We start from the raw sequence: 57,671 nt of genomic DNA, 5'->3' as shown, positions 1-57,671 counted from the left end.
TTTCTTTATATCCTGAAGGAATCCTAAACGGAAAACGAACTTCCTCATTTAATGATAACGATTTAAATTCCATTGTAATAGCAACTTCATCAGTGTTCTCTACGGCAATAATTCTGATATTTTTAGGTAGTACTTGTTTGTCTACTTCTTGATATGACTTATAATCTACTTGAAGAATTCGTTTTTTTAATTGCTGAAATAACTGTAAGCTATCCATCTTAAAATGTGACGGATTGATTAAATAAAATAACTCCAGAAGGGCATTCTGATCTTTTGGTTGTAGCGCATAGGAGTTTTCGTTGACTGAAACTGTATGTGGTTGGTCCTTTAGATTAAAAATAGCCTGGCCCAGCAAGATATTTTGAACTTTTATAAAGTCGAGTTCCACGCCCACAAAATCACTAAGTAACTTGTAATCCCCATCAAAATACTCATTATCTAGCTTACTATAAAAGCGAACTTTTTCTGGCGTGATCATCATTCTGGCTAATCCCAGTTTTGCACTTAACCAAATCACTTTGTCTTTTTCAATTCTTAAATTGAAGGTTGAGCCTTGTTCTTTTTCATTCTGAGTGATATCAATTCTAACTTTTCCCTGTAGGGTTTCAAAATCCGTATCATTCTTTTGATGCTGTTTAATCACCTGTTTTGCGGATAGCTTATCACTGGCTTCGCCAGATGCTATAACGCTTTTGGCTGATTTACAGTTGACCAGCGACATCAATAATACAAACGTTAAAGCTATTTTATTGAATTTAATTATTCGGTGAAAAGTCATCTATTGTTGGGCTTTTATGGCTTGTGCCTTTTTAGCAAACGTTTCAGATTTACTTATATTATTTAAGCCTTTATAGGCCAAGCTTAGCTCTGAATAAAAGTCAGCTTCCATGTTTGGGTCGTCTATTAAAAAATCCAATCCCGCTTCTAGACTATTAATGGCTTTTTTATGTTCACCTTTTTTATTGTTTGCTACACCGTTGACCAAATATAAAATAGGTTGAGCAGGATACAATTCTAGGGCTTCTTCACTACCTTTTGATGCAGCTTCATAATCTTTTATGTCTAGTTGCAATAATAAAATATCCTTAATAAGCTTAAAGTCATTTGGATTCTGTTTTAAAGCTTCTTTGAAATTAGCCAATGCTTTTAGCTTATCGCCAGCTTTTAAGTAATATTGCCCTAAATTATTATGGGTTTGTGCATCTTTATTATCATCTACTAAAGCTGTAATATCTACCAAGTCACTTTCGTATTCTGGATTTTTGGATACAAAAACCACAAAATCCTTTAAAACTTTAGTTTTTGCATCTGCATTAATTTCAGGACTTGTTAATGCTATTTTTACAGAATTGATAGCGTCTTCAACTTTACCGTCATCTAAATAAAACTTATAAAGCGCTAAATGTACAAACTTAGACTCTGGTTTAATCTTTAAAAGGTTTTGAGCTGCTTTATAAGCTTTCTTTTTATTCCCAGTTTGGCTATATCTATAAATAAGCTTTAAATGGTTGTCTTCATTATTTGGATTGTTAGCAATACGCTGCTCTAAATTATCTATACGATCGTCTGCATTCCCAGTAATTCTGTAGATATCATTTCGCATAGCATCTCTGGTTTCGCTTACTCCCAACTCCTCATCCAGTTCATCTAATAAATCCAGCGCCTGCTTATAACGCTTTTCCCTTACATATAATGCCGCAAGATCTTCCTTGTAATCTGGATGATACTTTACCAATTGCTTTATGGTCTTAATGGCATTATTGATATCATCTTGCTGATAATAAACATCATATAGTTCATCCAAAAACCATTCGTTATCGGGCTGCATATTTATAGCCTTTTTAAGATTGTCCTCAGCAGCACCAAAGTTTTTGAGTTTGTTGTAATTTTTACCGAGTTCGAAATAAATGACTGGTTTCTTGCTATCTAGGTTCAAACATTTGTAAAGCGCTTCAATGGCACGCTCATAATTCTCTATACCCTTTTGTTTAAGGGCTTCGAAAAAGTGTTCTTGAAACTCGTCCTCTACATTTCCTAAGTCATCGTCAGGACGCTTGTTAAAATCAACCTGGGCAATAGTTGGTTGGGGAACAAGTAGCATTCCCAAAAGAAAAAGCCATAGATAAATGTATTTCCTAAGCATTCTGTTGTTTTTCCTTTAACAAATCTTCAACCACATCTAATTTATTCAAAATGTCTATGGTGTTGCAAGAGGCTCGCATTAAACTTCTAAAATGCTCAGCTTGAACTGGCAAGTTTCCACTTGAATTTTCAAAAGTCGCTTTATCTGGCCATTGTGCGTAAGCCAAATAATTATGTTCGTCGCTTTTATGCAATCTCGAACCTAAGCTTCCCTCATGCTTATATATAAATTCTGTCAACCCTTTCCAACCCTCAATAAAATCATCTTCTTTATTGGGTATTACATTAAATGTGTACAGAATTATATACATGTTATAGCAATTGTTATTCCAAAACTGAATAATCGCCGATGCTAATTTTTGTAAAGCCACCGTCGTACTTTACAAAATTACCAATCATTGCTTCCTCTAAATTAGCGTTTTTGATACTAGTTTGGTTTTGAATTAAGCTATTTTTAACGCTTGAATCTTCTATAATACAATCCTTGCCAATAGAAACGTAAGGGCCAACCGATGTATTGCGCAACACCGTTCCGGCACCAATAAAACAGGGCTCAATAATATTGGAGTTCTCTAGTACTACAGAATCGTCGACTAATTGCTCTTCATTGTCGGATTGTAAAAACCCTAGCATTTTGGCGTTCGTTTCTAGTGTTACATTTTTATTGCCACAATCCATCCACTCATCGACAGTACCTGTTTTAAATACTTTGCCGTCTGCCATCATACGCTTAATGCCATCATTGATTTGGTACTCACCCCCATTCATCACGTTTTGATCCAGAACTTCCTGAAGTTTCTCCTTTAAAACAGCAACATCCTTAAAATAATATATCCCTATCACAGCCTGGTCGCTAACAAAGTCTTTTGGTTTTTCAACAAGCTCTACAATGCTGTCGTTAGCGTCTAGTTTTACAACGCCATAAGCTTCTGGGTTGTCTACGCGCTTTGTCCAAATAACGCTATCTGCAAATGGATCTAAATCAAATTCTGCACGTATCAAGGTATCTGCATAAGCAATTACTGCAGGGCCCGATAGTGATGGTTTGGCACTCATAATAGCGTGACCTGTCCCTAATGGCTGATCTTGTCTATAAATAGATGGTTTGGCACCTAGCTCTTGCGCTAATTCCGTAAGACTTTCTACAACATCATCACCAAAAAATGCTGGGTCTCCCAAAACAAATGCTATTTCTTCTATAGGTTGCTTTAATACCTTAGCGATATCCTTTACTAATCGATGCACTATAGGTTGACCTGCAACCGGAATTAGAGGTTTCGGCACGGTTAAACTATGTGGTCTAAGGCGAGAGCCACGACCTGCCATGGGTACTATTATTTTCATGTTTATGAGTTGATTCGTTTAATGTGTATTTGTTGATTTGTTTATTCCTATTTAGTTCCTGTACTTCCAAAACCGCCTTCACCTCTTTCGGTCGAAGATAATTCTTCAACTTCTTCCCATTCGGCTCGCTCGTGCTTTGCGATGACCAATTGGGCAATACGCTCACCGTTCTGAATGGTGAAATCTTCTTTAGAAAGATTGACCAAGATCACACCTATTTCTCCTCTATAATCAGCATCGATCGTTCCTGGAGCGTTTAAGACGGTTATTCCCTTTTTTGCTGCCAAGCCGCTTCTTGGTCTTACCTGAGCTTCATACCCTATAGGTAGCTCAATGAATAATCCTGTACCCACTATGGTTCGTTCTAGAGGTTTCAGAATTCTAGCCTCTGTTAAGCTGGCTCTTAAGTCCATACCTGCTGAAGCTAAGGTTTCATAATGTGGTAAATCGTGTCTGGATTTATTAATTATTTTAATCTTCATGGCATTACCTTTTTAAGACTTTTTTTAGTTGGTTCTTTTCCAACAGAATAACAAGTCCCAAAAATACAATTAACATAGCAATACCTGCAATATAAACCCCTCGATATTTATAAAAAGATAACATTGAGAAACTAATTGAAATCAATAGGTAAAGACCTATTTTTTTGAGGTTATATGGAATTGGATAATACTTTCTTCCGAAATAAAATGACAATACCATCATGGTGGCATAAGCTACCAATGTCGCCACAGCAGAAGCTTTGTAGCTGTAGGCTTCAATAAAAACAAAATTAATAACTAAAGTAACTATGGCTCCGACTACAGAAATGTAGGCTCCGAATCTTGTTCTGTCAGTAATTTTGTACCACACTGATAAATTATGGTAAATGCCGAGACAAAAATTGGCCAACAAAATTATCGGTACAATCCACATAGCTTCCCAATAGGCTTCACTTCGAATAATGAAGGGTTTTAACACATCGGCAAATACGACAACTGCCAATAATATAATCGATCCAAAAGCGACGAAGAACTCTAATATATTTGCATAGTTTTTTTGCGGGTTTTTAGTCTTTGCATGACTGAAAAAATACGGTTCTATCCCTAAACGATAGGCCGTAGCAAAAAGAGTCATAAACAATGCTAGTTTATAACAAGCAGAATACATGCCTATTTCACTTTCGGCCACATCTGCCGGTAATAGTTCTTTGAGTAATATTCTATCGAAAGTCTCATTTATTGAAAATGCCACACCAGCAATTAGTACAGGAAAGGCATAACGTAGCATTTGTTTCCATAAATGTTTATCAAATTGATACTTGATTTTTGTATAAAATGAAAGCATTGCTAATAGCGTCACCGCACTCGCAACGAGATTGGCAATGAAAATATAACTGATTTCGAAGTTTAGCTTGTAAATGCCTTGAAATAAGCCACTGGTTTGCGCCAGGTTTTTTAAGGCCAACAAAAAGAACAGGTTAAGACCAATATTTATAACGACGTTTAGAAGTTTAATAATGGCATAGCGCATGGGCTTTTCATTGGCTCTGAGCCATGCAAAAGGAATGATGACCAAAGCATCTAATAGCAATATCCAAATCACTAATTTGATGTATTTAACATCAATGTTAATGGCATTTGCAATTTGATTTTGAAATAACAATGCAATGACAAAAAAGCTTATTGATGAGATTACCAAGGACATTGTTGCCGTGCTAACGACTTTTGCTTTGTCGTCTTCTTTATTGAAAAAACGGAAAAAGGCGGTTTCCATTCCGTAAGCCAAAATCACATTGAACAAAACAAAATATGAAAAAATAACAGAGACTGTTCCATATTCCGCCGGATTTGCTAAAACGGCCTCACTTGTATATAGCGGCACCAATAAGAAGCTCAGCATTCTCGGCAATACAGTGGCTAAACCATAAATAAAAGTTTGCTTAAAAAGAGATTTGAATGCGTTCAATCTTAGTAGTTATTGTACTCCCAAAAATATTAAATATATATGCTATTTTGATGACTTGAAAATAAAAAAAGCCTCACTAATCAGTAAGGCTATTTTTTTGAATTGTTTTGATTTCTAGTTATCCTCCTCTTCTTCGTCTAATGAGGCCATACTATCTGAACTGCTTTTAGTGTAAATTGATGGAGGTCCGTTTTCATAATAAGTTCCTGCAACTTCGTTGAGTGTCTTTATTTTATGATATTTAGTTTTACCATTTTCAATATAGCTTATCACGCACTCGTTACCATCAAGATCAAATGGATAATCGGCCGGTTTATCAGCTATTTTAAACGTATAGTGACGTGATGGATGTTTCAAAACAGCCTTATAGTCGTCTTCGTCTTTAATAAGCTTGCCTTTTAGGTTTCTAAAATAGATTTCGTCAAAGACTATGCCTTTATTGACATCTGAAATTGGAATGAAAACATTTATCCCAGTACCACCAACCTTAATACCAGCGTACCATTCTTGAAAAACAACTGGTTCGAGTATGAAAGGGGTTTGCTCCTCAAATTTGATAGCTGCTACTTTGGGACTAGCACATTGAAAAGCCAATGATAATGTGATGACAAAAACGATGGCGAAAGTTGCCTTTTTTAGTTTTTCCATTATAAGTAGGTTAAGATTTGGAAAGGCAATTTATAAAAATATTTTTTTTAATCGTCTTTTTTTGCTTTTAATCGATGAACAGCACACTTGTGTAAGATATATGCAGTAAAAAACCCAACTCAATTGAGTTGGGTCTGATTCTTTATTAATTTTTAATATAATCCAAATACTAGCTATTTAGAGCTTCAGCTCCACCAACAATTTCAAGAATTTCATTGGTAATGGCCGCCTGACGTGCTTTGTTATAAGTCAATTTCAATTGATCTCTTAACTCTGTGGCATTGTCTGTTGCTTTGTGCATCGCTGTCATACGTGCCCCATGCTCTGAGGCAAAGGAATCCCTAATTGCTTTGAACAATTGTGTTTTTAATGACTTAGGAATTAAAGTTTCTACAATGTCTTGCTTAGAGGGTTCAAAAATATAATCTAGATTGACATTAGCATCACTTTCAACAGGGACTATAGGCAAAAACTGCTCAGTCATCACTATTTGAGTAGCGGCATTCTTAAAACTATTGTAAATCAATTCTACCTTATCAAAATCGCCATCAACAAACTTATCCATAATCATCTGGGCAATCTGGGCAACGTTTTCAAAGGTTAAATCATCGAATACTTCGCTCTTGTTGGCAATAACATTTTCTTTTTTCCCAAAGGCATCATTAGCTTTCTTTCCAATAGTAAGGATAGAGACTTCTTGATCTGAATAGGTCTCTGATAAAAGCAAATTAACTTGCTTAATGATATTGGAGTTGAATGCTCCTGCTAAACCTCTATTTGATGTTATAGCGACTAAAAGTACCTTTTTCACTTCTCTTTGCTCAGCGAACTTACTTCCACTATCTGCATCTAGTGTTGCACTTAGGCTTTGAAGCAATTCCGTTAACTTATTAGAGTAAGGACGCATTGCTGTAATTGCATCTTGGGCCTTCTTTAGCTTTGCAGCAGATACCATCTTCATGGCACTGGTAATCTGCATCGTTGAAGATACCGAAGATATTCTATTACGTATTTCCTTTAAGTTTGCCATTTTTAAGTTATGAGTTATATGTGTAGAGTTATGAGTTTTTGATAATTGAAACCAATATTCTTATTAACTCTTCACATTTATTCATCATTTCTTTTGGCACCTCTCTGCCTGTTGCTTCAAGAATTTCTAACCAATACTTGGTCCCATCAGCCTCTTTTAGAGCAATACCAAACTTATTTTTAAATCTTTTTTACTAACTCCTTTTTGAGCTTCCCTAGTATTAGCACCAATACTTGTTCCACTTTTAAGAATCTGAGAAGCTAGTTCAAAATCTTTATTTTCTTTTAATTTGTCAGCAAAATGAACAATATCGACAGCAAATTGAAAAACTCTTTTTCCTTATTGAACTGTTCTCTAGTGACATCAATATTTATTAAGTATTTAGAATTACAACAACTCTAAAGTCATAACTCTAAACTCAGAACTTTTACTGAAACTTAGCCGAAAGATCTTTAGCCACACTTGTTAGTGTATCGATAACCTCATCAGTTAATTTACCAGATTTAAGGACATCTAAAGCATCTCTGTGCTTCGCATTTAAGAATTCGATGTAATCTCTTTCAAACTCTTTAACTTTATCAACAGGAACGTCTCTCAACAAGTTTTTAGAACCAGCATAAATTATGGCTACCTGATCTTCAACCGTATAAGGATCGTTTTGTGCTTGTTTTAAGATCTCAACATTACGTCTTCCCTTTTCGATTACATTTAACGTTGCAGCGTCAAGGTCCGAACCAAATTTCGCAAATGCTTCTAATTCACGGAATTGTGCTTGGTCTAACTTTAAGGTTCCTGCTACTTTCTTCATAGACTTTATCTGTGCCGAACCTCCCACACGAGATACAGAAATACCTACGTTAATCGCCGGACGAACACCAGAGTTGAATAAATCTGACTCTAAGAAAATCTGACCATCCGTAATAGAAATTACGTTTGTTGGGATATAAGCCGATACGTCTCCTGCTTGTGTTTCAATAATCGGTAACGCTGTTAATGATCCTCCCCCTTTTACCATTGGTCTTAATGACTCTGGTAAATCGTTCATGTTCTTAGCAATATCGTCATCCTCAATTATTTTTGCAGCACGCTCTAATAATCTTGAGTGTAAGTAGAAAACGTCTCCTGGATAGGCCTCACGTCCTGGTGGACGGCGTAATAATAAGGATACCTCACGATAAGCTACTGCTTGTTTAGATAAATCATCATAAACGATTAGTGCAGGACGGCCAGTATCTCTAAAGTACTCGCCAATCGCAGCACCTGCAAATGGTGCATATACTTGCATAGGAGCAGGATCCGACGCGTTAGCAGCAACAATTACGGTATAAGCTAAAGCTCCTTTATCTTCTAATGTTTTTGCAATATTGGCCACGGTTGAAGCTTTTTGACCCACGGCAACATATACACAGAATACAGGTTCGCCTGCATCATAAAACTCTTTTTGATTTAAAATGGTATCGATACAAACCGTTGTTTTACCGGTTTGACGGTCACCAATAACCAGCTCACGCTGACCTCTACCTACAGGGATCATAGCGTCAACAGACTTAATACCGGTCTGTAATGGCTCATCTACGGGTTGACGAAAGATTACACCTGGTGCTTTACGCTCTAATGGCATTTCGTATAAATCGCCTCCTATTGGGCCTTTACCATCTATTGGGTTACCCAGAGTATCAACAACACGACCAACCATTTCTTCTCCTACTTTAATAGAGGAAATACGGTTAGTTCGCTTTACTGTAGCACCTTCTTTAATTTCTTTTGAAGGTCCTAACAATACGATACCAACATTATCTTCTTCAAGGTTAAGTACAATACCTTCTAATCCACCTTCGAATTCTACTAATTCTCCGTATTGCGCATTAGAAAGTCCATAAGCACGTACAATTCCATCACCAACAGTCAATACTGTTCCTACTTCGTCTAATGAAGCACCTGCTTCAAAACCTGAAAGTTGTTGTTTTAAGATTGCTGATATTTCAGCTGGTTTTACTTCTGCCATCTTTATTTAGATATTAAATGTTAGATATGAGATGTTATACATCGTATCTAAACTATTCTATATTTTAAGCTTAATTTTTAGTTAAAAATCTTCTTTCTGATACATTATCAGAATATTTTTCTTTCATTCTTGTTAAATTCTTAATCGATAACTCGCCACCATCGTCAACTATTTTCGATTTGTGCATCATTCTAATCAGTTCTTTAATACTGCCTTCGTCGACTTCAAACGATTCCTCTATACCTTCTATATCCAAAAACTTAAAAACTGAGTAATAATGATATATTTCCGTGTCTTGTCCTGGGACTGGATTTCTAACGGACATGTGCTTTCCTGTACCAAATTTTTCTAGCGTTACCGAAAGAAATTCTACATCATCTAATGTTGAAAAAAAGTATTTTGAGCCATTTATTTTTTCAACCTTTAAAAACTTCACTTTATCAACATATACAAAGCCCTTTTTCATCTTAACTTTTTGAGCATTTGCGTTTAACGCAAATACCATTAAAAGTGCTGTTATAATTATCTTAGTGAATTTCATTTTGTCTTAATTTAGTGTAAATTCTCTCTTTAATCTATTCAATTTGTTCGCAATACTTGCATCGTATTGTAAATCGCCTACTCGTAATATAAACCCCCCTAGAATAGATGCATCTACTGTATTTTCTATTTCGGTTGTTTTACCTGTTAACTCTTTTACTTTGGCTAGTATTTTTTTCTCTAAAGCTGAAGTTAAAGGTGTTGCCGAAATTACTTTAGCAACTTGAGCATCCCTTAATTGATCGTATAATTGATTATACTTATTTGCAACATCGCCCAATAATGCTATGCGCTTATTGGCAATCAAAGTGTCAATTAGATTAGAAGTAGCTGTGTCTACTCTATCGAAAACTGAGGTTAATACCGCTTTTTTGTCTGCTGACCTAATCACTGGGCTCTGAAGCATAGCACTTAAATCACTATTTTCTGCTATTACAGACAAGATGTGCTTCATATCAGCATTAACCGCCTCAGCAACCTTATTATCTGTTGCTAAACTAAGTATTGCTTTTGCATAGCGTATCGCTGCTCTTGATTCTGCCATTAAATATTTAGTTTAGTGTTGTTTCGCCTAACATATCTTCAACCAATTTTAGTTGCTTGTCTTTGTTAGATAATTCACCTTGTACCACTTTTTCTGCAATATCTATTGATAAACCAGCTACATGGCTTTTTAATTCTGCCATAGCCGCTTTCTTTTCGCTTTCTATTGCTGCTTGTGCCTTTTCAATAATTTTACTCGCTTTTTCCTGGGCTTCTGCTTCAGCTTTTGCGATTGTTTGCTCTCTTATCTCACGAGCATCTTTTAACATTGCTTCACGTTCAGCGCGAGCTTCTTGTAAAATACGTTCGTTATCAGCCTGAAGATTTTCCATTTCTTGACGTGCTTTCTCAGCAGATGCTAACGCGTCCTTAATACCCTCTTCTCTTGCGCTTACCGCACCTAAAATAGGTTTCCAAGCAAATCTTCTTAGTATATATAATAGAACCAAAAAGGTTATTAAAGTCCAAAAAACAAGTCCAAATTCTGGTGTAATTAAATCCATTCTATTTTATTTTAATAACTTAAATTTTATTCTCTTTCACTTAGGTAAAAAAGAATGATTAAAATACAGAAGCAACCAACCGTTACTTCTGTATTTTGTTTGTTTACCCTTGTAAGAAAGCAACAACAACACCAAAAAGTGCTACCGCTTCTACGAAGGCTGCTAAGATTAAAGCAGAGGTTTGAATTTTACCGTGCATCTCAGGTTGACGTGCCATAGCTTCCATAGCTGACCCACCAATTCTTCCGATACCCATACCAGCTCCAATAGCTGCCAATCCGGCTCCAATCGCTGCAATTCCTGTAATAGTCATAATATAAAATTTAAATTAATGATGTGCTTCTTCTGTTGCCATACCAAAATAAAGGGCTGACAATATTGTAAATATATATGCTTGTATTGCTGTAACAACAATTTCAATTACTGTAATAAATAATGAGAAGATTACCGATACTGGCGCCATGGCTACAGTCTTAAATACAAAGATTAATGACATTAATGCTAAGATGATAACGTGTCCTGCTGTAATGTTAGCAAATAAACGAATCATTAGAGAAATTGGTTTTACGAACATTCCAATAATTTCAATCGGCATTAAGAATATCTTCATTGGGACAGGTACACCAGGCATCCAAAAAATATGTTGCCAATAATGTTTATTTCCGCTAAACGTTGTTATAATAAACGTGATTGCCGCCAAAGTAAATGTAAAAGCAATATTTCCGCTAACATTCGCACCATTTAAAACTGGTATTAATCCAAAAATGTTGTTAATCCAAATAAAGAAGAAAATGGTAAGCAGGTACGGCATGTAACGCTTGTACTTATGCTCGCCAATCATAGGCTTAGCAATTTCATCTCTCACAAAAACAACGAGAGGCTCTACAAAACCAGCAATGCCTGAAGGTACGTAGTTGTCCGCTTTTTTGTATCGGCGTGCTGCTGAAAGGAAAATCAACAGTAACACTGCTATTGAAACCCACATCATAAATACGTTTCTTGTAATAGACAAATCTAAAGTTGGTCGATGTGCATTAGTAGGATGACCTTCTTCATCGTAACTAACTTCTGAAACGCCTTCGTCCAACACATATACTTTTTCATGTACATTGACAAACTTTTGCCCGTTTCTCTCAACTATTTCATGCCCATGGTAATCGTGGTGGAATGCAGAAGATGAGAAAACAGTTAATCCTTTATCTGTGTAAACAATAACTGGAAGTGGTATTGTAATGTGCAATTCGTTCTCTTTGCCTTCGTTCAGAGTCGCTATGTGCATTCCGTAAGCGTCTTTTACGTGATGCAAGATCATTTCTTTTGGATCGAACTTCTCTCCCTCTTCTCCAGAGTCCTTAGCAAAACCAATAAAACTAAATGATAAAAATAGAGCGGCAAGTACTAAATTTCTAAAGGTGTTTAATGTCATTCTTTTCGGCTTTAAAATACCTTATTTTAAATTCGCTGCAAATGTACACACATTAAATGAATTGACAAACATTATTTTGCCCTTAATTTTTAAAGTTTTTTCGCGATAAATACTGCCTATTCCTTATGACAACAAAAAATAAAATTTTATGGCTTTTGAAGGAATCTTGTAATCGCAAAAACTTCGAAGAAAAGATATAAGAAGTAGGGAATGAAAAAGTTGAAAACATCGGGCTGTTTGTTCTCAAAATCCGATAGTAAAAGTGGTAGCAGAAAAAGTATCGCTAAAAACATTTTCATAAACGTTAAAACCATAAAAAGGTTGAAAATTTCTTTTTTCCCAGTTGCATATCTGTAATTTATAATGGAAAAGAATAGCAATGTTATAACTACATGAAAGGTATAAATCTGCCAAACAGGAAAGAAGAATGTAATGTCATTGGCAAAATGGTACAGTAAATAGCTGTGAATAGCAAATAGTACTGCTGTAACTCCAAGCAATTGTAACAAGAAAACAACTTGCCTTTTTTTAAATTCCTCCATTAAGACCCTATTTAATTATTTTTTTTCGAAGTTGCAATAATACGCCTTATTACATAAACAATTGACAAAATAACTCCTGTTAAAGATAAGGCTAATGTATATAGGTCCTTGTCATTAGGGTATTTTTCATCTAGCTTAATACCAATAAATGTTGCTACACCAATGATAGCCATCATTTGGATGACCAAACCAGAATAATGGGCATAAGAATTAAGCCTGTCTTTCGGGTCTTTGCGTTGTTTGTTCCGGTTGTTTTGGTTTGGTTGGCTCATTAGTTAATGCTTTTACGGTACCTTTCATGCTACATGTGGCATTAAATGTTGCGCCTGGCTCAACAGCTAGCTTACTTGTATGAACTTCACCTTCAATATGTGCCGTAGATTTTAAAGACAATGTCCCTGATAAAATGAGTTTTCCTGAAAATTTCCCTTCAAAATCTGCATTTTCCCCTTGCAATGTCCCTTTTATAAATCCCGATTTGCCTATGACAATTTTACCTGAAGTCTTAACGTTACCCTCAACGGTTCCATCTATTCTAAAAGGGCCTTGGCTTGCTATATCACCTACTATTTTGGTGCCTTGTGCTATAATATTCTGCTGTGTACTTGTTTCCATACTTTTTTGTTGTTTTGGTTTTTTGTTGTCTGAGGAAAACATCGTTGATTTGGTTTTAATTTACTCTAGTTTTAGATATGCGTTTAAATTTTTATGACGTTGAATAATAGCATAATTAGGTGAGGAAATTGCAAAATATTCCTTTGTGATTTTTGGCTTTATGGGTCTTCCACGTTTATCTTTTTCATCGGTTTGTAGTAATTGGGCAAAACCGCTAGCTCCTTGTATACTAGTTAAACCATGAACGACAACAAACGTGGTGTTTTCATCATACAAATCCTTTGACGTTGTTAAATCAAAGTATTGTATTTTCTTCTCAATCTCTTCATTCAAAGTCTTAATAAAAGCATCAATATCTTCACCTGAACCATTTTCAAATTGGTAGACTACGTTGAAATGTTTTGGCTGGTCATCAGATATAAATTCTTTCTTCGCCAAAGCAGGAATGGCATTTTGTAAGAGTTCTTCTGCCTTTTTCCCTTCTTCTGTATTAGCGTAAGTCAGTGCTATATAGTTAATGCCCTCCTTATAAGCTTCAAAACCGTAAAGTCGCCCTTTAGCTGATGCTTTTAGAATTTCGAACTTAGGAACAAAATCGTCTCCTTCTAAGCGTTTAATCTGGGTCTCAGCTTCGGAGATGACTTCTGCATATTCTTGATTATCGAATTTTTTATAGAGACCAGTATATATAGCTTCGGGACTGTTGGCATCCTTAGACAACTCAGACTGAGGATTCAACAAAATCTCTGCATAACGTGAATCTGGATGATTGGCTATTATATCCGCTTTCATAGCTTCTGCCTTTCTGGATAATCCCAGCTCTGTATAAATCTTATAAAGATTATATTTTGAGGGCAGGATTAATCTTTCTTCGGGTGAGTAGTTGAGTAAATCTTCAAAGCGAGATTTAGACAATCCGAGTTCTCGAAATTTTTCCTTATAAATAATTCCGAGTTGGTAATAGGCAAAGTTTCTCTCTTTTGCTAGACTATCTATAGCTATTTGCTCTGTGGGGAGTAATGCTATGTAAGTTTCTGGATCGTAGCGTTCTTCATTCCCAGTAACCTTAGGTATACCTTCTTTTTCTTCAGAGGCTCTTATACTTGCTCTTTGGTTCGAAAGTCTCCAGTTGTCCTGAAGCTGACGTTCTCCCCAAATTTTTAAAAACTCGTTTTTTCCGTAAGCTACGGTAGTTGTGTTGTAGAAATAAAAATTACTTGCTCCGCCTGGAACGGTATTTCGGTCTTTACTGATAAATTCTCCCGGTAAAGCACCCGGATTTACCCGTGACATCTGTCGATTATTATTTAGTTGAGCTGCATTATTTCTTACTTCTTGTCTTTCTTGCTCTTCTTTTCTACGTTGTTCTTCCTGTAATGCTATAGCTTTTAATTCTTCTGTATACCTAGTGAAAATAGCAAGTTGCTCTTCCTTTGGAAGACTAACCATATATAATATACTATCATTAACTTGAGCGATGCCTTCATAGTAAATAACATCGTCTAAGTTTTCACGCTTTCGTTTAATCACCCTAAAAGGCTTAGAGTTTGGAACCATAGCAGTCATAGTACTATCGTAATAAGCACCTGCGGTCTTGTAAATATTGCGGTCAAAATACATGTTGCCAAGTATTTCATAATTGAGTGCTCTTAAGTAATTGTCCGAAGAGGTCTTTCTTAATGACTTGTTATAATAAGCTTCAGCCAAACTATCTGAGGCACTGTTACGATGGTATTCTGCTATGCGATGATAGATTTTATCAAGAAAAGGTCTATTCTCTCTATTCTCTTCTAATTCTGCTAGGTATTCCTCAAAAGCTACATTGTCACCATCTAAGGCATCAAAATTATAAGACTTCTCTAAGTGCGCATTAATATAAAATGCCCTTGGTATTTGTCGGTGCATATCAATAATGGCATCGAACTCCATATTGGCACTATCCTTTTCCTTAAACTCATTATAAAGTTGACCTCTTATGTAATGATAGCGTGCTTTTTCTCGTTTTATTTTTGTGTTCTCTGCCGCTATTCCAAGTAATGCAATGGCACTATCCTTAGATTTAAGGTTGATATATGCTTGAGCCAGTGCTGCTGTTGCATCGGCAAGATCCTGCCCAGTAATGACACCTTCTTCTTCCTCTAACAACCGTTTTAACCGCTTTATGGCTACCTCGTCGTTATTTAATCGCATATTGGTTTTTTCGCGCCAAATCTTCACCTGATTGATCTTATCGCTCGTAGGATATTTATTGAGAATATTATTAAAAGCAGCAAGCGCAGGCACAAAGCGTTGATCATAATAACGTGCTTTGCCTAATAATAAATAGGCTTCATCTATTTGAGGATTTTTTTCCTTGCCGTCAATATTCATCCCATGCTTTTGAATGGCTTTAATGGCCTTTTCTTCAGCACGTTCAAAATCTGCGTTTTCAGATTCACCTGGAAGAAAGAGATCTTCGCTTATCTCCATCCGCTCTACTGGTAACAATTTCCAAAAGTTTTCAGTGAAAGCATCATTAATAGCTAATTTGCCTCGTTCTAGAGCTATATCGCCATTGAATAGGATATTATATTTAGTCCCTAGCGCGTGAAAGTTCCTATTGACAAATGTATCCTTCTTCCTAGAACAACTCTGGGCAATAAAAACGGCGCAAAAAAGCGATAATATAATTTTATAATAGGTCTTCAAAGTTGGTTCTATTTGGTTACTAGATAACTAAACTATTAGGTTTTTAGTATGCTAAGTGGTAAAATTAAACATCTTTTTCAATTTTTGATATTATTAAATTGTTTTTCGAGGAATTGCAGGCTTAACCTTAATAAAAAAGCTCGCGATTAAAGAATAATCACGAGCTTAAAACAACTAATTGATTGTCTTTTTTATTCTTCTTGTGCAACATTCATATTGCTGGCAAAATGTGCTTCTAACTCTTTTAAAGTCGTAGGATTTGTTTCCAAATCCTTAACAATATCTCCTTTTTCTAATACTACGATACGCTCGCACACATCAGTAATATGCATTAAATCGTGGCTAGAGATTAAAATCGTGACACCTTGTTTTTCGGCCAAATCTTTAAGGATTTTTTTCAGGCGAATTTGTGTTGTTGGATCTAGATTGGCAAAAGGCTCGTCCAATATTATAACTTCTGGATTTCCAATGAGCGCAGCTACAATACCTACTTTCTTTTGATTTCCTTTACTTAAATCCCTAAGGTATTTCTTTTTCCCTAGGATTTCGCCGTTAAAGAAATCTTCAAACTGAGAGGTCAGCGCATCCACGTCTGCTTTGTTCTGTCCGCGCAAATCACCTATAAAATAAAAGTATTCATCTGGTGTTAGGTAACCAATTAAAAAACTCTCATCGATAAATGATGATGTAAAAGGTTTCCAATCTTCACTTTGATCAACGACAATACTATTATTGGTAACATTGCCAGTTGAAGGCTTTATTAAGTCTAACAATAGACTAAAATAAGTTGTTTTTCCTGCGCCATTGTTACCCACTAAACCAAAACTTTGGCCTTTAGGAATACTTAGCGCTTCTATGTTTAAAACGGTAGTGCCGCTGTAGGATTTTGAAAGATCTTTAGTATATATCATGGTGTGTAATCTTAATTTTTATGTATTAATTATCTTTACTAAATGCGTCAATCATTTTATATTTTGAATCTAAATAGCGTTGCGTTATTATCTTCATCAGTTTTTTATGGAGCACAACACCAGCAATGCCCATTAGAATGAGTACTGCGATACCGGCTTCAAAACCAACCAACCAATTGACTACAGCAAATATGCCCATAGGCAATAACATTAAAGGTAAGCCAATAATCCACTGTACCGCACCAGTGCCTTGATAATTAAAAGCAGCACGTTGGTTGAGGTCTATCTTTTTCCTGTTGAACGAACCTCCAAAAAGCATCACGTGCGAATTAACACCAATGTTATAAATAGCCGCCGCAAAATGAGCTACTAAAATTTTCCAACCGAAATATACATAAGGAATACTTAACACAAACATGATGCCCACACTAAGTACCATCAAAATAAACTTTGACCTCAGATATTGTTCGTACTTAATGTTTTGGCTCATCAACATTTTGTAGTAACCACTATCCCAAGCTGGGATAAACTGCCCGAAGTTAATAAGGAAAATGCCTGTGACAAATATCCCAATAAAAGGAAACAACCAAACCATATCTTTATACACGGGTTGAGGATAGAAGAATAAGCCATAGACCAAACCTATGATCATTATAAAGACCGAAGATTTTGTACGCTTATTTCTCCAAATTAACTTTAAGTCTAACTGCATAAAAGGAGCGATGTCTCCAAAATGTCTAGTCCAGGACAACTCCGCTACTTTTACCTCGGTGACTTTAGACTTTAAAGAACTGTCCAAGTAGAGTTTATCTTCAAGAATCTTAAAGTTATACCAATAAAAAAGCAGCAAAAATCCTATTGGAATGAGAATAAGAATCGGATTGTTAGCAATAGTCATTAAAGTGCCTCCTATAGCTGATTTTATGGGTAATACATTAAAGTAGTCTAAACCATAAAGCGCACCAATTATAGCTATTAGGGGTAAAAAAGATAACTCTGTTTTCGCAGATAACGCCTCAACGATAAAATTGAAGAAATTAATAATTAACACCAGAATGATCGTGGTGAACATCCATGTTAAAATCATAGGAGTTTCATAACCGTCCCCCATAAGTTTTATACTAAATGGAATAATGGCAAATAGTGGCAAAAAATTAAAAAATGACAGGGCTGATTTACCTAAAACATAATGCACAACTGTTGATCGCTTAATTGGTAAAGTAAGTAAGGGTTTTACACTCATGACAGGTAGTTTCTGCAGGAAGAAACGCATCATTAGGTCTATAATGATCCAAAAAAACATAAAACTATTTGCAACTACAAAAGGATCTTGTTCTGGGTACAATTTTTTGATTATTGGTAAAAGCATAAAGCCAAAAAACAGAAAGCCTACTGTAAAGTAAATTGCAAAAAAAACAAGGAGTATGTTAAGACCTAAACTCTTTTGCCAATACGAAGAACGGAAGTATTGCTTCCATTCTAAGTTAATAAAATGCTTGATCATAGCTAAATGGTTGATTTTTTCGTATTAGTAAACATAACTGTTAATTTGTTACAAACAAAGTTAACTTTAAATGTTGGCTTCCTTATTTTTGCAAAAAAAATTTTGCTATGGCACAATTTCATGAGCTCACTATAAAGTCTATTGATCAAGTAACAAGCAAATCTGTTGCTATTACTTTTGATATCCCTGAACATCTTAAAGCTAATTTTAGTTTCAAGGCTGGTCAGTATATTACCTTAAAAACAGAGATTAATGGCGAAGAAGTTCGCAGAGATTATTCTATTTGCTCTTCACCAACAAGTAGCGACATCACCGTTGGTGTTAAAGCCGTTGAAGGAGGCACATTTTCTGTTTATGCCAACGAAAAGTTACAGTCTGGTGATACTCTTGAAGTAGCTGAACCCAATGGCCGTTTTATTTTTGAAGCTAATGATGCTAGGACGAGGACTGTTGCTGCTTTTGCTGCTGGTAGTGGTATAACGCCAATACTAAGCATTATAAGAACACTTTTAGAAGGTGAGCCTTTTAGCAATTTTATATTGGTTTACGGCAATAAGACTTTAGCTGATGCCATGTTTGTTAAAGAGTTATTGGAGCTTAAAGCAACTTACGGAAATCGATTCCATATTCATTTTATTTACAGTCAAGCACAAGAAAAGGATGCACTTTTTGGTCGTATTGAGAAAAGTACGGTGAACCTAATTGTAAAGAATAAATACAAAGGCGTCACCGTTGAGACGTTTTACCTCTGCGGACCTGAGGCGATGATTCATACTGTAAAGGATGTGTTGTTAGAAAATAGTGTCAAGGAAAAGAATATTTTGTTTGAATTGTTTACTGCTCCTACTGAAACTTCAAACGGAACTAATGCCGAAACTCTTGATGGCAACTCTAAAATTAAAGTCATTGTTGACGATGAAGAATTTGAATTTGAAATGTCTCAGGATCAATCTGTTCTAGAAGCTGCACTAAAACAAGACATCGATGCACCATACTCTTGCCAAGGTGGTATTTGTAGCAGTTGTATTGCCAGATTAGTAGAGGGCGAAGCCACTATGCGGCAAAACAATATCTTAACGGATAGTGAAGTGGCTGAAGGTCTAATATTAACCTGCCAGGCACATCCTACATCCTCTACCATTGTTGTGGATTATGATGATGTGTAGCCAGCTATTGGCTATTAGGTTTTGGGTTTTGGTTAATATTATAAATCAAAGCTAGGCACTTCGAGTGTCCCGACAGTTAACGTCGGGGTGTATTGAGAAGTTTGTAGATTCCTGCCTACTCAGGAATGACAGATTTAATTTTTGAGACTATATTCTCTACTGTGATGCTCCCAGCAGCATTTTCGTATTCTTTGGGAAACTTATTACCATAAACCGATGTCGGTACTAGAGGAAATTGTGCTCTATCAGCAACCAAGGCATAATCATCGGGTTGATTGAAGGGTGCAAAACCTGCATAAGGATGCGTTACGCCCCAAATAGTAACGACTTTTACGCCAAGCATAGCTGCTAAATGGCCATTCCCAGAATCCATAGATAGCATTACATCGAGATTGGAAATCAAAGTCAACTCTCCTTCTAAATCTAACTTTCCTGCTACAGACTGTACGTTGCTGTGTTTACTTTCAATTCTACTTAAGTGTTCTACCTCATTGCGGCCACCACCAAACAAAATAATATTATAATCTTGGGAGAACTGATCTATAACGTCTTCTATTTGGTCTAATGGATACATTTTGCTTTTATGCGCTGCAAAAGGTGCTATGCCAATAGTTTTTTTATCAGAATCAGAAATAAAGGCTTTTAGCTTTTGGGTGAGTTTGGCTTTCTCAGGAAATGAAACTTGGGATAAATCTACTGAATATCCTAATTGTTCAAACACATCTGCATAGCGTTGGTGCGTAGTTTTTAATGGTTGAAATCGTTTGCCCGAAGTCAATGCTTTTTTTTCGGCTCTGCCTTTATCAATTTGAATGACTTCATTTCCAAAGAAAAATACCTTTAAAATTTTACTGCGCAAAACATTGTGTAAATCTGCCACAACATCAAACCCATAAGCTTTTAATGCTTTAGATAATCTATACAGCCCAAAAATACCTTTATGTACTCCCTTTAAATCCACGGTAAAAAAATCAACGTTTTTTAAGTCCTTGAAAAACGGCTTAAAAAATCCTTTTGAAACTACTGTGATTTTTAGATCGGGATGCTGTTCGGTTAGAGCTCTAAGCACAGGTACTGTCATGGCCACATCTCCCATGGCAGAGAATCTAATGACCAATATGTGTTTTGGTTCAGACATTTAGTCAGAATATGAGATCCTGAAAACAAGTTTAGGATGGCGCGCTATTTTTGCCCTCTTAAAACCGGATTAAGCTCATCGTCGTTGTACATCTTCATTTGCTTATACACTTTCATGTATTTATCGCCTTTAGCAATGTCGTTAAGCAAGTCATCAATAGCTGTGCTTAAATCGATACGTTGCTCTAACAACACATCGAGTTTCTTTTGGCAAGCTGCTTTATGCTCTTCCGTGGCATCTTCCCTTACAGTTTCGAGATGCATATGATATATCTTAAGGGCTAAAATCGATAGACGATCAATGGCCCAAGCTGGACTTTCAGAATTTATTTTAGCATCCTGTTTTACCTCAACATCCTTGTATTTATCCAAGAAATAACTATCAATAAACTCTACTGTATCTGTTCTATCCTGGTTAGAAGCATCTATCATTCGCTTAAGTTTCAAGGCTGCATCTGGATTAATGTTTGGATCTCTAATGATATCCTCATATGCCCATTGCACCGTATCGATCCAACACTTTCTGTATAATAAATGTGCGATTACATCGTCATTTTTATCATATTTGTTGGTAAAAGGCTGATCTACGGTGTCTAAAACTTTATAAGTCTTAATAACATCTTGAAATATGGCATTGGCTCTTTCTGAAAACATATTAGAATTGATTTAGAATACAAATATACTTTGAATTATTAACTTAGCCATTGAACTAAAAGTTGATTTATGCATATTCATAATCTTTCCGAAACGCCTTCTATTTTAAATTCGTTTATCTCTGAATTAAGGGATAAAAACCTTCAAAAAGACAGTATGCGTTTTAGAAGAAATATAGAACGCATTGGTGAGATCTTAGGTTATGAGTTGAGCAAGTCCCTAAATTTTGAAGCACATCAAATAGAAACTCCTCTTGGTGTTTCTCATACGGTTTTGCACAAAAAAGATATCGTTTTGTGTTCAATTCTAAGGGCAGGGGTTCCACTTCACAATGGTTTACTGAATTATTTTGATGCTGCCGAAAATGCTTTTATCTCAGCTTACAGACAACATAAGCACAATCCTGAGAGTTTTGAAATCGTAGTTGAGTATTTAGCTTGCCCAAGCTTAGAGAACAAAACATTGATATTGGCCGACCCTATGTTGGCTACAGGACAGTCGATGGTTGCCACTTTTGAAGCGCTTAAGCCATTTGGTGTTCCAAAAGAAATTCACTTAGTTAGTGTTATTGGTGCTCAAAAAGGGGTGGACTATGTTGCCGAAGAATTTGGAGAGAACTCGCATCTTTGGATAGCTGCCATAGACCAAACCCTTAACAACAAAGGTTATATTATTCCTGGATTAGGTGATGCGGGAGACTTGGCTTTTGGCAATAAACTACAACAGTAAACTTAGTATTGGTGCTATAAGCAGTAGAGATATAAAAACTTCCTTAAACCAACTATCTGAAATAACTTCTATATAATTTGCCATAATGATAGCAAAAGGAGCAAACAAGAATATGAACTCGCTTCCATTTTTTATTGGCGCAATTATGGCTATTAATATAGCTATTACCGATGCCCATGCGACAAGAAAGAAAGAGGGTCTTAACTTCTTATTCTTATCTGATATAGTCCTAAAAAAATACACGAGTGTCCAGACAAAAGATGTAAAAAGGATCGTAAATTTAAGTATACGTTCCTTGCTATTATAAACTGTGAAATCTAAACTGGCATAACGTTCAAAATCTGAGGGTCTAATATAAGTATCGTGCATGATGATGTTGTAGGCCAAAAGCATCATAATAACAGTCGCTATACCTGCGAATGGAATGATGGTATTTTTAATATCGTTTTTGGAATGGTAAATTAGAGCTACGATAACCAGTGCAAAAAACAAAATTGACCAAAAATAGAAAAGGGTAGCTAACATAATCCAAAACCCAGCATCAAATAATTTTTTCTTAATGTAAAGATTGGAATGTAAGCTTATTAACCGCCTCAACGCCAAAAGCACAAATACATTTGCAAATAATAAATCCGAATACTTCAGTATTTCTGGAAACATTCCAAACAATAAACCAAAAGTCATAATAGCGTAACTATTCTTTTTGGTGAGGTTATTTTTAGAGATAATAAAATCTAAAAGAAAAAGCGAAAAGAGGGCTATCATTAGTTTTACAACAGCCTTTATGGTTTCGTCTATATTGCTGAATAAAGTACTAAAATTGGAGATTAAAAAAACCAAAACAATAAAAACTGACACTATAATTAGATTTATAGGCTTAGATTTACTGAAAATGCTTGTAATCATTTGCTGTTTTTGTATTTTTGCAATCAAGCTAGCGCTCTACCCATGTTTGGGAGCTAATTTTAAGAAAGCTGGTTGGTTTTGTGTCACTAAAAATTTAAAACTCGCTTTTGCGAGTAAATTTATAAAGTTATGAAAGATTTCTTTTACGGAATACAAGATTTATTTGTAGACTTCTTATTTGCACCATTTGATGCTTTAAGGGCATTTGAACTGGAAAGTTGGTTTGGTGCTAACATTATGTCCTGGATTTTCTTGGTGATAGGCCTTGTTGCCTTTGTTTATTGGATGATGCAATTGGCCAAGTATAATGCCAACAATGAAGAGGACAAAAGTGTGACTGCACACTCTTATTTATAGGTTTTATAAATCAAATCCGATATCCTTACGATAATACATCTTATCGAAGCATAGTAAATCTATGCTCTGGTAAGATTTTTTTATGGCTTCTTCGTAATTAGTACCATAAGATGTAATGGCCATTACCCGTCCGCCAGAAGTTACAACCTTGCCATTGTCGGATTTTGCACCTGCATGAAATACAATTGAATCCTTAACAGCTTCTAAACCAAATATTTCCTTACCTTTCTCATAGGCTTCAGGGTAACCTCCCGAAACAAGCATAATCGTCGTTGCTGCACGATTATCAATTTCCAATTCAATTTCTGACAATGTTTGATTTGACATTGCTTTAAAGATTTCTACCAAATCGTTTTTTAATCTTGGTAAAACGACTTCAGTTTCAGGATCTCCCATTCTTACATTATATTCAATCACTTTTGGATCGTCCCCAACTTTTATTAATCCAATAAAAATGAATCCGACATAAGGTAAGTCATCTGCCTTTAAACCCTCTACTGTTGGCTTAACAATTTGGTTTTCTATTTTGTCTAAAAACTCGTTTGAAGCAAAAGGAACCGGAGATATGGCTCCCATACCTCCTGTATTAAGTCCTGTATCACCTTCTCCTATCCGCTTGTAATCTTTTGCTGTTGGAAGAATCTTATAATCTTTACCGTCTGTTAAAACAAAACAACTTAACTCTATACCATCTAAAAACTCCTCAATTACTACTTTGGTACTGGCACTACCAAATTTTGCATCAACCAGCATATTTTTTAACTCCCTTTTTGCTTCCTCTATATCCTTAATAATAAGAACTCCCTTGCCTGCGGCCAGTCCATCTGCTTTCAAGACATAAGGTGGCTGTAAAGTTTCCAAAAACCTGTAGCCCTCTTCAATGTTATCTTTTGTAAAGCTCTGGTATGCTGCAGTTGGTATATGATGACGTTTCATAAACTCTTTGGCAAATTCTTTACTGCCCTCCAATTCTGCAGCTGCTCTCTGAGGACCAATTACAGAAACACCCTGCAAATCTTCATTTTGTAAAAAATAATCGTGGATACCTTTTACCAGTGGATCTTCTGGACCAACTACGACTAAATCAATGTTGTTTTTTATAACCGCATCTTTGATAGCTTCAAAGTCGGTTACTGAAATATTTAAGTTTGTAGCAATATCCACAGTTCCAGAGTTTCCAGGAGCTACAAAGAGTCTGTTACAATGATTGCTTTGTGCTATTTTCCAAGCAAATGTATGCTCCCTTCCACCAGAGCCAAGTACTAAAATATTCATGATTTAATTTTGTTTGGGCAAAAATAATTGGTTTTGATTTGAAAAAACAATTAATTTACGGAAACCTTTTTGGCCTTAAAGATCTTGCAGCTATTCGATTTTTCTTTGAAAATAAACGGCTTTGATATTGACAAAGCCAAATTAGCTCTATCCAAAATTCAGGCCAAGAATGACTTAGAGTTTGCCGATTATGTTACCAATCAAAAGAAAGGAATTACTCTATTTCACTTAGCTAATAATGCTTTTTACAGGTCCTTTGTCAAGGTTGCTGATGCAGATGATTGGAGCTCTATTCCGGTTATGACCAAACGACATTTGCAACAGCCACTAGAGCAACGTCTAAGTGTAGGTTACAAATTAAAGAATGTTTATGTAAATAAAACCTCAGGCAGCTCTGGAGACCCTTTCATTTTTGCTAAAGACAAATGGTGCCATGCCCTAACGTGGGCAGAAATTATGAATCGGTTTGACTGGTACGGCATAAATTTTAACACTTCAAAACAAGCGCGTTTTTATGGAATCCCATTAGATAAAAAGGGATACTATAAAGAACGGCTAAAGGACTGGTTTAGCAATCGATATCGATTTTCGGTTTTTGATTTAAGTGATGTAGCTTTCTCAAAGACTTTAAAGACATTTAGCTCTACAAAGTTTGAATATATAAATGGTTACACGAGCCCAATAGTGCAATTTGCTAAATATCTCAAAAGGAGAAATGTGATTTTGAATTCAATCTGCCCAACGCTTAGAGTCGCCATAGTTACATCCGAAATGTTATTTGATGATGACAAAGCTCTTTTAGAAGAACAGTTTGGTTTACCGATAGTAAATGAGTACGGAGCATCAGAATTGGATTTAATAGCCTTTCAGAATTCCGACGGAGAATGGCAGGTTAATAGTGAAACTTTATATGTTGAAATACTTGATAGTGACAATAATATTTTGCCTTATGGAGAAGAAGGACGAATTGTAATTACATCGCTATATAACAAAGCCCATCCCTTTATTAGATATGATATTGGTGATATTGGCATATTGGATGAAAAAAGCACATTGAGGAAGCCTATATTAAAAAAACTTGTTGGCCGCACAAACGATATAGCTCTCTTACCAAGTGGAAAAAAGGCGGCTGGTTTAACGTTTTACTACATTACCAAAAGTGTTATTGAAAACGATGGCAATGTTTCTGAGTTTATTATTGAACAAATTGCTCTAGATGCTTTTGTGATTAAATTTGTGAGCCGAGAACCACTGTCGTCAGAACAAAAAGATAGCATTGCTAAGGCCATGGAACAGTATTTAGAGCCTGGAATTTCTATTACTTTTAAACGTGTTGATGTGCTAGATCGCACTAAATCGGGAAAACTAAAACAGTTTACATCTTATATTAATTAAGCCAATGGAAAACCTAATGATAATTACGAGTTATTTTCCACCTGAAATTGGTGCTGCATCTAACAGAATATTTCATTTGGCAAATGGGTTAAAATCCAATTATGATGTACATGTTGTTACACCATTACCAAACTACCCGACAGGAAAAATCTTTAATGCATATAAGGGTAAACTTAAATCGAGATCTGTAGAAAACGATATTATTGTCAGTAGGATTTGGCTATATGCCAGTAAATCTAAAAATAAATTTGTGCGCCTATTCGCTATGCTATCTTATAGTATAAGCTTAGTTTGGTTCTTTATCTGGAACAAAATACCCAATAAGGTAATTGTACAATCGCCACCTTTACTAGTCGCTTTTACATGTATGTTTTTTTTAAAATCAAAACGACGAAAATTAATACTTAATGTAAGCGATTTATGGCCAAGTGCTGGCTACGAACTGGGTGCGCTAAGAAAGAATTTTAGTTATAAACTTTTGAAGAAACTAGAAGCTTTCAACTACAAAAATGCCAATCTTATCTTAGGGCAAAGTAATGAAATCTTAACTCATGTTAACAACATAACTAAAAAACCAGAGCTGTTTTTGTACCGCAATTACCCCAATATTAATTTAACGGAATTAATAGAAAATTCCTCAAAATCACAAAAACTCAAAATAGTTTATGCTGGACTTTTAGGTGTGGCTCAAGGAATTTTACGACTATGCCAGAATCTAGATTATGATACTATTGAATTACATATTTATGGTTCGGGAGCCGAAGAAGAAGGTTTAATTAAATTTATGGAATTGAACAAAACTTTTCCTATTATATTTCATGGTAGAGTGGACAGGAATGTATTGCACAAAGAACTCCAAAAATATGACGTAGCCATTATTCCTCTGCTGAATAGAATATACGGTTCTGTTCCTTCTAAGATTTTTGAATATGCAAAATTAGGGCTCCCAATGTTATATTTTGGTGGTGGTGAAGGTGAAACCATAATAAATAACAACCAATTGGGTTGGGTAGCTGAAGCTGGAAACCATGATCATCTAAACACCATCATTAATTCAATCGATAAAGCTGATACTGGCCTTCAGATAAAAAAAGAAATCCAAGAAAGAGCTTTTAGAAGTTTTGATTTTGATTTGCAGCTAGATAATTTAAAGAAAATACTTTAATAGGCCTTATCTTCGCCTTTCACCGCATTAATGAAGGTCTGAAATATAATCTTCATGTCTAGGAGCAAAGACCAGTTTTCGATATAAAATATATCATACTTAACCCTACCAATGATATCTTTATCCGTTTCTACCTCACCTCTAAAGCCACTTATTTGAGCCAAGCCTGTTATTCCTGGTTTCACAAAATGCCTAACCATAAACTTATCTATTTTCTTTGCATACATATTGGTATGGCTGACCATATGGGGTCTAGGGCCTACAACGGACATGTCCCCAAAAAGAACATTAAAGAATTGAGGTAACTCATCAATACTGGTTTTTCTTATAAATTTACCAACTTTCGTCACCCTTTGATCTCCTCTTGTTGCTTGATATAAATGAGCGTCTTCGTTAGGTGTCATTGAACGAAACTTATAACAATCAAACTCTTTGTAATTGAATCCATTTCTTGATTGTTTGAAAAACACTGGTCCTTTGGATTCCATTTTAATCAGTATTGCGATTAAGGGCGTTAACCATGATAAAATAAAAACTATTACGATGCTAGAGAACAAAATATCAAAACCACGTTTTATAATCATGTTTGCAGAATCCTCAAGGGGAATATTCCTCAATGTCAATACTGGTATATAGTCGTAATATTCGTACCGAAGTTTTTTGGAATAAATCTCTTTACTATCGGGGATAAATTTTAATATTTTCAAGTTATTATCTGCAAAGTCGACGATATCTGCTATTTGGCTATTGGTAAGTTCTGAGATAGAGCAATATATCTCATCTATTTTTTCATCTAAGATATACTCAAAACATTCATTTAATGACTGATCTTTGTTTTTAAAATTATACGTTTTTTTGTGCAAATAACCATATTCTGGCTTTTTATTAAAGAAATTCTCTAAGGCCAGCGTTTTTTTATTTAATCCAAAAATTACTGTAGTTCTGTAATTTCCGCCAAATGAGACTCTATACTTTTGCAGTATATAATAAATTGCGAATTTAAAGATTGTGATTAGTAAAAAGCAAAAAAGTGTATACTTTACTATAGGTCTTGGATAGATATTCAATTCGTGATACAGACCGGAAAATGCAAATACAAATAATGCAAAAAGTATTAGCTGTCTAACAATTAAAGATATAATAATAACTGGCCTCGTATATCTATATACTTCATAGAATTTAGAATAAATAGACAGCAATACCCATCCTATTGAGATAAAAAGAATAAAAATTAACGGATCCTTTTCTTTTACCAAATAAATAATACCAACACCATTTATTATACTCAAATCAATTAAGTATGATATAGGTCTTAAATATCCTGAATATCTTCCGTGTTTAAATAAGCTCAAATTCCGAAACTAATTTGGAGAATGTTTACTGAGGGGCAAAAATAATTACCTAGAATAAATATAACCTAAAAAAGTACTTATAAAAACTTATTTTATCAAATGTTTAAACTTTAGTAGAGATTAAAGTGTATGATCTTTTATCTTCCTATAGAACTATATTCAAAACCTTCACTTGCCATATCTTCCAAATCATATAGGTTTCGCCCATCAAATACAACGTGAGCCTTCATAAGTTCTTTTACTTTTTTAAAGTTAGGTGTTCTAAAAATACTCCACTCTGTACATATCACTAAGGCCTCTGCATCTTCTAATGCGTCGTACATTGTTTTGGAAAAACTGATTTTATCCCCAAGCTTACGCTTAACATTTGGCATGGCTTCTGGATCGAATGCTGAAATATCTGCTCCTTCTTTCAATAATTCATCAATAACATAAAGAGATGGTGCTTCTCTAATATCGTCCGTTTCTGGCTTAAACGCTAATCCCCAGATCGCTATCTTTTTCCCTTCTAAATCTTGATTAAAATGATCCATTATTCTAGGCACCAAAATGGTTTTTTGCTTTTGATTGACATTGATTACAGAATCTAAGATTTTAAAATCGTAACCATGATCTTTTCCTGATTTGTGCAAAGCCTTTACATCTTTTGGAAAACAAGAGCCTCCATAGCCAATCCCCGGAAATAGAAATCGTTTACCAATTCTAGAGTCTGTACCCATACCTATTCTCACTTTGTCGACATCTGCTCCCACTTTCTCACAAAAGTTTGCAATTTCGTTCATAAATGTAATCTTGGTGGCTAAAAAGGAATTTGCAGCATATTTTGTGAGCTCTGCAGATCGCTCGTCCATAATAATTATGGGATTTCCGGATCTTACGAAAGGTTTGTATAGCTTTCTCATAATTTCTGTTGCTCTTTCAGAACTTGAGCCAATTACAATACGCTCTGGTTTTAAGAAATCATCTACTGCAAAGCCTTCTCTTAAAAATTCTGGGTTAGAGACCACATCAAATTCAATATCGGTATGTTTTGAAATGGTTTCTTTTACCTTATCAGAAGTGCCGACTGGTACAGTACTTTTATCAATAATTACTTTATAGCTTTTAATCTTCTTACCGATGTTTTCTGCAACTCCTAAGATATATTTTAAATCTGCGGAGCCATCTTCATCTTCTGGTGTTGGTAAGGCTAAAAAAATGATGTCGGCAAATTCAAGACCTTCATCCAAAGAGGTTGTAAAGCTTAGCCTTTGCGCTTTTATATTTCTTTCGAATAAAACATCTAAGTGGGGTTCATAAATTGGTACAACCCCAGATTTCATTTTCTCTACTTTTTGCTCATCTATATCAACGCAAAGAACCTCATTACCTGTCTCTGCTAAACATGTGCCTGTAACTAAACCAACATAACCTGTACCTATTACTGAAATTTTCATTATTGTGCCTTTAAATTGTTTTTTTAACTGTTTTCTAAATTATTTATGCTTATTATATCGTATTTTTTGTAAAATAACTTTAGAGCGTTTTCGGACGTCTTATTCTTCTTCTTTTACGAGCTCATAATATGATTAATTTTGTCGGCTAATTTATCAACATTTTTGTTATAACCTGTATATTGGTTAATCTATCTTTTAAACTTTTCTTTAAGAACTAAATAAATAAACTTTGTATTCCCTATCAAATAACGTTTCCACATTCTTTTAGGTTCTTGTATAAATCTGTAAAACCATTCTAATCCTGCTTTCTGCATCCAAATTGGTGCCCGCTTTACTTTGCCAGAAACAACATCAAAACTACCACCTACACCCATAATGAAGTTTAACCTTTCTAACAATGCTTTATTGTTATAGAGAAAGAGTTCTTTCTTAGGTGAGCTTATAGCCACAAATAATATATTTGCATTGCTTTCAGAGATTTGCTGAGCAATAAGAGGCTCTTCCTCTTTGGTAAAATAACCATTTCTATATCCGGCAATTATATTCTTGGAGTACATGTTTGCGTATTTCTCAGTAACCGATTTAACGACCTCTTCTTTGGCTCCTAGGAAAAATATTCTATACCCTTTATGGTGTGCCAACCTAACAAGGTTTTCCATTAAATCGATACCAGCTACACGTTCTTTTAAAGGTTTACCCAAAAACCTTGAAGCCCATACCACTGCTTGACCATCTGCATTGATTAAATCACTATTGTTTACACTTTCTCTTAACTCTTTGTCACTCTGCATTGAAACCATCTTACCTGCGTTAACCACAACATGATGTATTTGCTCTTTTTTTTTAATGGTTCCGCTAATCAATTCCATAGTCTCAGACATAGAGTAATTGTCAATTACAGTATTTAGGATCTTTATTCGGTTGTTCATTAAGTACTAAAGGTTTTCACAATTATTTCATCTTTTTTTCTACTTAAAAAATCATCTAGTTTATTCAGAGAATATTTAGAAAAGGCTTTGGGATGACCAATAATTACAAAGTTTCCAGATTTATATCTTTTCTTATGCTTTAGGAACGCTTTTTCTAAAAAACTGGCTTTGAACCCATCGATAGATACTACCGTATGGCTACTTCTGAAAAGTAATCTCAATTTTTGTGATAATCCATTTTTCACAGCATAACCATCACCCATTTGATTGTGCTTAGATCCTCCAAACTTTTTGAAGAAAATAAGCCTCCAAAAGAAAAAAGGAGAAACCTTATAACTGGCTATAGGGTACTCGGTAAACAAGCCTTTGTCATCTATTACACATGGATTATCGCTGAACTTCCAAACGGTAGAATTAGGGGCATCCTTAAAATCGTAATAGTGAGCACCATGGATATTTTTTCCACCTTTGAAAACAGTGCTATCGAACTTAATCTCTGCCTCAAGAAAAGCTGATTTTAACATATCAAAAGGTTGAATACACCAACCACCTGCTCTAAACCCGCATACTGTGGTGCCAGAAATTTCCTCAAGATAGTTTTTGTACTTCTTTACGATATGAACACGTTCTTCATCAGAAAAGCTATGAAGCCTATAGTGTTCCATTGGAAAAACCCATCTATCATTTAGATAGTCAGCATCCTCCCAGTGCGAATGAATATGTAGCTGAATGTCGTGCCCATTACGAGCTAAATGTTTAATTTGTTCTATTACTTTATCTGAACTAATTTTTAAGTTAGGGTGTTTCGACTGCAAAGTCTTCGATCTAATCAAATAACCTACATCCACAAAAAAAACCGCTTTGGCATTATGCTTTTCTAAAATCTCCATTAACTTTTTTGTAGGCTCAATAATGGACTTATCAACCGTTCCCGATTTTCCGAAAAACAATTCATAATCAAGTGTTATATATATGTTCATTTTTGATTTTCAAGAATTCTTATCATATCTGGGTGCATAAAGGTATATAAATAACCTCGATCGTTCGGCGACGTAATCAAATTTTCATCATTCTTAACTTTAATCAAAAAATCGTACAAAATTTTAGGAATGTGGTTTTGAACTTCACTTCTTAGGGTTGTAAATAATACCGGCCCGTCTATGGCAATTTCTTTTCGTGAAATTATTAAGCCAGTATCTATACCAGAATCGATATAGTGCAATGTGAGTTCACATCTTTTATGCTTAAAATATGTCCATTCCAAAGCGCTAGTACCTTTTATGCTGGGAAGTGCACCATAATGCACATTTATTATGCTTGTATTAACCGTTTTAATAAAATTCTTTGTCAAAATTTGATCTAGTGCAGTTATAATAATGTCATAGTTGCCCTTTTTGATAGCTGTAATAGCTTTAGTTGAATTTAAGCTGTTATAGGATGTTACTTTAATTCCTCTTTTCTTGAAAAAATTCCTGTTCTTAATGGAATTAGCTTTGGTTTTTTTTACCACCCCATAAGAATACTTTCGCTTCCTTAAATAGCTAAAAAAAAGAGATTTTAGATCTTTTTTGCCATAATGAACATCTATATAAAAACCAGCGTCCTTAATTTTAGTCGCAAAATTCCGTTTCCACTCTACATTGTCTATCAAAGGATAATTAGTCAGCAATGCTACTCTTAAACTCATTGAGTGCCAGTTTTTTTAAAATTAACGTTTCCAAAAAATAATTGAGAGCCCATGAAGGGAACTTCATTTTTGAATTTCCTCTGTAAATTGGTAAAGTGTTTTGAATAAATCCATTTGTCCTTAATTGTAAGTGTTTTACTAAATCTATCAGAAATAAAGCTGCATTAGCGTATCTAAAATCTCTTTCTAAAATAGAATATCTCAAAAATGCCTTACTAATTAAAATTACACCAGATACATTTATACACTTTTTGTTCTTGCCCACAACGTCATGATAAAACATTTTCCTCCTCACAAAAATCTTATGAATCTTTTCAAAATAGTCTTCAATTTTATTTTTGAAATTTTGATTTTGAGATATTTCTAAAAAATCAATTAGATAATTGAGCCAATATCCAAATTCATGTGAAGAGCCAGTTAATTTATTATCATCAAAAGCATTTTGAGGGATAAAGTCTTCTAAGTCAAGCTTAAATTGGGAAAGAATAAAATTAATGACATGCGTTTCATCTATCAAACCCAGTTGGAACTTAGTAATTAAAGCGATAAGCTTCTTATGAGCACTCATTTTTACAGTTTCAGGCAGAAATCTAAAGTGTTTTTTTGCTTCTTCCTGGCTAAGCTTGTGGTGACTCCCTAAAGAGCGCAAGTAAACCGTAGCATTAAAATATACATTTACAGTTTCTGAATTATATAAATCCTCGGTTTTTGTTATAGGTTTAAATTCACATCCAAAAGGATAATTTATCGCATTGGAATAATAGTATCCTGTAGATTTTAAATATCTTTCTTTTGGTTTGTAGCCAAAAACATCAATTTCCTTGATCAAGCCATCGGGCCTTAAATACTTTTTTAAAGTGTTTATTGTTAATAGTTCGTGTTGATCGTCCGTGTTGCCTTTGAACTTTATATATTCATTGTATTTTAGGGTCAACTCATCTAAAAAAAAACTCTTAAACTTCATTGACAACATTACTTTTATATAAACTCAGTGCTAAATACATCCAACTTTGATTCCATCTATGATAAACATTCTTGTTTACATAATATTTGTTTTTTTCAAAATAAAAACAATGATTTTTAAAATTATATAAATTATTAAAAGTCCAGTCAACTATCTCTGTTGCCTGATTTGTTTGTTTATTGTGAATAAGGTAAATCACCCTATTGGCGATAGAATGGATATTTATTGGGTACTTTCTTTTTGCATAATAATTGCAAACGTTGTCATAGTAGAACTCGGTTAAATAATATGTTCTCCCCTTGTCAATTAAATCTTTTAGATCCATTTCATGAATAAAACCCTCGCTTAAACACTCAAAATACTCAAGAATATATTGTGTGTGAAAAGAATCCACCCACTTTTGATTTGATGCATATCCATAATACCAGCTTCCATCAGCATTTTGTGCGTTTTTAAGATAGTTTGTGCTTTTTATTAAAATTTCTTTGTCATTAGTACCGAAAATCTCACTCATTCGGAATAAATACCGAGATATCAATGCAGATGCATTATATATTTCCTTGTGGTCAACTGAGGAATAACTAAAACAAATGCCATTTCCGCGCTCAGTCCGATTAATATCTTCTAAAAAATACTTTCTAATTGAAAGTAAGTTTTTCTTAAGTTCTGCAGAGGGATATATTTTATAATAATCTAATAGAGCATCACCAATAAAATAGGTTACGATTGCATTAGGGAAATCTTTTGGGAAAGTGCCACCCCGGAGTGTGTAATAATCCCAATTATAACCCCAGCTTAAGTTATCTAATTCATTACTCCTTTTTGAAAGAATTAACTCATATAAAGACCTCAACTCATCTTGAGGTTTTAACAAAATCAAATTAGCTTTGAGTATTAATCCAAGAGCTTTGGGGTTGATTGATTTTTTAACTCCAAAAAGTCCTCTAATATTAAATGGGGTGCGCTTAAAAAGCTGGGTAATTATTACATTAATCAATTTAATTTCCAGTTTACCAATTTCTTTTAAAAAAGGAGAATTAAATGCATCATAAACAGAATAACCCTCAAAGGTTTTATTTTCAAAAGCAGATAAAAATTCATTTATTTTGGTTTCTGTCATAAAACTAAATCCGTTTAGTCTATAGTCTTTATTTCGGTTGCTAGATAGTTAGCCATCAAATCATATCCTTTTTTGCTTAAATGCAGTCCGTCAGGGAAAAACTGTTTCCAATTATCCATTTTACGAAAATATGTACCAATATCTATTAATTCTATTTCATTTTGGTGCTTTTCCAAAAACATCGTCTTTAATCGGTTATTAAAATTGTCTCTTTTTTTATCTGTTGTTGGTAATGGCGTAATGTAGTATACGATTGCTTTGTCATTCTTTTCTTTTAGCTTCTGTACAATAATACCTAGGTTTTCTAAAGATTTTTCTACATTTTCTTTAAAATCATTAGTGCCTAAAAGCAAAGTATAAATATCTGCAACAGGTATGTCATCTATCCGATTTACCACATCCTTTGTATGGTTACCCCCTTCTCCTTCATGATAATATCCGAATACATCTTGGTTAGAACCAACGAAGATAAAATTCTCTTTTTGCTTGTTTATTAATTTTCTTAAAAATCTACCATTACCCCACCATGTTTGACTATCTCCGACTGTACAAAGCCTTATTTTACCACGTTGATTAAATGGTATCTTAACTGCTTTTATAGTATAAGTACCTGATTGGTTCGGAATATCCGTTAACCAATTGCCATGGATAAATTCTGTTTTAGAATCAAATCTCTGCCAACCAAATTTAAAATAATAGGCCTTATCATCTTTAGTATCAATAAGCTTGTACGTGCCGTTAAAATTAAACTCGTTTGTCTTGCCATCATATAGTACTTTATCCGTTAAATCTCCCTCACTAGGATTAAATACTATGCTTGATTCAGAAATTTCATCTATCTGAAATACTCCTAAAGTTGCTATCTCTTTTTCATTATCAAAATCAAAATCATCCTTTTGTCCAACCTCTTGCGAATGGCAGCCCAATATACAAAGCAGTAGGCTAAAAAAAATTATTTGGTATACTATTGTTTTCATTAACTAATTATTTGGTAAATGTTTCGGTTTTTAATTAGAATTTGACGCTATTCTGGGCGTTAAAGTACTAAAATCTTTATAATGCTATTTTATTTCGGATATAAGAAGTAAGAATTTCCCATTTGCATTTCTGCTTAATTTATTTACTATTTTTATTTCTACAGTACTTGAATGGTGTAATCTGCTTTTGTAATGATTAATAAGCCTGTTTTCTACGATATCATTATAACTTTGATGGGGTATAATTCTAACTTCTAAGTGGCCTTTAGCTCTCTGGTAATACTGAAGTCCTTCTATATGTATATATAAATCATTGTGTAGGTTTAGAGCGGTTGGAGTAACATATGTATTATCATTATTATAAATTTTCATCTCTTCCCAACGCCCTTCAATATTGTTTAATATAGATGCTTTATCTTCTTCATATTTATAATAAGAAGAATAGTCTCCTGTTCTATACCTTAACAATGGTTGCCCATAGTTATCTAGTGTCGTTGTTACTATTTCTCCTATTACATCAACCTCTTTTATCACGTCGCCATCTTTATCTATTAGCTCTAGATATCCATAATCATTAATTACTTTATATTTTCCATCTCCATGAAAGTCAACAGCTAATGCCAATTTTTCACTATGTCCATATACTGAAACAACAGGTAGTTTGAGCTTTTGAAATAAAACTTTTTGATGATATAAATAGTTTTCAGAACTCAAAAAAACACCTTTTAGAAAACTTAAATCCAAATTTTGCTTTTGGGCAATAGTTGCAAAGAAAAAGGCTGATGAAGGATAGCATTGCAAATAATAAACTTTATACTCTACTAGTGTTTTGTATATAACCTTACAATACTCTTCAGTATTTCTAAAAGCATCAAATATTATTTCTCTTGTTATGGGGCTAATTTTATAGTTGATGTTTTTATCTAGCCTTTCATTTCTAATAACTCCCCTAATTTGGTCATTGTAACCCTTGGTTGCCCAAACCTTATGGAAAAAAGCATATTCTTTTTTATACCTGTCTTTTTTTAAATAGAATTTTGCGGGTTTACCCGATGTTCCTCCTGTAGTTACTATTTCATATTTATCTTTTTGAAAATCACTGCTCAATAAGCTTTCATTTTTTGAAAATAGATCATCTCTATTTAAAAACCCTATTTTATTTTCGAATTCATTAAGATCTCCATAACTAAGTTTGGTATAACTTTTTTTGTAGAAAGGAACTTTTTCAATAGAAAAATTAACTATGTCAAACAGCATCTTTAGATTTGGTTTCGCATTGAAATTTATCCTATCTCGGTAATCTCTATACATTTTTCCAAATAGCATTCTATTTGAAGGAAGAATTTTAAATATCAAATATGCAATAATAGGATACCTATCTAATTGTGAATTCAGTGTTCTTACAATCTTTACAATAGTTTTCATTTATACTTTTTTAACTTAACTGTGTTTGTAGAGCATATTAAGCTTGCCAGTAAACAAAATAAAAAAATACCCCTTTGCCTCACTAAAATAGACTCTGTAATCATAAAAATTATAAATGTTAATACTATTATTATTGATATGGTTTTTTTCGATTTTATAGCAACAAATAATAAATAAACTAAAGTTGTGATTAAAAATAACAATCCAAATAACCCATAATATATAGTATGCTCTAAGTACTGGTTGTGAGCATTATATTTGTATCTATAGCCCGACTCAAAACCAATAGCTTTATACTCATAATAAAGTTTTTCAAGACCCTTATTTCTTCCATCTCCCATTATTAAGTTCCCTTCTTTTATTGATTGCATTACAGCTTTCCAGTGAATTAATCTAGTACTTAAATCAGGTATATTAATAGACGTGCTTAAACTAGATGCGTTTCTTTTTTGAAAATTAGGCGATACAATAAAGCTAAATGATAGTAATATAATTACTGAAAAAACAATAATTTTTTGTTTTACTGAGGTTATTTGCGATAGGTCAAATATTAAAAACAGTAAAGATGACAAAGCTAAAACCACTATGCTTATCCTAGAGCTGACGATGTAAAGCGAAAACATTAAAAAAGCCAGGGATACAATATTTACCCATTTTTTATTAATCTGTTTTTTAAAAATGTCATTCAGAAAATAGAAAATAGCTATTATAATAAATAATGCAATATATGTTGTATGTATGTCTAATACTTTAGAAAACTCAGTATAATAAAAATAACTTCCAAGGTTATATACTTTAAAAAAAATAGCTTTAATTAAAGCAATAGCAAGGGCCAGTAAAACACTAAAACTAAAAATCCTTAACAGATACTCAAAAATTTTAATATCTCTAACTGTAGTGAGTATGGTTAATGGCAACAATAAAAAAGGAATATTCTTTTCTATAAGCTTATAATCAAAGCTATTAATGAAAATACCATTAATAATACTTAAAAAAAAAGGAGAGGAAAGTAGTAAAAAGGGGATGAGGTTTTCTTTAAAGTTCTTGTATTTATAATTCCATCTGCAATAAAAAATCCAAGAAACAGTAAACAAGATTAATCCTAATGAGTTTAAACTGTACTTTGGCATTGGTAGAGTAACTACCAAAAAAAGGAGAGACCAATAAAAGAACGTATCAGTTATTTTTTTACTCATTTTAAGGACTCTATTAGGTTAGCCGTAAGAATTTCTCTGCCTAATTTATTCAAATGTATTCCATCTTCCATAAATACGTTTGCTTGGTTAGCCAATTGTTTATCTAAATCAATAATTAAGACGTTACTATTAGACTTAAACCTTGAATAAATAGATTTTAACTCTTTCTCGATTACTTCTAAATCTGGTTGCAAATAAGCTGGAGGTGATACTAAGATAACCTTTGATTCGTAGGAGAGTAGTTTATTTAATATACCGTTGATGTTTTTGCTAGAATTCTTGACATTTTTTTCATGAGCGCCTATAAAAAAAATATAAGTGTCAGATTTGGGAATATTATCTATCTCCCGAAATATTAAATCACTATTATTTAATAGTTTAACATTATATTTATAACCAAACACATCTGAATAATTCCCAACAAAATTTACATGCTTGAGTTTATGGTTTATATCTTTTCTAATGTATTTTAAGTCTAACCATGTTAACTGAGAGTCTCCAATCATACAAACAGAATTAGAACCTTGTTGTTTTAATCCTAAATCAACTATTGAAAACTCATAAATATGCTCATCAATTTTTGGCCTTATGTTTATCCAATAAAGTCCTCTAAATTCTATTATATTTTTAGTATTTGTTATACTACTGGATCTAAAATAATACTTGTTGTTTAAAGAAAAAGTATCATATATACTCATACTTTTAGTACTTATTTTGCTATTAGTTTTTAAGGATAAAAAATCATATGAGACAGAGTCCATTTCGACATCCTTATACTTTTCTAGTACTTTCAAAGAGCTCCAATCGTAATTTAACTGAAAAAAAGCCTTGCGTCCTTTAATTTGAAAATCTATAACTAGATATATTAATATAGACACTACAGTAATAAAAATCACCTTATTAGATGGGAGGTTATTCATTTATATATTTAATGATTTTTGCAGGGACTCCTCCTACAACAGCATTATCTGGAACATTGCTAATTACTACTGCATTTGCTCCAACCGTTACATTGTTGCCAATTTCTATTGGTCCTAGAATTTTACTCCCAGTAGCTAAATACACATTATCACCAATTATTGGTACTTTTTGATGTCCTGACCTTCCTCCAATAGTAACATTAGATCCTATTTGACAATTTTTACCGATTACAGAATTTTTGTGAACTACTACACCTATTCCTCCATATGCGAAATGAGAACCTTTTCCAATTTTTGCTTGAAAAGGAATGCTAGAATTATATATTAAAAAAATGAACAACTTCAGAATACTAGGTAGTATCGGAATTTTTTTCTGATATAGTACATGAGAAAGGCGATAAAATTTATAAGCATTCAACATTGATTGAGGGCAGATTTATAAGCTTTGTGCAATTGATTAATAATTAGTGGTAATGCGAGTTTTTCTTCATATACTTTGTTTGCCTCAAGACCTAACTCTTTGGTTTTTGATTTATCATTAGCAAATTGCTGTATAGCAGAATTAATTTGATTAATATTTCCCGGTTCAACAAAGATTATGTTTTCGTTATGAGTAAAAAATTCTGGTAAAGCCCCAACTCTTGTTGATATGATAGGCATTCCTGCTGCTGCTGCTTCAATAATCACTAACGGAAAGTTTTCTGTATATGAAGGAAATAAAAAGCAGCCAGACTCTGAAAAATATTTTACTTTTTCATCTAATTCTAATCTATCTGACTTTATCAATTTTATGTTGTTTAGATTCTTTTGCTTAATAATCTCTGATATTTTTTCAATATCGCCAATTTGTTCGCTATTTCCTATAAGTATAAGGGAGAAATCCTTGTTAACTTCTGCTACCTTTAATAAATCATAAGTTCCTTTTCTCTTCCCTAAGCTACCTACAAACAAACAGCTATTATTTCTGTTTACTTCTTTTATCTTTTTAATTCCTTCTACAAAAGATTCATTTATAGGGTTATTTACAATCCGTATTTCATTTGGAAAATGATTTTTTTCAAAAAAACTTTTCCAATACGTACTTGCAACAATTATTTGATCTACATTTTTAAATAATTGTTTAGCAAACCATCTTCTTATTGGATTCATTTCAATCCAAAACTCTTCAAATGACCCTCCATGTAAATGAGAGATCGCTTTTTTTGCTCCAAAAAATTTAGCTATTGTAATCATTACTAAACTTTTTTCCATACTCCAATATGAGTGGAGAGAAAAATGAAAAATATCTGGCTTATGCGCTCTGACTAATTTTACTAAGTTAATTTTTTGCTTAATAAAATATCTAATATTAGTTAAATTAAGTTTAGCTAAACTTGTTTTGCCTTTTTCCCTATTAGTGTAAAAAGAAACAATCTCATATTCATTGCTCAAATTGTTCTTAAAAACAGTATTCAAAAGCGATATAGAACCTGTATTATCTTTTTTAAAAGGTCCTAAAATTATTTTTGGTTTTGGAGTTTTATCTGTCATTCAAATAATTCTTTTGGTATCCAATCTAATTCTCTTTTGATTTTTGAATTGTCGCCTATCATTTCCCATATTTCATTTTTTCGATAAGGTAATGCCCCAAAATTTATTTCAGAAAGACTATTTAAATCATGCTTGAATTTTTCGGCTAAGTCTTTAATTTTAAAGCCATTTCCGCTACATACATTATAGGTTTCTCCCAAAGCCTCTTTTTTTGTAGATAAAATCAATGCCTCAACAATGCTTTCTGTCTTTAAAAAGTCTCTTTTTTGTTCACCTAACGTCATATCAAAATTCTCGTTTTTTTCTAGTTTTTCAACTAAATCAGAAATGAAAAATCCACTAGGCATTCCTTGACTATAAAAGTTAAATAAGCGTAAAATGGTATAGTTCTTTTTATAAATTTTTGAAAATGTTTTTATAGCATTCTCTGCATTTATTTTTGATAATGAATAAGGAGATGCTGCAAGTAATTCGTCAGTTTCCTTGAATGGTTTATTAGTGTTTAAGCCATAGATTTCACTAGTACTCGCAAAGATAAAATTAGTATATGCTATACCCCTTAAAGAATTTAAGAGATTAACCGTTCCATCAAAATTAATTTTAAATATTTCTTTAGATTTAGAGAAGTCTCTTGTTCTATCAATTTTTGCAGCCAAGTGAAAAACAAAATCAGGATGAATTCTATTAATCTCTAATTGTAAGTTCTTTTCATCTGTTATGTCAACCAGTATTGAATTTAAAACATCTTTATTGGGTATAATATCAAATGAAAAAACGTCTGCGCCATATGTGCTAAGTTTTTCTATCAGTGCTTTTCCTAAAAACCCCGCACCTCCTGTTACAACTATTTTTTTATCCTTTAAATAATTTATGTCCAAACCGCCTTCTTGTCTTTTGCCCTTTTTATATAGCTAATTAAATCATCTTCTGTCTTTATTTTCCCTTTTTCTAAATAGCTTCTATACCACAAAATTGTTTTTTCTATGGTGGTATTAAAATCCCAGATAGGATTCCATTTTAGTATTTTATTTGCTTTAGAACAGTCAAGCATTAACAAGTTGGCTTCATGATGATTACTTTTATCTTTATTAGTAAGATAATCAATCTTATCCCAGTGCTTTTGTGTTTCATCAACTACTGTTTTAACTTCTAAATTGCTTTCTAATTTAGGACCAAAATTCCAACCTTCAGCATATTGCTTTTCTCCCAACAACAATTTCCAGCCCAGCATTAAATAACCACTTAAGGGTTCTAAAACATGTTGCCAAGGTCTAGTGGCCAAAGGGTTTCTAATTTCTACTTTAACCTTGTTCTCGGTAGATTTTACAATATCTGGTATTAATCTATCTTCTGACCAATCACCCCCACCTATAACATTTCCTGCTCTAGCACTGGCAAGTAATTTTTCATTTTCATTAAAAAATGATTTTTGATAAGAAGAGGTTACCAATTCTGCACAGCCCTTAGAGGCACTATATGGATCGTACCCTCCCATTGCATCACTTTCCCTGTATCCCCATATCCATTCCTTATTGTCATAGCATTTATCACTGGTAATATTCACTATTGCCTTTACTGAGTTTGTTTTTTTTGAAGCTTCAAGAATATTCACTGTACCCAATACATTGGTAGTAAATGTTTCAACAGGATTGTGATAAGAATATCTAACCAATGCCTGTGCTGCTAGGTGAAATACAATTTCGGGTTGGTATTTGTTGAATGTATCTGTTAACTTTTCATTATCTGTAATGTCTCCGATTACAGAGGTGTAATTTATGTCTAGAAGACTATAATGATTAGGTTCTGTTAATGGTTCAAGAGAGTAGCCAATAACCTTTGCTCCCATTTTTTGAAGCCAATACACTAACCAAGAGCCTTTAAATCCTGTATGTCCAGTAACTAGGCATGTTCGGTTTTTATATATACCGCCATATAGTGATTCTAATTCCATATCTTCCATTTGGCATTACCAGTTTCCCACAATTCATTTAACACTTTATTATCCCTTAAAGTATCCATAGGTTTCCAAAAACCATAATGTTTATACGAATACAACTCACCATCCTTGGCTAGATGTTCTAATGGAGCCCTTTCAAATATAGTTTTGTCACCTTCTGCTAGATAATCGAAAACCTTGGATTCACAAACAAAAAAACCGCCATTAATCCAAGTACCGTCTCCTTTTGGTTTTTCTTCAAAAGAAGATATTTTCTGATCGCCAATAAATTTTATAGAGCCAAACCTTCCTTCTGGTTGAACCGCTGTCATTGTAACAGCTTTGCCGTGGTTTATATGTGTTTTTAATAGTTCATCAATATTGATGTCAGCAACACCATCACCATAGGTTAACATAAAACGTTCACCGTTTATAAGCTTTTCAATTCTTTTTATTCTACCACCAGTCATTGTATTAAGCCCTGTGTCTATCATTGTAATTTTCCATGGCTCTGCAGAATTATTTAATATTTCAATATTGTTATCTTTAAGGTCTATTGTTACATCACTTTGGTGTAGAAAATAGTTTGCAAAATATTCTTTAATGACGTATCCCTTATAACCAAGTAAAATTACAAAATCATTAATCCCATATGTAGAATAAATTTTCATTATATGCCATAATATAGGTTTTCCTCCTATTGGAACCATCGGCTTAGGTATATTTTGTGTTTCTTCACTTAATCTAGTGCCAAATCCCCCAGCTAGTAAGACTGCTTTCATATTTATTGATTTTTTATAGTAGTTTACAAATTGAATTAGTTAAAACCCTATTTAAACCGTATGTGAAGCTTAAAAACGCTCCCAAAGGTATTGTACAAAAATATAACTTAAAGGAGGAATAGAGCTACATCATTCAATAAAAAATCAAAATCAAAATTATTAGTATTCGTAATATTATTGATATTAAATCATCAATGATGTTCCTCTTTTTTATCATATATTATTGGATAAACAAACAATAATGTCATTGTCAGCATCACCAAATTATTAATTGAAAATGTAAACAACGCGTCGAAGAATAACATCCCATAAACTAGAGCAAGAATCTTAAGTTTTCTTTTTTTTATTATTCGTAAAAAAACAGGAGATAAAATAAGTGAGAGATACGACAAGCCGCCAAGAATACCCATTTCTACAAATAAATGAGGGTAATATGTGTCGGTCGTAGCTATATACGTTGTATCATACCAATTAAAATTAACTTCATCGTAATATGGAGATTTATATTTTGTTGAAGCAGGTCCTCCAAAAACTCCAATTCCCTTACCTATTAAATTGAAATCTTTAAATTCTTTAGCCATAACCCTATAAGATTCTGATCTTGCAGAATTTCCTTCAATGACATAAAGCTTTAGTCTTATTTCTATGGATTTTTCCAAATCATTTCGCATGCTGCTTCCCATCAATAAATAAATCAGTGCTAATAAAACGGGTACTATTAAGAAATACTTCAGTTTGTTATAGTATTTTATTGCTAGGGTTAATAAAAAAAATCCTATCGTTTTAAAAGATGTACTCATAAATACACCGATAGTAAAAATAGTAAGGCACAGCTTTCTATACTTGCCATGATAATAATAATGTGTCAACCAAAAGGCTACAAAATTTAAAATACCAAAAGCCCCAAAAAAAACAACTAAGCCAGTAGCTCTAAGAAGACCAAAAATTACTGGAGGCCAGTAAATCATTCTATTTTCGCTCTCAACGAAAAATCTTGAGTAAAACCATTGTCTTTCTGGGTCTATATAGTAGTGGTAGTAGTTTTTAAATTGTACTACAAAATTTATTAATGCAAAAACTATGATAAACCCTACAAAAAGGTTGAGCTTGTGTTTATTATAATACCCGTATAAAATTACCGCTACAGGGAAAAAATATCTTATGCCATCTTCTAAAGCAGCCCTGTAATTATATGACCTGCTGAAAGCAATGATAAAAAAAAGTCCATAAATTAGAAGAAACAAAAGAAACTTGTTTGGAATTCTTATTCTCAACCAGATCGGAAACAGTAAAATGAAACATGTGAAAACTTTTATTAAGGAAGATAAAGATGGATAGATATAGGATATTATTTCACCTAAAAAAACTACAATGACAGGTAAGAGTATAATAAAATTGTTTATGTCTCTTAAAGATAGTTTCATTGTTTTAGACTAACCTTTCTATTTATTCTTACCAATAGTACAAACCGAATTATTAAACTTATTATACTAGAAAGAGCCACGCCTATGAGCCCCAATTGATCATATAGAAAATAGGTTAAAATAATATTGATAACCAATGCAGATATGTTAATAAATAAGTTCTGAGAAAACAACTTTTCTATTATAATTATTGCGCCATATGATACAGAAATAGATTGAAATATTTTAGCACCTAATATAATAAGGAATATATATAATACTGAGCTATAGTTCTTAACATAAAAGTGGGTCAAAAATAAAAATAGTAAAACTAACAATACCGCTGAGGCGGCCACCAGAAATAAGATTTTTTTTCTAAGTAGTACTACATAATTTAGATTTGCCTTAAGTTTTTCTATATCAACTTGGACTAAGGTAAGCGGAATAAGCATTAATGCATTAGCTATATTAAGTGAAAAACTATAATCAGCTATTTCAATAGCTGCATTATCTGAGAGTATTTTTATTATTAATATATCAGTATACAAAAACATCATATTAGCAAAATTACTTATAACAATTGTTAATGAACCAATAATAAGCTGTCTAAAAAGCCTCCAGTATCTTTTTAGCTTGTTTAAAACTATATTTTTTTTATAGATATAAAATAGAGTATAGCAAAGCAATATTGGCGATAATATATAGCCCACATATACAAATGCCATATCTGGATCCTTGGAATAAAAAATACCTATTAACACAACAGCATAAAACACCAAGGAAATTAACCCCTTATAAACTGAGGCGAAGTTACTGCCCTTATAAGTTAAAATAAAAGGAGCAAAAATACCGTTGTTAAAAAAAATGGAATGAAAATATATGGGTACTAATAAAAACAAATAAGAGAACACAGCAAGAAAAGGAGCGGAAATTACTGCCAATAAAGAAATAAATAATAAAGCAATAAAAGTGAAATAAACTTTACTGTCCTTACTTTTAGGATAGCTCAATATTAATGTTGGTAAGCCAAATGTGAGTATAGCAGCACCAAGTTCAATTAATTTTTTATAGAATTCAAGACTACCGTAATTCTCTTTCGAAAGATAAAGAGGTGCTATAAAAAGAACTATATACTCTAAGCCTCTACTAAACAGTATTGAGCTACCATAAAAAAAATATTTTTTCAAAACTCTTCTTTTCTGACTCCACAAAAATCTAATACTATTTGGTTAGGTTTGGGTTCAATTTCTGAAAATTCATCATGAGCTACCAAAAATACAATGATATCTGCTTTGTCAGAAGCTTCCTGATAAGGAGTTAATTTAAATACTTTGTGATTAGCTATATTAGGTTCTACTATATAGTACTCCTCATCATTGGTGTTTTGTAGAACTTTCTGTGCTATATATTTAGCTGGAGATTCTCTCAAATCATCAATATTAGGTTTGAATGCTAGCCCCATTAGTGCAATCCTTGGCTTTCTCCCATGTTGTAATTCAAATTCCAGCTTAGCACTTTGTATTTTTTCGGCACACCAAAACGATTTGTAGTTATTAATTTCTCTTGCTTTTCCTATAATTTGGGATTCCATTGGATAATCTGAAACAATAAAATACGGATCTACTGCTATACAATGGCCTCCAACACCACAGCCAGGTTGAAGTATATTTACACGAGGGTGTTTGTTTGCAAGTGCTATGAGTTCCCAAACATTTATATTGGCTTTATCGCAAATTAACGATAATTCATTGGCGAAGGCTATTTGTACATCCCTAGAAGAGTTTTCTACCAGTTTGCACATCTCAGCTGTTCTTGCATTTGTCTTATGCAAATCTCCTTTTATAAATTTTTTATAAAAGTCAACTGCCTTTTGAGTAGAGGCTTCATTTACTCCTCCTATAACTCTATCATTATGGATAAGTTCATACATAACATTTCCTGGTAACACACGCTCTGGACAATATGCTAAATAGAGTTTGTCTTTTAATTCCGGACGCTCTGCAAAAATCATATCCATCATTTTCTCTGTTGTTCCAATTGGCGAAGTAGACTCTATAATATATAAATCACCTTCTTTCAATAAAGGGATTAACGCTCTTGTCGCTGCTTCCACAAACGAAATGTCCGGTTCATTCTTATCTTTAAAAGGGGTAGGCACCACAATAAGGTAAACATTAGCTTCAACAGGAGAGGTTGATGCCCTTAAATAACCCTCTTTTACAGCGGTCTCTACAGCTTGCTCTAGGTCTGGTTCAACAATATGTATTTCACCGTTGTTAATAATATCTACAACCTTTGGATTAATATCCACACCATGAACATATGTTCCTTTTTTTGCAATTAAAGCAGCTGTAGGCAGGCCAATGTAGCCTAAACCAACCATTACAACTTCTGGTCTATTCATAATTATATATTCAAAATATAATCTACAATGCGCTCACTCGCCTTACCATCACCATATGGATTGTGTAATTTGCTCATCGTATCATAATTGCTTTTGCTATTTAAAAGCCTATTTGTCTCTTTTATAATCTTACTTTTATCAGTACCCACTAAAAGTACCGTTCCAACTTGTAGGGCTTCTGGTCTTTCGGTAGTATCTCTCATCACTAGCACGGGTTTACCCAGACTAGGAGCTTCTTCCTGAACCCCTCCACTATCGGTTAGAATTAAATAAGACTTATTCATTAACCAAACAAACGCAGGATAGGATAATGGTTTTATAAGGTGTATATTTTCAACACTCCCTAATAAATTATAAACTGGTTCTTGAACTCTTGGGTTTAGATGTACCGGATAAATAATTTGAATATCTTTGTTTGTTTGCGCAATTTCCTTAAGGGCAGAGCATATATTTATAAAACCTTGTCCATGATTTTCCCTTCTATGTCCTGTTACTAAAACTAAACGCTTGCCAACATTAATTGTTTTTTTTAACAATTCAATCTCTTGGTCCAGAAACTTATCAGAATTTACAATATCTATACTATACTTCAATGCATCAATTACAGTATTTCCGGTAACTAAAACATTTGATTCTTTGATATTTTCATTTAACAGATTATCTCTCGATGTCTTAGTTGGAGCAAAATGGTAATCCGACACACAACTAGCAATATTTCTATTTACTTCTTCTGGAAATGGCGAACGTTTATTAAAGGTTCTAAGTCCGGCTTCGACATGACACACTTTCGCACCAGAATAAAATCCAGCTATACTTGCCGCCATAGTTGTTGTTGTGTCTCCATGCACATAAACAAAATCTGGTTCAAAATCCTCTAGGACAGGTTTTAAATTAGTAACTATATCCGAAGTTAAAACGTAAAGGTTCTGATCTGCTCTCATTAAATCCAAATCATAATCTACTTTAATCTTAAAAAAATCAAGGACTTGATCTAACATTTCTCTATGCTGAGCAGTAATACAAACCTTGGTTTCAAACTTATTCGGATATTGAAGAAATTTTTTCACCAGAGGTGCCATTTTAATAGCTTCTGGCCTCGTTCCAAATATAATTAGATTTTTCTTTTTCATTTAAGTAAAGTCGTCTTCTAAAAGGATAGTAAAGCATTTGTATTACTAAAGTAAAACACTCTATAAATAATAAAAAATTCAATCGGTTATACAATCATTCCTGCCGCTACAGTTTCATTGGTAGTATCATCAATTAAAATTATACTACCTGTAGTCCTATTTTCCCTGTATTCGTCAATCATTAATGGCTTAGTGGTTCTTATTTTTACTTTAGAAATATCATTCATATGAAGTGTTTTATCCTCGGTATCTCTTCCTAAAGTTTCTATGTCGATCTTGTAGATAATCTCCTTTATCATTGCCTTTTGATCATTACTCGTATGCCTTATGCTATACTTAGCTCTAGGACGCGATGGATTATTGTTTAACCAACACAGCATCACTTCAATATCTTGTGTTGCTTTTGGTTTATTGTTAGATCTTACGATCATATCACCTCTGCTAATATCTATGTCATCTTCAAGTGTAATTGACACAGACATAGGTGCGAAAGCCTCCTTGAGTTCTCCAGAAAAATCATCAATAGTTTTTATCTTGCTAGTAAAACCTGATGGCATTACGGTAACTTCGTCGCCTGGTCTAAATATTCCACCTTCAACACGACCAGCATAGCCTCTATAGTCTCTATTTTTGTCATCACTTTGGGGTCTAATAACCGTTTGCACGGGAAACCTTGCGTCTACTTTATTTATGTCACTACTAATGTGCATGGTCTCTAATGTATGTAGTAATGGTGCCCCCTGATACCACTCCATGTTTTCTGATCTATTAACAACGTTGTCACCTAATAATGCACTTATAGGAATAAAACGAACATCCTTGACTAACATTTTAGATGAAAACTCTTCAAACTGATCAATAACATTATTATAAGCCTCCTCAGAAAAATCCACCAAATCCATTTTGTTAATACAAACAATGACATGTGGTATTTGAAGTAAAGAAGCTATAAAAGAATGGCGCTTTGTTTGCTCAATAACGCCGTGTCTTGCATCGACTAAGATAATTGCTGCATTAGCTGTTGAAGCACCAGTTACCATATTTCTGGTATACTGAATATGGCCAGGTGTATCTGCTATTATAAATTTACGCTTGGGCGTTGTAAAATACCTGTAGGCAACATCGATTGTAATGCCTTGCTCTCTTTCATCTCTTAAGCCATCAGTAAAAAGTGCTAAATCAACACCATCATGCCCTTTCTTTTTACTCGTATTTTCGATGGCTTGAAGTTGATCTTCAAAAATGGATTTAGAATCGTACAACAAACGACCTATTAATGTACTTTTACCGTCATCAACACTTCCAGCTGTGGTAAATCTTAATAATTGATTTTTATCTATCATTATATTTCAATTTCTTTAAAAGTATCCTTGTCTTTTTCTGTCTTCCATAGCGGATTCGGATCGCTTATCGTCACTTCTATTTCCACGTTCCGTTTGGCGCATACCTGAAACTTCGTTGGCGATTTTCTCTAATGTATCTGCGTCCGATTCTATACCTCCTGTAATTGTAATATCTCCTAAAGTTCTAAAGCGTACTTTTTTAGTAACAATCTCTTCATGGTCTTCTAAAATCAAAAACTCAGAATTAGGAATCCAGCTATTCTGTCTCCAAACTACTTCTCTTTCATGAGCAAAATATAGTGATGGAATAGCGATATTTTCGCGTTGGATATAATTCCAAACATCCATTTCTGTCCAGTTACTTATTGGAAAAGCTCTAAAGTGTTCGCCTTCAAAATGTTTCCCGTTGAAGATATTCCAAAGCTCAGGTCTTTGGTTTTTAGGATCCCATTGCCCAAAATCATCTCTATGTGAAAAGAAACGCTCTTTTGCTCTGGCTTTTTCTTCATCGCGTCTACCACCACCGATAGCACAGTCAATTTTATTGGCTTCAATAGCATCGAGTAGGGTTGTAATTTGAAGCGCATTACGCGTGGCATTTTTGCCTTTTTCTTCTGCTACTCGGCCTTGATCTATGGATTCTTGAACAGATCCAACAATAAGCTGAACACCAAGTTCTTTGATAATATCGTCTCTAAACTTGATCGTTTCAGGAAAATTATGACCAGTATCTACGTGCATTAATGGAAATGGAATTTTAGCTGGAGCAAAAGCTTTTTTCGCTAGATGTGTTACCAAAATGGAGTCCTTTCCACCAGAAAACAATATCACTGGATTATCAAACTGTGCCCATACTTCGCGTAAGACATATATGGCTTCACTTTCTAACTCGTCTAAATAATTTAAATAATATCTACTCATTGTTGAGTTTAAGTTTTGGTGTTATATAGTCAATTATTCTGGCGACAGCATCTTCAACAGATTCTGTCTCGGTTTTTATTTCTATGTGTGGGTTTTTAGGAGCTTCATAAGGCGCAGATATCCCAGTCATATTCTTAATTTCGCCAGCTCTTGCCTTTTTGTATAAACCCTTAACATCTCTTCGCTCACATTCTTCTAAGCTAGTATTAACATAAATCTCAACAAAGTTAACATCTTTAACGATAGTTCTAATGTTATCCCTATCTTTTTTATAGGGTGAAACAAATGCGGCCAAAACTACCAATCCCGCATCAATCATGAGATTAGACACCTCAGCAATACGTCTAATGTTTTCAGTTCTATCTTCGGGAGAAAATGAAAGATCATTATTTATTCCTTTTCTAATATTATCGCCATCTAATGTGTAGGTTTTTATATCCATTTTATGAAGCTGTTGTTCTACAACATTTGCTATTGTAGATTTTCCGGAGCCGGATAAACCCGTAAACCATAAAAGAAATGAATTGTGATTATTGGCAGTTATTCTGTCTTTTTTTGAAACTTGATAACTATGGGGGATAACATGCTTTGCCATATTAGGTTTTTTTACCAAGAAAAAATTGCCTCACTTTTCCTAGTGGAAGTTTTAGCCATAGTCTCTCATGTAAATAATACAGCACAAATTTCGTAAATAATTCTGTTAGGGCAATAAACATCGCTATCTCGTCAAAAGTTTCGAGGATCGTACCAGAAATGAGAAAAGTCATGGTTGTCGCTATGATTCTCCAGGATATGGTTTTATGGAGTGTCTGTTTTTTATCTACTGTTTTGTTCTGTAAGATATTTTGCCATACACGTTCGTGTAAGTAGTAGACAAGAAACTTGATAATAAATTCTAGAGCGCCTATTTTGATAGCGCTTTCTAAACTACAGTTTCCATTAAGACAAGTGACAAATAAAACTACGGCTATAGTATCTGCCGTAGCAACAATACGCCAAGAAATCCCTTTAAGAATACTCCTTATATGTGATTCTTTTCTATAAGTAGGCATATTTTTAGTTCTAAGAAACTACGAACCAAGAGTTCAATAGATTCTCTTTGTTATACGAGAGCGGTTGTTCAGTTTCTTTTGAGATAACCTCTACACCTACGGCATTGCATATGGCCTGACCTGCAGCTGTATCCCATTCCATAGTTGGGGCAAATCTTGGGTAAATATCAGCATTTCCCTCTGCTACTAAACAAAATTTTAAAGAGCTTCCCCTAGAGACTATTGAAACGTCTTTACCCTGCTTCTCAAGGTTATGTATAAAAGCTAGAGTCTCATCATTCATATGGGATCTACTTCCTACCACTTCTACTTTGTCGCTCTTACTTTTTGGGGTAAGTGGTTCAACCTTTTTTAAAACACTTTCATATGATGTATTATGCTCTAATAATTGTGCTTTAAACGCTTTCTTATTTGCTACATCACCAAAGTAAAGCACCTTATTAGCTGGCACATATATAACCCCAAGTCTAGGTTTGCCATTATCAACTAAAGCTATATTAACCGTAAATTCTCCATTTCGTTTAATAAATTCCTTAGTTCCATCAACTGGATCTACAATCCAACAGGTACTCCAAGATCTTCTTACACTGTAGTCTATTTGCTTATTTTCTTCGCTTATAATAGGGATATCTGTTGGCTTTAAAAATGTGTTTATAATCTCGTTTGCCCTTTTATCTGCGATTGTTAATGGAGATTTGTCGTCTTTAAGTTCTACGTCAAATTCCGTATTATAAACTTGCATTATGGCTTCACCTGCTCTTAATGAGGCCTCAATGGCGACCCTTAACGCTTTATTTTGTTCTATACCAGTCATACATTTCTTTTATTCCATTTTCTAAGCTCATAGTATGCTTCCATCCCAAAGCATTGAGCTTAGAAACATCTGTTAATTTTCTTAAAGTGCCATCCGGTTTGTCTAAATTATAAACTAAATCCCCTTCAAACCCTATTATTTTCTTAATTAGATTAGCCAATTCTGAGATAGAAATGTCCTGTCCGGTACCAATATTAATGTGAGTATTTCGTATTTCGCTATTATTATCGTTTACTTTACCAATAAAATCGTTATAAGTGTCTTTAAAGTCCCTATTTTCCATTATAAAAACGCAAGCATCGGCCATATCTTTTGACCACAAAAATTCACGCCTAGGCTTTCCTGAGCCCCAAATTTCTACACTGTTTTCGGTGACGCCAAACTCTAAAAGATAACTTCTGGCCTCTTCGATCGTTGCATGGTTAGTATCTTTTAAAACAGCTTCAAAAGTTTTTTCGTTCAGCAGTTTGGCTAAATGAATTTTCCTTATTAAAGCGGGCAGCACATGCGATTTTTTTAGATCAAAATTATCATTGGGGCCATATAGGTTAGTAGGCATTACCGAAATAAAATTTGTGCCGTATTGTAGATTATAACTCTCGCACATTTTTATACCTGCAATTTTGGCTATGGCATAGGGTTCATTGGTATACTCCAATATGTCGGTAAGCAAATAATCCTCTTTCATTGGTTGAGGACAATTTTTAGGGTAAATACATGTACTCCCTAAAAATAAAAGCTTTTTAACACCATTGAGATGGCTTTGATGAATCACATTATTTTGAATCATCAAATTTTGATGAATAAAATCTGCTCTGTAAACATTGTTAGCCACAATGCCTCCAACTTTAGCAGCAGCTAAAAAAACATAATCTGGCTTTTCTTTTTCGAAGAAGGCTCTGGTTGCATTTTGATCGGTGAGATCTAGTGCTTTGTGGGTTTTGGTTATGGTATTTTTGTATCCTTTTTGGTGAAGGTTTTCAAGTATGGCACTTCCAACTAAACCTCTATGACCAGCAACATATATTTTTGAGTCTTTATGCATTTTTACTCAAAGTAATTTTTAACCTTGTAGCCACTCTCCTTGAGGAATTGTTGCTTTTTCATAAGTTTAATATCACTTGTCATCATGTCTTCTACCAAAGCTGGTAAATCATATTTTGGAATCCAACCCAATTTATTCTTTGCTTTTGAAGCGTCACCTATGAGTAAATCGACTTCGGTTGGCCTAAAGTATTTCTCGTCGACTGCAATGACTTCTTTACCTACTTCTAATTGGTAGTCTTCATTTTTGCAAGACTTTATAAAGCCCTTCTCTTTTGGTCCTTTTCCAACAAATTCTAACTCGACACCTATATGTGCAAAACACATTCTCACAAAATCCCTTACCGTTGTAGTTTTGCCTGTGGCTATAACCCAATCTTCTGGTTCATCGGCTTGAAGTATCATCCACATCATCCTTATATAGTCTTTTGCGTGTCCCCAATCCCTTTGAGCATCTAAATTGCCTAGATACATTTTATCTTGCATTTCCAAAGCTATCCGAGATGTTGCCCTGGTAATCTTTCGCGTTACAAAAGTCTCTCCTCTAATTGGGGATTCATGATTAAACAAAATACCGTTACATGCAAACATACCGTAAGCCTCTCTATAATTTACAGTAATCCAATACGCGTACATTTTAGCAACAGCGTAAGGGCTTCTTGGGTAAAATGGGGTAGTTTCTGTTTGAGGAACCTCTTGTACTTTTCCATACAACTCCGATGTTGAAGCTTGGTAAATTTTCGTTGTCTTTTCTAAACCGAGCATTCTAACCGCTTCGAGAATTCTGAGTGTACCTATGCCATCTGCATTAGCTGTATATTCTGGTGTTTCAAAAGACACATGCACATGGCTCATAGCAGCTAGATTATATATCTCATCCGGTCTTACGTCTTGAATAATACGTATAAGGTTTGTGCTATCCGTTAAATCCCCGTAATGCAGGAAGAAATTTTGATTCTCTTCGTGAGGATCTTGATATAAGTGATCTATTCTGTCGGTGTTGAACAATGAAGACCTGCGCTTTATGCCATGCACTAAATACCCCTTTTTTAACAAAAATTCGCTTAGATATGCACCATCTTGTCCTGTAACACCAGTAATCAGTGCTATTTTTTTCTTCATTATTACTTTAAATTATTGTTCTTATTCCACATTCGCAAATGTAACTTTTTTTACTTTTTAATGTATTGCTTTACAATCTATAAAGCTCCAAAGTTTTACTTAAGCTATCTTCCCATTTATTGAGGTCTTTGTAAACCTTTTCGGTATTACTGATATCCAAAACACTATACTTTGGTCGTTTTGCTAAAGTTTTAAATGTCTCTACTTTTTTTATGTTTTTTTGCTTATCTGGGTTATATAATTTAGCTATCTCATGAGCAAATCCGAACCAGGTTGTGCTTCCCTTTGCCGAAAAATTATAAATCCCGTAGGGAATATCATTTTTTCTTACCAGATAAAAAATAAATGTGGCTAAATCAAAACAGCTCGTAGGTGTTCCTGTTTCTTCAGTGGTAATACTCAAAACAGTATTGTCTGCAATCTTATTTATGATTGTTTTCATAAAGTTTTTACCATAAACTGAGTATAGCCAGGATGTTCTAATGATATAATACTTTGTAAGTACCTCCCTGATAAACTGTTCGCCTTTTAATTTTGATTTGCCATATTCATTTATTGGATTTGTTATATCACTTGTTTTATATGGGCTTCTTTTAGTACCATCGAAAACATAGTCTGTGGAAATATGAATTAGCGTTATCCCTTTAGACTTACAAACCTCAGCAATATTTCTGACACCTAGGGCATTAACCAAAAAAGTACTTTCAATATCTTTTTCAGCCTCTTCTACATTGGTGTATGCCGCACAATTAATACAAAAATCAAAGCTGTTTTTATTAAAAATAGTTTCAATGGATAATTTGTTTGTTATATCTAGTTCATTTCTTGTATAAAACTTACAAACATAATTAGTCTCTACTTCTAAATATTTAAGGGTTTTTCCTAACTGACCGTTCGATCCTAAAATCGCTATTTGCTTCATAATCTTGCATTTTCTAAAGTAGGAAGTAATAAGTCTTTATCTGAAATAATGGGTTCGACACCTGAAAGTTTCCAGTCTATATTCAAATTTTTATCATTATAAATAATTCCAGCCTCAGCTTCTTTATTATATGGATTATCACATTTATAACTAAAAATCGTTTTATCCTCTAATACTAGAAAACCATGTGCAAACCCTCTTGGTATAAACAATTGTGTTTTGTTTTCACCAGATAAAAGCAATGAAACGTTTTCTCCATATGTTAAGGAATTTGGTCTAAGGTCAACCATCACATCCAATACTTTTCCCTGTATTACTCTCACCAGTTTTGCTTGGGCATAAGCACCTATTTGGTAGTGAAGCCCTCTTAAAACACCTTTAGACGACATGGACTCATTATCTTGGATAAAATCTACCTCTAACCCAGTTGCTTTTTTAAACACTTTCTTATTGTAGCTTTCAATAAAATACCCTCTTTTATCCTTAAAAACCTTAGGCTGTAGAATATAACTGCCTTTTAATTTTGTCTCTTCAACCAACATATTATTCAGGGATTAAACTTAAAAGATGTCTACCATAACCACTTTTAGTTAAAGCTTCAGCAATTTTCTTTAACTGCTTATCGCCAATATATCCCATTTTATATGCAGCTTCTTCAATAGCTCCGATTTTGAGGCCTTGTCGTTCCTCGATAACCTGTACAAATTGTGAGGCTTGCATTAAGGATTTAAAGGTTCCTGTATCTAACCATGCTGTACCTTTATCTAGCACACTAACCTTTAACCTTCCCTGCTCTAAAAATGTTTTATTAACGTCTGTAATTTCTAATTCTCCCCGTTTACTTGGCTTAATATTTTTTGCAATTTCTACAACTGAATTGTCGTAAAAATAAATACCAGGAACTGCAAAATTAGATTTAGGTTCTATTGGTTTTTCTTCAATTGATACTGCAACGCCATTTTTATCGAACTCTACTACTCCATAACGCTCGGGATCATGAACATGATATGCATAGATTATACCACCATCGGGATTATTGTTTTGCTGGAGTAAATTTGCCAAGCCTGTACCATAGAAAATATTATCGCCCAATATTAAAGCAACTTTATCCTTACCTATAAAATTCTCTCCTATTATAAATGCTTCAGCTAATCCATTTGGGGACTCTTGAACAGCATACTGAAAGTTACAACCGTACTTTTTCCCGTCACCTAACAACTTTTTAAATAAGGGTAGGTCTTGTGGTGTGGATATAATGAGTATATCTTTTATTCCCGACCACATGAGCGTAGAGATAGGGTAATAAATCATTGGCTTGTCATAAATAGGCATAAGCTGTTTACTTATAGCTAATGTAAGTGGGTGCAAGCGCGTACCTGAACCACCTGCTAAAACAATTCCTTTCATGGTTTTTCGTATTTATTTAAATACCACTTAATTGTTTTTGTAATGCCCGTTTCAAAATTTTCCTTTGCTTCCCATCCTAATTCGTTTTCTATTTTTGAAGCGTCTATGGCATATCTAAAGTCGTGACCTGGTCTATCTTTAACAAAGGATATCTGTTCAGAATATGGTTTTTTTTGAGGTCTGATTTCATCTAAAATCTCACAGATCTTATGTGCTATATATAGATTATCCCTTTCATTTTTTCCACCAATATTATAGGTCTCCCCTGTTTTTCCGTCACGAAAAGCTAAATCGATTCCTCTACAGTGGTCTTTAACATAGAGCCAGTCGCGAATATTTTTGCCATCTCCATAAATAGGTATATTTTCATTGTTTATGGCCTTTCTAATAATGGTTGGGATTAGTTTTTCGTCATGTTGCTTTGGCCCATAATTATTGCTACAGTTTGTAGTAACAACGTTCATACCGTAAGTATGATAATAACTCCTAACAATAAAATCCGACGAAGCTTTAGAGGCACTGTATGGGCTATTTGGAGCATACGGTGTTTTTTCTGAAAACAATCCTGTTTTGCCAAGTGTGCCGTAAACTTCATCAGTAGATATATGAAGAAACCTATTATTTTCACAGCCTTCTTTGAATGAAAAAGGAGACTCCATCCAGTAATTCTTAGCTGTGTTTAA

General features: G+C 33.8%; 60 protein-coding genes and 1 pseudogene (2 of these 61 cut by a window edge). 5 read left to right on the top strand and 56 right to left on the bottom strand.

Features of this window, described 5'->3' with window-relative positions; translation table 11 throughout:
- The 21 genes and pseudogenes from Q0972_RS06190 to Q0972_RS06095 all read right to left on the bottom strand — a co-directional run.
- On the bottom strand, positions 1 to 778 hold the 5' portion of the coding sequence (locus tag Q0972_RS06190; protein WP_299363852.1) for a DUF4292 domain-containing protein. The gene continues 14 nt to the left of window position 1, outside the view; the window shows 778 of its 792 coding nt (coding positions 1–778); it begins with the start codon at positions 776 to 778; its stop codon lies off the left edge, out of view.
- Positions 779 to 2,143: a tetratricopeptide repeat protein gene (locus Q0972_RS06185; RefSeq protein ID WP_299363850.1), complete on the bottom strand. Its 1,365-nt coding sequence runs from the start codon at positions 2,141 to 2,143 to the stop codon at positions 779 to 781.
- Positions 2,136 to 2,453: an antibiotic biosynthesis monooxygenase gene (locus Q0972_RS06180; RefSeq protein ID WP_299363848.1), complete on the bottom strand. Its 318-nt coding sequence runs from the start codon at positions 2,451 to 2,453 to the stop codon at positions 2,136 to 2,138. Before Q0972_RS06180 ends, Q0972_RS06185 begins: the two co-directional genes overlap by 8 nt.
- Before the next feature lie 13 nt (positions 2,454 to 2,466).
- On the bottom strand, positions 2,467 to 3,486 hold the full coding sequence (locus Q0972_RS06175; RefSeq protein ID WP_299363845.1) for a sugar phosphate nucleotidyltransferase: 1,020 nt from the start codon (positions 3,484 to 3,486) through the stop codon (positions 2,467 to 2,469).
- A 47-nt stretch (positions 3,487 to 3,533) separates the two neighbouring features.
- Positions 3,534 to 3,968 (bottom strand): dUTP diphosphatase, encoded by a 435-nt coding sequence (dut, locus tag Q0972_RS06170; RefSeq protein ID WP_299363842.1) that lies wholly within the window; start codon positions 3,966 to 3,968, stop codon positions 3,534 to 3,536.
- 4 nt (positions 3,969 to 3,972) lie between these two features.
- Positions 3,973 to 5,433 (bottom strand): oligosaccharide flippase family protein, encoded by a 1,461-nt coding sequence (locus Q0972_RS06165; RefSeq protein WP_299363840.1) that lies wholly within the window; start codon positions 5,431 to 5,433, stop codon positions 3,973 to 3,975.
- A 114-nt stretch (positions 5,434 to 5,547) separates the two neighbouring features.
- On the bottom strand, positions 5,548 to 6,081 hold the full coding sequence (locus tag Q0972_RS06160; protein ID WP_299363838.1) for a hypothetical protein: 534 nt from the start codon (positions 6,079 to 6,081) through the stop codon (positions 5,548 to 5,550).
- A gap of 169 nt (positions 6,082 to 6,250) precedes the next feature.
- Positions 6,251 to 7,111, bottom strand: a complete 861-nt coding sequence (atpG, locus tag Q0972_RS06155; RefSeq protein WP_299363836.1) for an ATP synthase F1 subunit gamma — start codon at positions 7,109 to 7,111, stop codon at positions 6,251 to 6,253.
- 28 nt (positions 7,112 to 7,139) lie between these two features.
- Positions 7,140 to 7,420, bottom strand: a pseudogene (locus Q0972_RS06150) (four helix bundle protein).
- Between the two features lie 118 nt (positions 7,421 to 7,538).
- On the bottom strand, positions 7,539 to 9,116 hold the full coding sequence (gene atpA / locus Q0972_RS06145; RefSeq protein WP_299363833.1) for a F0F1 ATP synthase subunit alpha: 1,578 nt from the start codon (positions 9,114 to 9,116) through the stop codon (positions 7,539 to 7,541).
- A gap of 70 nt (positions 9,117 to 9,186) precedes the next feature.
- Complete coding sequence (locus tag Q0972_RS06140; protein ID WP_299363831.1) at positions 9,187 to 9,657, bottom strand: hypothetical protein; 471 nt, start codon at positions 9,655 to 9,657, stop codon at positions 9,187 to 9,189.
- A gap of 6 nt (positions 9,658 to 9,663) precedes the next feature.
- Positions 9,664 to 10,200: an ATP synthase F1 subunit delta gene (gene atpH, locus Q0972_RS06135; RefSeq protein WP_299363829.1), complete on the bottom strand. Its 537-nt coding sequence runs from the start codon at positions 10,198 to 10,200 to the stop codon at positions 9,664 to 9,666.
- Positions 10,201 to 10,207: 7 nt separating this feature from the next.
- Complete coding sequence (locus Q0972_RS06130; protein ID WP_299363827.1) at positions 10,208 to 10,702, bottom strand: F0F1 ATP synthase subunit B; 495 nt, start codon at positions 10,700 to 10,702, stop codon at positions 10,208 to 10,210.
- A 103-nt stretch (positions 10,703 to 10,805) separates the two neighbouring features.
- Complete coding sequence (gene atpE / locus Q0972_RS06125; protein WP_181855271.1) at positions 10,806 to 11,015, bottom strand: ATP synthase F0 subunit C; 210 nt, start codon at positions 11,013 to 11,015, stop codon at positions 10,806 to 10,808.
- A 15-nt stretch (positions 11,016 to 11,030) separates the two neighbouring features.
- Positions 11,031 to 12,128: a F0F1 ATP synthase subunit A gene (gene atpB, locus Q0972_RS06120; protein ID WP_299363822.1), complete on the bottom strand. Its 1,098-nt coding sequence runs from the start codon at positions 12,126 to 12,128 to the stop codon at positions 11,031 to 11,033.
- Positions 12,129 to 12,274: 146 nt separating this feature from the next.
- Entirely contained in the window at positions 12,275 to 12,670 is a 396-nt protein-coding gene (locus Q0972_RS06115) for a hypothetical protein (protein ID WP_299363820.1), read from the bottom strand.
- An 11-nt stretch (positions 12,671 to 12,681) separates the two neighbouring features.
- Positions 12,682 to 12,942 carry an AtpZ/AtpI family protein gene (locus tag Q0972_RS17915; protein WP_367182393.1) on the bottom strand — a complete coding sequence of 87 codons (261 nt, stop codon included), beginning with the start codon at positions 12,940 to 12,942 and terminating at the stop codon, positions 12,682 to 12,684.
- Positions 12,881 to 13,327: a polymer-forming cytoskeletal protein gene (locus Q0972_RS06110; protein WP_299363817.1), complete on the bottom strand. Its 447-nt coding sequence runs from the start codon at positions 13,325 to 13,327 to the stop codon at positions 12,881 to 12,883. The genes Q0972_RS17915 and Q0972_RS06110 overlap by 62 nt, the downstream gene beginning before the upstream one ends.
- 18 nt (positions 13,328 to 13,345) lie before the next feature.
- Positions 13,346 to 15,973, bottom strand: a complete 2,628-nt coding sequence (locus tag Q0972_RS06105) for a hypothetical protein (RefSeq protein ID WP_299363815.1) — start codon at positions 15,971 to 15,973, stop codon at positions 13,346 to 13,348.
- 191 nt (positions 15,974 to 16,164) lie between these two features.
- Complete coding sequence (locus tag Q0972_RS06100) at positions 16,165 to 16,884, bottom strand: ABC transporter ATP-binding protein (protein WP_299363812.1); 720 nt, start codon at positions 16,882 to 16,884, stop codon at positions 16,165 to 16,167.
- Between the two features lie 25 nt (positions 16,885 to 16,909).
- Positions 16,910 to 18,388, bottom strand: a complete 1,479-nt coding sequence (locus tag Q0972_RS06095) for a DUF5687 family protein (protein ID WP_299363809.1) — start codon at positions 18,386 to 18,388, stop codon at positions 16,910 to 16,912.
- Positions 18,389 to 18,495: 107 nt separating this feature from the next.
- Here Q0972_RS06095 and Q0972_RS06090 point away from each other — a divergent pair, with 107 nt between their 5' ends.
- Positions 18,496 to 19,554: a ferredoxin--NADP reductase gene (locus tag Q0972_RS06090; RefSeq protein WP_299363807.1), complete on the top strand. Its 1,059-nt coding sequence runs from the start codon at positions 18,496 to 18,498 to the stop codon at positions 19,552 to 19,554.
- Positions 19,555 to 19,669: 115 nt separating this feature from the next.
- Here the strand turns inward: Q0972_RS06090 and Q0972_RS06085 are convergent, their stop codons facing one another.
- Both Q0972_RS06085 and Q0972_RS06080 read right to left on the bottom strand, forming a co-directional pair.
- A complete protein-coding gene (locus Q0972_RS06085; RefSeq protein ID WP_299363805.1) occupies positions 19,670 to 20,692 on the bottom strand; it encodes a glycosyltransferase family 9 protein in 1,023 nt (340 codons plus the stop codon).
- 44 nt (positions 20,693 to 20,736) lie between these two features.
- A complete protein-coding gene (locus tag Q0972_RS06080) occupies positions 20,737 to 21,345 on the bottom strand; it encodes a DUF4254 domain-containing protein (RefSeq protein WP_299363803.1) in 609 nt (202 codons plus the stop codon).
- 69 nt (positions 21,346 to 21,414) lie between these two features.
- On the opposite strand from Q0972_RS06080, the gene upp reads away from it, so the two are divergent.
- Complete coding sequence (upp, locus tag Q0972_RS06075) at positions 21,415 to 22,074, top strand: uracil phosphoribosyltransferase (protein ID WP_299363801.1); 660 nt, start codon at positions 21,415 to 21,417, stop codon at positions 22,072 to 22,074.
- On the opposite strand, the gene Q0972_RS06070 is transcribed toward upp, so the two are convergent.
- On the bottom strand, positions 22,063 to 22,980 hold the full coding sequence (locus tag Q0972_RS06070; protein ID WP_299363799.1) for a DUF6427 family protein: 918 nt from the start codon (positions 22,978 to 22,980) through the stop codon (positions 22,063 to 22,065). The two genes, upp and Q0972_RS06070, sit on opposite strands and share 12 nt — an antisense overlap.
- Before the next feature lie 129 nt (positions 22,981 to 23,109).
- Between Q0972_RS06070 and Q0972_RS06065 the strand changes: the two genes are divergently transcribed.
- Complete coding sequence (locus Q0972_RS06065) at positions 23,110 to 23,337, top strand: uracil phosphoribosyltransferase (RefSeq protein ID WP_299363797.1); 228 nt, start codon at positions 23,110 to 23,112, stop codon at positions 23,335 to 23,337.
- 3 nt (positions 23,338 to 23,340) lie between these two features.
- Here Q0972_RS06065 and purD read toward each other — a convergent pair whose 3' ends face one another.
- Positions 23,341 to 24,612 (bottom strand): phosphoribosylamine--glycine ligase, encoded by a 1,272-nt coding sequence (gene purD / locus Q0972_RS06060; RefSeq protein ID WP_299363795.1) that lies wholly within the window; start codon positions 24,610 to 24,612, stop codon positions 23,341 to 23,343.
- 84 nt (positions 24,613 to 24,696) lie between these two features.
- On the opposite strand from purD, the gene Q0972_RS06055 reads away from it, so the two are divergent.
- Together Q0972_RS06055 and Q0972_RS06050 are read left to right on the top strand one after the other, a co-directional pair.
- Positions 24,697 to 26,007, top strand: a complete 1,311-nt coding sequence (locus tag Q0972_RS06055; protein WP_299363900.1) for a phenylacetate--CoA ligase family protein — start codon at positions 24,697 to 24,699, stop codon at positions 26,005 to 26,007.
- Positions 26,008 to 26,011: 4 nt separating this feature from the next.
- The gene (locus Q0972_RS06050) at positions 26,012 to 27,172 is read left to right on the top strand and encodes a glycosyltransferase family 4 protein (protein WP_299363792.1); all 1,161 of its coding nucleotides are present in this window, start codon (positions 26,012 to 26,014) and stop codon (positions 27,170 to 27,172) included.
- Here Q0972_RS06050 and Q0972_RS06045 read toward each other — a convergent pair.
- From Q0972_RS06045 to rfbB, 31 genes are all read right to left on the bottom strand, one after another.
- Positions 27,169 to 28,461, bottom strand: coding sequence for an undecaprenyl-phosphate glucose phosphotransferase (locus tag Q0972_RS06045; RefSeq protein ID WP_299363789.1), 1,293 nt, complete (start codon positions 28,459 to 28,461; stop codon positions 27,169 to 27,171). The two genes, Q0972_RS06050 and Q0972_RS06045, sit on opposite strands and share 4 nt — an antisense overlap.
- 200 nt (positions 28,462 to 28,661) lie before the next feature.
- Positions 28,662 to 29,960: a UDP-glucose/GDP-mannose dehydrogenase family protein gene (locus tag Q0972_RS06040; protein ID WP_299363787.1), complete on the bottom strand. Its 1,299-nt coding sequence runs from the start codon at positions 29,958 to 29,960 to the stop codon at positions 28,662 to 28,664.
- Positions 29,961 to 30,148: 188 nt separating this feature from the next.
- Positions 30,149 to 30,889 (bottom strand): WecB/TagA/CpsF family glycosyltransferase, encoded by a 741-nt coding sequence (locus Q0972_RS06035; protein WP_299363784.1) that lies wholly within the window; start codon positions 30,887 to 30,889, stop codon positions 30,149 to 30,151.
- Complete coding sequence (locus tag Q0972_RS06030; RefSeq protein WP_299363781.1) at positions 30,889 to 31,869, bottom strand: polysaccharide deacetylase family protein; 981 nt, start codon at positions 31,867 to 31,869, stop codon at positions 30,889 to 30,891. Before Q0972_RS06030 ends, Q0972_RS06035 begins: the two co-directional genes overlap by 1 nt.
- On the bottom strand, positions 31,866 to 32,576 hold the full coding sequence (locus tag Q0972_RS06025; protein WP_299363779.1) for a formyltransferase family protein: 711 nt from the start codon (positions 32,574 to 32,576) through the stop codon (positions 31,866 to 31,868). Before Q0972_RS06025 ends, Q0972_RS06030 begins: the two co-directional genes overlap by 4 nt.
- Positions 32,548 to 33,540: a hypothetical protein gene (locus Q0972_RS06020; RefSeq protein ID WP_299363777.1), complete on the bottom strand. Its 993-nt coding sequence runs from the start codon at positions 33,538 to 33,540 to the stop codon at positions 32,548 to 32,550. The genes Q0972_RS06025 and Q0972_RS06020 overlap by 29 nt, the downstream gene beginning before the upstream one ends.
- Entirely contained in the window at positions 33,530 to 34,660 is a 1,131-nt protein-coding gene (locus Q0972_RS06015) for a hypothetical protein (protein ID WP_299363774.1), read from the bottom strand. Before Q0972_RS06015 ends, Q0972_RS06020 begins: the two co-directional genes overlap by 11 nt.
- 14 nt (positions 34,661 to 34,674) lie before the next feature.
- Entirely contained in the window at positions 34,675 to 35,637 is a 963-nt protein-coding gene (locus tag Q0972_RS06010; protein WP_299363771.1) for an SGNH/GDSL hydrolase family protein, read from the bottom strand.
- Positions 35,638 to 35,721: 84 nt separating this feature from the next.
- Complete coding sequence (locus tag Q0972_RS06005) at positions 35,722 to 37,062, bottom strand: hypothetical protein (protein WP_299363769.1); 1,341 nt, start codon at positions 37,060 to 37,062, stop codon at positions 35,722 to 35,724.
- On the bottom strand, positions 37,059 to 38,258 hold the full coding sequence (locus tag Q0972_RS06000) for an O-antigen ligase family protein (protein WP_299363767.1): 1,200 nt from the start codon (positions 38,256 to 38,258) through the stop codon (positions 37,059 to 37,061). Before Q0972_RS06000 ends, Q0972_RS06005 begins: the two co-directional genes overlap by 4 nt.
- A complete protein-coding gene (locus tag Q0972_RS05995; protein WP_299363764.1) occupies positions 38,255 to 39,178 on the bottom strand; it encodes a hypothetical protein in 924 nt (307 codons plus the stop codon). The genes Q0972_RS06000 and Q0972_RS05995 overlap by 4 nt, the downstream gene beginning before the upstream one ends.
- Positions 39,171 to 39,599, bottom strand: coding sequence for a DapH/DapD/GlmU-related protein (locus Q0972_RS05990; protein ID WP_299363762.1), 429 nt, complete (start codon positions 39,597 to 39,599; stop codon positions 39,171 to 39,173). The genes Q0972_RS05995 and Q0972_RS05990 overlap by 8 nt, the downstream gene beginning before the upstream one ends.
- Positions 39,593 to 40,708 carry a glycosyltransferase family 4 protein gene (locus Q0972_RS05985; RefSeq protein WP_299363759.1) on the bottom strand — a complete coding sequence of 372 codons (1,116 nt, stop codon included), beginning with the start codon at positions 40,706 to 40,708 and terminating at the stop codon, positions 39,593 to 39,595. Before Q0972_RS05985 ends, Q0972_RS05990 begins: the two co-directional genes overlap by 7 nt.
- Positions 40,705 to 41,586, bottom strand: coding sequence for an NAD(P)-dependent oxidoreductase (locus tag Q0972_RS05980; protein ID WP_299363756.1), 882 nt, complete (start codon positions 41,584 to 41,586; stop codon positions 40,705 to 40,707). The genes Q0972_RS05985 and Q0972_RS05980 overlap by 4 nt, the downstream gene beginning before the upstream one ends.
- Positions 41,577 to 42,659: a CDP-glucose 4,6-dehydratase gene (rfbG, locus tag Q0972_RS05975; RefSeq protein WP_299363754.1), complete on the bottom strand. Its 1,083-nt coding sequence runs from the start codon at positions 42,657 to 42,659 to the stop codon at positions 41,577 to 41,579. The genes Q0972_RS05980 and rfbG overlap by 10 nt, the downstream gene beginning before the upstream one ends.
- Positions 42,650 to 43,426, bottom strand: coding sequence for a glucose-1-phosphate cytidylyltransferase (gene rfbF, locus Q0972_RS05970; RefSeq protein WP_299363751.1), 777 nt, complete (start codon positions 43,424 to 43,426; stop codon positions 42,650 to 42,652). The genes rfbG and rfbF overlap by 10 nt, the downstream gene beginning before the upstream one ends.
- A gap of 191 nt (positions 43,427 to 43,617) precedes the next feature.
- A complete protein-coding gene (locus Q0972_RS05965) occupies positions 43,618 to 44,670 on the bottom strand; it encodes a hypothetical protein (protein ID WP_299363749.1) in 1,053 nt (350 codons plus the stop codon).
- 176 nt (positions 44,671 to 44,846) lie between these two features.
- Entirely contained in the window at positions 44,847 to 46,016 is a 1,170-nt protein-coding gene (locus Q0972_RS05960; protein ID WP_299363746.1) for a hypothetical protein, read from the bottom strand.
- Positions 46,013 to 47,233 (bottom strand): UDP-N-acetyl-D-mannosamine dehydrogenase, encoded by a 1,221-nt coding sequence (wecC, locus tag Q0972_RS05955; RefSeq protein ID WP_299363744.1) that lies wholly within the window; start codon positions 47,231 to 47,233, stop codon positions 46,013 to 46,015. The genes Q0972_RS05960 and wecC overlap by 4 nt, the downstream gene beginning before the upstream one ends.
- A gap of 2 nt (positions 47,234 to 47,235) precedes the next feature.
- Complete coding sequence (gene wecB / locus Q0972_RS05950; protein WP_299363743.1) at positions 47,236 to 48,363, bottom strand: non-hydrolyzing UDP-N-acetylglucosamine 2-epimerase; 1,128 nt, start codon at positions 48,361 to 48,363, stop codon at positions 47,236 to 47,238.
- An 86-nt stretch (positions 48,364 to 48,449) separates the two neighbouring features.
- A complete protein-coding gene (locus Q0972_RS05945) occupies positions 48,450 to 49,706 on the bottom strand; it encodes a GTP-binding protein (RefSeq protein ID WP_299363741.1) in 1,257 nt (418 codons plus the stop codon).
- A gap of 15 nt (positions 49,707 to 49,721) precedes the next feature.
- A complete protein-coding gene (gene cysD, locus Q0972_RS05940; RefSeq protein WP_299363739.1) occupies positions 49,722 to 50,627 on the bottom strand; it encodes a sulfate adenylyltransferase subunit CysD in 906 nt (301 codons plus the stop codon).
- The gene (gene cysC / locus Q0972_RS05935; protein WP_299363737.1) at positions 50,620 to 51,222 is read right to left on the bottom strand and encodes an adenylyl-sulfate kinase; all 603 of its coding nucleotides are present in this window, start codon (positions 51,220 to 51,222) and stop codon (positions 50,620 to 50,622) included. Before cysC ends, cysD begins: the two co-directional genes overlap by 8 nt.
- A 1-nt stretch (position 51,223) precedes the next feature.
- A complete protein-coding gene (locus Q0972_RS05930) occupies positions 51,224 to 51,679 on the bottom strand; it encodes a DUF2061 domain-containing protein (protein ID WP_299363736.1) in 456 nt (151 codons plus the stop codon).
- Positions 51,680 to 51,689: 10 nt separating this feature from the next.
- Positions 51,690 to 52,493 (bottom strand): 3'(2'),5'-bisphosphate nucleotidase CysQ, encoded by an 804-nt coding sequence (gene cysQ, locus Q0972_RS05925; RefSeq protein WP_299363735.1) that lies wholly within the window; start codon positions 52,491 to 52,493, stop codon positions 51,690 to 51,692.
- A complete protein-coding gene (locus Q0972_RS05920) occupies positions 52,471 to 53,538 on the bottom strand; it encodes a GDP-L-fucose synthase (RefSeq protein WP_299363734.1) in 1,068 nt (355 codons plus the stop codon). The genes cysQ and Q0972_RS05920 overlap by 23 nt, the downstream gene beginning before the upstream one ends.
- A 2-nt stretch (positions 53,539 to 53,540) precedes the next feature.
- Positions 53,541 to 54,659 carry a GDP-mannose 4,6-dehydratase gene (gene gmd / locus Q0972_RS05915; protein WP_299363733.1) on the bottom strand — a complete coding sequence of 373 codons (1,119 nt, stop codon included), beginning with the start codon at positions 54,657 to 54,659 and terminating at the stop codon, positions 53,541 to 53,543.
- A 70-nt stretch (positions 54,660 to 54,729) separates the two neighbouring features.
- On the bottom strand, positions 54,730 to 55,581 hold the full coding sequence (gene rfbD / locus Q0972_RS05910; RefSeq protein ID WP_299363732.1) for a dTDP-4-dehydrorhamnose reductase: 852 nt from the start codon (positions 55,579 to 55,581) through the stop codon (positions 54,730 to 54,732).
- Positions 55,578 to 56,123 (bottom strand): dTDP-4-dehydrorhamnose 3,5-epimerase, encoded by a 546-nt coding sequence (gene rfbC, locus Q0972_RS05905; RefSeq protein ID WP_299363731.1) that lies wholly within the window; start codon positions 56,121 to 56,123, stop codon positions 55,578 to 55,580. Before rfbC ends, rfbD begins: the two co-directional genes overlap by 4 nt.
- Position 56,124: 1 nt before the next feature.
- Positions 56,125 to 56,988: a glucose-1-phosphate thymidylyltransferase RfbA gene (gene rfbA / locus Q0972_RS05900; protein WP_299363729.1), complete on the bottom strand. Its 864-nt coding sequence runs from the start codon at positions 56,986 to 56,988 to the stop codon at positions 56,125 to 56,127.
- Positions 56,985 to 57,671: the 3' portion of a dTDP-glucose 4,6-dehydratase gene (gene rfbB / locus Q0972_RS05895; RefSeq protein ID WP_299363727.1), read on the bottom strand. The gene runs 336 nt beyond the window's last position; 687 of the gene's 1,023 nt are visible here — the last part of the coding sequence; the start codon falls outside the window, past its right edge; its stop codon occupies positions 56,985 to 56,987. Before rfbB ends, rfbA begins: the two co-directional genes overlap by 4 nt.

Source organism: Winogradskyella sp. (genome assembly GCF_028282165.1).
GTDB lineage: Bacteria > Bacteroidota > Bacteroidia > Flavobacteriales > Flavobacteriaceae > Winogradskyella.
The sequence above is the reverse complement of the archived record's forward strand: the minus strand, read 5'-3'. Positions and strand labels throughout refer to the sequence as shown.

What these genes read in the sequence shown, in the direction of transcription:
- Q0972_RS06185 (WP_299363850.1), bottom strand. Translation starts at nt 2,143, where the DNA reads ATGCTTAGGAAATACATTTATCTATGGCTTTTTCTTTTGGGAATGCTA.
- Q0972_RS06180 (WP_299363848.1), bottom strand. Translation starts at nt 2,453, where the DNA reads ATGTATATAATTCTGTACACATTTAATGTAATACCCAATAAAGAAGAT.
- Q0972_RS06175 (WP_299363845.1), bottom strand. Translation starts at nt 3,486, where the DNA reads ATGAAAATAATAGTACCCATGGCAGGTCGTGGCTCTCGCCTTAGACCA.
- dut (WP_299363842.1), bottom strand. Translation starts at nt 3,968, where the DNA reads ATGAAGATTAAAATAATTAATAAATCCAGACACGATTTACCACATTAT.
- Q0972_RS06160 (WP_299363838.1), bottom strand. Translation starts at nt 6,081, where the DNA reads ATGGAAAAACTAAAAAAGGCAACTTTCGCCATCGTTTTTGTCATCACA.
- atpG (WP_299363836.1), bottom strand. Translation starts at nt 7,111, where the DNA reads ATGGCAAACTTAAAGGAAATACGTAATAGAATATCTTCGGTATCTTCA.
- atpA (WP_299363833.1), bottom strand. Translation starts at nt 9,116, where the DNA reads ATGGCAGAAGTAAAACCAGCTGAAATATCAGCAATCTTAAAACAACAA.
- Q0972_RS06140 (WP_299363831.1), bottom strand. Translation starts at nt 9,657, where the DNA reads ATGAAATTCACTAAGATAATTATAACAGCACTTTTAATGGTATTTGCG.
- atpH (WP_299363829.1), bottom strand. Translation starts at nt 10,200, where the DNA reads ATGGCAGAATCAAGAGCAGCGATACGCTATGCAAAAGCAATACTTAGT.
- Q0972_RS06130 (WP_299363827.1), bottom strand. Translation starts at nt 10,702, where the DNA reads ATGGATTTAATTACACCAGAATTTGGACTTGTTTTTTGGACTTTAATA.
- atpE (WP_181855271.1), bottom strand. Translation starts at nt 11,015, where the DNA reads ATGACTATTACAGGAATTGCAGCGATTGGAGCCGGATTGGCAGCTATT.
- atpB (WP_299363822.1), bottom strand. Translation starts at nt 12,128, where the DNA reads ATGACATTAAACACCTTTAGAAATTTAGTACTTGCCGCTCTATTTTTA.
- Q0972_RS06115 (WP_299363820.1), bottom strand. Translation starts at nt 12,670, where the DNA reads ATGGAGGAATTTAAAAAAAGGCAAGTTGTTTTCTTGTTACAATTGCTT.
- Q0972_RS17915 (WP_367182393.1), bottom strand. Translation starts at nt 12,942, where the DNA reads ATGAGCCAACCAAACCAAAACAACCGGAACAAACAACGCAAAGACCCG.
- Q0972_RS06110 (WP_299363817.1), bottom strand. Translation starts at nt 13,327, where the DNA reads ATGTTTTCCTCAGACAACAAAAAACCAAAACAACAAAAAAGTATGGAA.
- Q0972_RS06100 (WP_299363812.1), bottom strand. Translation starts at nt 16,884, where the DNA reads ATGATATATACTAAAGATCTTTCAAAATCCTACAGCGGCACTACCGTT.
- Q0972_RS06095 (WP_299363809.1), bottom strand. Translation starts at nt 18,388, where the DNA reads ATGATCAAGCATTTTATTAACTTAGAATGGAAGCAATACTTCCGTTCT.
- Q0972_RS06090 (WP_299363807.1), top strand. Translation starts at nt 18,496, where the DNA reads ATGGCACAATTTCATGAGCTCACTATAAAGTCTATTGATCAAGTAACA.
- Q0972_RS06085 (WP_299363805.1), bottom strand. Translation starts at nt 20,692, where the DNA reads ATGTCTGAACCAAAACACATATTGGTCATTAGATTCTCTGCCATGGGA.
- Q0972_RS06080 (WP_299363803.1), bottom strand. Translation starts at nt 21,345, where the DNA reads ATGTTTTCAGAAAGAGCCAATGCCATATTTCAAGATGTTATTAAGACT.
- upp (WP_299363801.1), top strand. Translation starts at nt 21,415, where the DNA reads ATGCATATTCATAATCTTTCCGAAACGCCTTCTATTTTAAATTCGTTT.
- Q0972_RS06070 (WP_299363799.1), bottom strand. Translation starts at nt 22,980, where the DNA reads ATGATTACAAGCATTTTCAGTAAATCTAAGCCTATAAATCTAATTATA.
- Q0972_RS06065 (WP_299363797.1), top strand. Translation starts at nt 23,110, where the DNA reads ATGAAAGATTTCTTTTACGGAATACAAGATTTATTTGTAGACTTCTTA.
- purD (WP_299363795.1), bottom strand. Translation starts at nt 24,612, where the DNA reads ATGAATATTTTAGTACTTGGCTCTGGTGGAAGGGAGCATACATTTGCT.
- Q0972_RS06050 (WP_299363792.1), top strand. Translation starts at nt 26,012, where the DNA reads ATGGAAAACCTAATGATAATTACGAGTTATTTTCCACCTGAAATTGGT.
- Q0972_RS06040 (WP_299363787.1), bottom strand. Translation starts at nt 29,960, where the DNA reads ATGAAAATTTCAGTAATAGGTACAGGTTATGTTGGTTTAGTTACAGGC.
- Q0972_RS06035 (WP_299363784.1), bottom strand. Translation starts at nt 30,889, where the DNA reads ATGAACAACCGAATAAAGATCCTAAATACTGTAATTGACAATTACTCT.
- Q0972_RS06030 (WP_299363781.1), bottom strand. Translation starts at nt 31,869, where the DNA reads ATGAACATATATATAACACTTGATTATGAATTGTTTTTCGGAAAATCG.
- Q0972_RS06025 (WP_299363779.1), bottom strand. Translation starts at nt 32,576, where the DNA reads ATGAGTTTAAGAGTAGCATTGCTGACTAATTATCCTTTGATAGACAAT.
- Q0972_RS06020 (WP_299363777.1), bottom strand. Translation starts at nt 33,540, where the DNA reads ATGAAGTTTAAGAGTTTTTTTTTAGATGAGTTGACCCTAAAATACAAT.
- Q0972_RS06015 (WP_299363774.1), bottom strand. Translation starts at nt 34,660, where the DNA reads ATGACAGAAACCAAAATAAATGAATTTTTATCTGCTTTTGAAAATAAA.
- Q0972_RS06010 (WP_299363771.1), bottom strand. Translation starts at nt 35,637, where the DNA reads ATGAAAACAATAGTATACCAAATAATTTTTTTTAGCCTACTGCTTTGT.
- Q0972_RS06005 (WP_299363769.1), bottom strand. Translation starts at nt 37,062, where the DNA reads ATGAAAACTATTGTAAAGATTGTAAGAACACTGAATTCACAATTAGAT.
- Q0972_RS06000 (WP_299363767.1), bottom strand. Translation starts at nt 38,258, where the DNA reads ATGAGTAAAAAAATAACTGATACGTTCTTTTATTGGTCTCTCCTTTTT.
- Q0972_RS05995 (WP_299363764.1), bottom strand. Translation starts at nt 39,178, where the DNA reads ATGAATAACCTCCCATCTAATAAGGTGATTTTTATTACTGTAGTGTCT.
- Q0972_RS05990 (WP_299363762.1), bottom strand. Translation starts at nt 39,599, where the DNA reads ATGTTGAATGCTTATAAATTTTATCGCCTTTCTCATGTACTATATCAG.
- Q0972_RS05985 (WP_299363759.1), bottom strand. Translation starts at nt 40,708, where the DNA reads ATGACAGATAAAACTCCAAAACCAAAAATAATTTTAGGACCTTTTAAA.
- rfbG (WP_299363754.1), bottom strand. Translation starts at nt 42,659, where the DNA reads ATGGAATTAGAATCACTATATGGCGGTATATATAAAAACCGAACATGC.
- rfbF (WP_299363751.1), bottom strand. Translation starts at nt 43,426, where the DNA reads ATGAAAGCAGTCTTACTAGCTGGGGGATTTGGCACTAGATTAAGTGAA.
- wecC (WP_299363744.1), bottom strand. Translation starts at nt 47,233, where the DNA reads ATGAATAGACCAGAAGTTGTAATGGTTGGTTTAGGCTACATTGGCCTG.
- wecB (WP_299363743.1), bottom strand. Translation starts at nt 48,363, where the DNA reads ATGAAAAAGAAAAATCTAATTATATTTGGAACGAGGCCAGAAGCTATT.
- Q0972_RS05945 (WP_299363741.1), bottom strand. Translation starts at nt 49,706, where the DNA reads ATGATAGATAAAAATCAATTATTAAGATTTACCACAGCTGGAAGTGTT.
- cysD (WP_299363739.1), bottom strand. Translation starts at nt 50,627, where the DNA reads ATGAGTAGATATTATTTAAATTATTTAGACGAGTTAGAAAGTGAAGCC.
- cysC (WP_299363737.1), bottom strand. Translation starts at nt 51,222, where the DNA reads ATGGCAAAGCATGTTATCCCCCATAGTTATCAAGTTTCAAAAAAAGAC.
- Q0972_RS05930 (WP_299363736.1), bottom strand. Translation starts at nt 51,679, where the DNA reads ATGCCTACTTATAGAAAAGAATCACATATAAGGAGTATTCTTAAAGGG.
- cysQ (WP_299363735.1), bottom strand. Translation starts at nt 52,493, where the DNA reads ATGACTGGTATAGAACAAAATAAAGCGTTAAGGGTCGCCATTGAGGCC.
- Q0972_RS05920 (WP_299363734.1), bottom strand. Translation starts at nt 53,538, where the DNA reads ATGCATAAAGACTCAAAAATATATGTTGCTGGTCATAGAGGTTTAGTT.
- gmd (WP_299363733.1), bottom strand. Translation starts at nt 54,659, where the DNA reads ATGAAGAAAAAAATAGCACTGATTACTGGTGTTACAGGACAAGATGGT.
- rfbD (WP_299363732.1), bottom strand. Translation starts at nt 55,581, where the DNA reads ATGAAGCAAATAGCGATTTTAGGATCGAACGGTCAGTTAGGAAAAACC.
- rfbC (WP_299363731.1), bottom strand. Translation starts at nt 56,123, where the DNA reads ATGTTGGTTGAAGAGACAAAATTAAAAGGCAGTTATATTCTACAGCCT.
- rfbA (WP_299363729.1), bottom strand. Translation starts at nt 56,988, where the DNA reads ATGAAAGGAATTGTTTTAGCAGGTGGTTCAGGTACGCGCTTGCACCCA.